At 61.9% G+C, this 57671-nt stretch carries 33 protein-coding genes (2 of these 33 running past the window's edge); 12 read left to right on the top strand and 21 right to left on the bottom strand.

Translation table 11 applies throughout. The features are described from left to right. From V9L13_RS02195 to V9L13_RS02185, 3 genes are all read right to left on the bottom strand, one after another. A protein-coding gene (locus V9L13_RS02195) for a TonB-dependent siderophore receptor (RefSeq protein WP_338801328.1) crosses the window boundary here: on the bottom strand, positions 1-1530 show its 5' portion. Its footprint begins 894 nt before the window's first position; 1530 of the gene's 2424 nt are visible here — the first part of the coding sequence; its start codon is at positions 1528-1530; the stop codon falls past the left edge of the window. 98 nt (positions 1531-1628) lie between these two features. Further along, positions 1629-2612 carry a FecR family protein gene (locus tag V9L13_RS02190; RefSeq protein ID WP_338801327.1) on the bottom strand — a complete coding sequence of 328 codons (984 nt, stop codon included), beginning with the start codon at positions 2610-2612 and terminating at the stop codon, positions 1629-1631. A 40-nt stretch (positions 2613-2652) separates the two neighbouring features. Further along, positions 2653-3153 carry a sigma-70 family RNA polymerase sigma factor gene (locus tag V9L13_RS02185; RefSeq protein WP_003223490.1) on the bottom strand — a complete coding sequence of 167 codons (501 nt, stop codon included), beginning with the start codon at positions 3151-3153 and terminating at the stop codon, positions 2653-2655. A gap of 214 nt (positions 3154-3367) precedes the next feature. On the opposite strand from V9L13_RS02185, the gene nhaA reads away from it, so the two are divergent. Next, positions 3368-4576 carry a Na+/H+ antiporter NhaA gene (gene nhaA / locus V9L13_RS02180; protein WP_338802821.1) on the top strand — a complete coding sequence of 403 codons (1209 nt, stop codon included), beginning with the start codon at positions 3368-3370 and terminating at the stop codon, positions 4574-4576. A gap of 138 nt (positions 4577-4714) precedes the next feature. Here nhaA and V9L13_RS02175 read toward each other — a convergent pair whose 3' ends face one another. Both V9L13_RS02175 and V9L13_RS02170 read right to left on the bottom strand, forming a co-directional pair. After that, on the bottom strand, positions 4715-9184 hold the full coding sequence (locus V9L13_RS02175) for a hemagglutinin repeat-containing protein (protein ID WP_338801326.1): 4470 nt from the start codon (positions 9182-9184) through the stop codon (positions 4715-4717). Positions 9185-9297: 113 nt separating this feature from the next. After that, complete coding sequence (locus tag V9L13_RS02170; RefSeq protein WP_338801325.1) at positions 9298-11025, bottom strand: ShlB/FhaC/HecB family hemolysin secretion/activation protein; 1728 nt, start codon at positions 11023-11025, stop codon at positions 9298-9300. Between the two features lie 354 nt (positions 11026-11379). Here V9L13_RS02170 and V9L13_RS02165 point away from each other — a divergent pair, with 354 nt between their 5' ends. Continuing rightward, positions 11380-12501 (top strand): HlyD family secretion protein, encoded by a 1122-nt coding sequence (locus tag V9L13_RS02165; protein ID WP_338801324.1) that lies wholly within the window; start codon positions 11380-11382, stop codon positions 12499-12501. After that, positions 12498-14090, top strand: a complete 1593-nt coding sequence (locus V9L13_RS02160) for a DHA2 family efflux MFS transporter permease subunit (protein WP_338801323.1) — start codon at positions 12498-12500, stop codon at positions 14088-14090. Before V9L13_RS02165 ends, V9L13_RS02160 begins: the two co-directional genes overlap by 4 nt. 138 nt (positions 14091-14228) lie before the next feature. On the opposite strand, the gene V9L13_RS02155 is transcribed toward V9L13_RS02160, so the two are convergent. From V9L13_RS02155 to V9L13_RS02145, 3 genes are all read right to left on the bottom strand, one after another. Beyond that, positions 14229-14669 carry a carboxymuconolactone decarboxylase family protein gene (locus V9L13_RS02155; RefSeq protein WP_003223476.1) on the bottom strand — a complete coding sequence of 147 codons (441 nt, stop codon included), beginning with the start codon at positions 14667-14669 and terminating at the stop codon, positions 14229-14231. Between the two features lie 97 nt (positions 14670-14766). Continuing rightward, entirely contained in the window at positions 14767-16209 is a 1443-nt protein-coding gene (locus V9L13_RS02150; protein ID WP_338801322.1) for a mechanosensitive ion channel domain-containing protein, read from the bottom strand. A gap of 206 nt (positions 16210-16415) precedes the next feature. Then, positions 16416-17282, bottom strand: a complete 867-nt coding sequence (locus V9L13_RS02145) for a pirin family protein (RefSeq protein WP_338801321.1) — start codon at positions 17280-17282, stop codon at positions 16416-16418. A gap of 289 nt (positions 17283-17571) precedes the next feature. Between V9L13_RS02145 and dkgB the strand changes: the two genes are divergently transcribed. After that, positions 17572-18375 carry a 2,5-didehydrogluconate reductase DkgB gene (dkgB, locus tag V9L13_RS02140; RefSeq protein WP_338801320.1) on the top strand — a complete coding sequence of 268 codons (804 nt, stop codon included), beginning with the start codon at positions 17572-17574 and terminating at the stop codon, positions 18373-18375. A 4-nt stretch (positions 18376-18379) separates the two neighbouring features. On the opposite strand, the gene V9L13_RS02135 is transcribed toward dkgB, so the two are convergent. The 9 genes from V9L13_RS02135 to V9L13_RS02095 all read right to left on the bottom strand — a co-directional run bounded on the left by V9L13_RS02135 (position 18380) and on the right by V9L13_RS02095 (position 30871). After that, positions 18380-21598, bottom strand: coding sequence for a transporter substrate-binding domain-containing protein (locus V9L13_RS02135; RefSeq protein ID WP_338801319.1), 3219 nt, complete (start codon positions 21596-21598; stop codon positions 18380-18382). 8 nt (positions 21599-21606) lie between these two features. Then, positions 21607-22233, bottom strand: a complete 627-nt coding sequence (locus tag V9L13_RS02130) for a response regulator transcription factor (protein ID WP_338801318.1) — start codon at positions 22231-22233, stop codon at positions 21607-21609. Between the two features lie 143 nt (positions 22234-22376). Beyond that, positions 22377-22811, bottom strand: coding sequence for a chemotaxis protein CheY (locus V9L13_RS02125; RefSeq protein ID WP_338801317.1), 435 nt, complete (start codon positions 22809-22811; stop codon positions 22377-22379). Positions 22812-22898: 87 nt separating this feature from the next. Further along, on the bottom strand, positions 22899-24107 hold the full coding sequence (locus tag V9L13_RS02120; protein ID WP_338801316.1) for an EAL domain-containing response regulator: 1209 nt from the start codon (positions 24105-24107) through the stop codon (positions 22899-22901). Positions 24108-24174: 67 nt separating this feature from the next. Beyond that, a complete protein-coding gene (locus V9L13_RS02115; protein ID WP_338801315.1) occupies positions 24175-24540 on the bottom strand; it encodes a hypothetical protein in 366 nt (121 codons plus the stop codon). A gap of 230 nt (positions 24541-24770) precedes the next feature. Further along, complete coding sequence (locus V9L13_RS02110) at positions 24771-25487, bottom strand: MgtC/SapB family protein (RefSeq protein ID WP_103484485.1); 717 nt, start codon at positions 25485-25487, stop codon at positions 24771-24773. 143 nt (positions 25488-25630) lie between these two features. Beyond that, on the bottom strand, positions 25631-28330 hold the full coding sequence (gene mgtA, locus V9L13_RS02105) for a magnesium-translocating P-type ATPase (RefSeq protein WP_103484486.1): 2700 nt from the start codon (positions 28328-28330) through the stop codon (positions 25631-25633). A gap of 592 nt (positions 28331-28922) precedes the next feature. Next, a complete protein-coding gene (locus V9L13_RS02100; RefSeq protein WP_003223453.1) occupies positions 28923-30257 on the bottom strand; it encodes a SidA/IucD/PvdA family monooxygenase in 1335 nt (444 codons plus the stop codon). Positions 30258-30388: 131 nt separating this feature from the next. Next, on the bottom strand, positions 30389-30871 hold the full coding sequence (locus V9L13_RS02095) for a sigma-70 family RNA polymerase sigma factor (protein WP_045122362.1): 483 nt from the start codon (positions 30869-30871) through the stop codon (positions 30389-30391). Positions 30872-31194: 323 nt separating this feature from the next. Here V9L13_RS02095 and V9L13_RS02090 point away from each other — a divergent pair, with 323 nt between their 5' ends. From V9L13_RS02090 to V9L13_RS02080, 3 genes are read left to right on the top strand one after another with little or no spacing between them, the layout of a single operon-like run. Then, on the top strand, positions 31195-32358 hold the full coding sequence (locus V9L13_RS02090) for an efflux RND transporter periplasmic adaptor subunit (protein WP_003223449.1): 1164 nt from the start codon (positions 31195-31197) through the stop codon (positions 32356-32358). Next, on the top strand, positions 32359-34332 hold the full coding sequence (locus V9L13_RS02085) for a MacB family efflux pump subunit (RefSeq protein WP_338801312.1): 1974 nt from the start codon (positions 32359-32361) through the stop codon (positions 34330-34332). A 7-nt stretch (positions 34333-34339) separates the two neighbouring features. Further along, positions 34340-35734 (top strand): efflux transporter outer membrane subunit, encoded by a 1395-nt coding sequence (locus V9L13_RS02080; RefSeq protein WP_338801311.1) that lies wholly within the window; start codon positions 34340-34342, stop codon positions 35732-35734. A 191-nt stretch (positions 35735-35925) separates the two neighbouring features. On the opposite strand, the gene V9L13_RS02075 is transcribed toward V9L13_RS02080, so the two are convergent. Beyond that, on the bottom strand, positions 35926-37551 hold the full coding sequence (locus tag V9L13_RS02075; protein WP_338801310.1) for a PvdJ/PvdD/PvdP-like protein: 1626 nt from the start codon (positions 37549-37551) through the stop codon (positions 35926-35928). 207 nt (positions 37552-37758) lie between these two features. Between V9L13_RS02075 and pvdM the strand changes: the two genes are divergently transcribed. The 5 genes from pvdM (at position 37759) to V9L13_RS02050 (ending at position 45689) form a co-directional block, all read left to right on the top strand. After that, a complete protein-coding gene (gene pvdM / locus V9L13_RS02070) occupies positions 37759-39129 on the top strand; it encodes a pyoverdine-tailoring dipeptidase-like protein PvdM (protein WP_003223442.1) in 1371 nt (456 codons plus the stop codon). Then, the gene (locus V9L13_RS02065) at positions 39126-40412 is read left to right on the top strand and encodes an aminotransferase class V-fold PLP-dependent enzyme (RefSeq protein ID WP_338801309.1); all 1287 of its coding nucleotides are present in this window, start codon (positions 39126-39128) and stop codon (positions 40410-40412) included. Before pvdM ends, V9L13_RS02065 begins: the two co-directional genes overlap by 4 nt. Before the next feature lie 36 nt (positions 40413-40448). Then, complete coding sequence (locus V9L13_RS02060) at positions 40449-41336, top strand: formylglycine-generating enzyme family protein (protein WP_338801308.1); 888 nt, start codon at positions 40449-40451, stop codon at positions 41334-41336. Positions 41337-41444: 108 nt separating this feature from the next. Then, positions 41445-43094, top strand: coding sequence for a cyclic peptide export ABC transporter (locus V9L13_RS02055; RefSeq protein ID WP_262142354.1), 1650 nt, complete (start codon positions 41445-41447; stop codon positions 43092-43094). A gap of 114 nt (positions 43095-43208) precedes the next feature. Further along, positions 43209-45689: a TonB-dependent receptor gene (locus V9L13_RS02050; RefSeq protein ID WP_226501897.1), complete on the top strand. Its 2481-nt coding sequence runs from the start codon at positions 43209-43211 to the stop codon at positions 45687-45689. Positions 45690-46563: 874 nt separating this feature from the next. On the opposite strand, the gene V9L13_RS02045 is transcribed toward V9L13_RS02050, so the two are convergent. The 3 genes from V9L13_RS02045 to V9L13_RS02035 form a co-directional block, all read right to left on the bottom strand. Further along, positions 46564-47865, bottom strand: coding sequence for an IS4 family transposase (locus V9L13_RS02045; protein WP_080593282.1), 1302 nt, complete (start codon positions 47863-47865; stop codon positions 46564-46566). Between the two features lie 174 nt (positions 47866-48039). Continuing rightward, the gene (locus V9L13_RS02040) at positions 48040-48996 is read right to left on the bottom strand and encodes an alpha/beta hydrolase (RefSeq protein WP_338801307.1); all 957 of its coding nucleotides are present in this window, start codon (positions 48994-48996) and stop codon (positions 48040-48042) included. Between the two features lie 72 nt (positions 48997-49068). Further along, positions 49069-57671: the 3' portion of a non-ribosomal peptide synthase/polyketide synthase gene (locus V9L13_RS02035; RefSeq protein ID WP_338801306.1), read on the bottom strand. It continues 3721 nt past the right edge of the window; only the last 8603 of its 12324 coding nucleotides appear in the window; the start codon falls outside the window, past its right edge — the gene reads right to left on this strand; its stop codon occupies positions 49069-49071.

Here is a 57671-nt window from a genome sequence, read left to right as displayed (position 1 = left end):
GAAGCGAATGCCCGGGGTGATGGTCCAGTTGCCGACGTCGATCTTGTTGTCGACATACACCGAGTTGGCCTCGGTGCCACCGGTGCGGTCCTGGAACACATGGCCGTCGGACGTCGGGGTGACCACCGGCTGATTGTTGACCAGCGCCAGACGGCTCGACTGTTCGTGCATCGCCTCTTTCAGGTAGCGATAACCGACGCTGACTTCTTGAGTGGTCGGGCCGACATCAAACACCCGCGACACCCGCGGCTCGACACCGAGGGTGTAGTAGGAACGCGGGTACGAGCTGAGGGTTTTCTGGTCGCGGGCGGCGATGGTGCTGCCGCGAAAGCTGTCAGTGTAGTAGGTGAGAATTTCTGCCTGGGTGCGCTCGTCGATCTGGCGAATCCACTTGAACGACACGTCCTTGCGCCGCCCGCTGAAATTGTCGTAATCGCGCACCGAGTCGTACGGCTTGTCGTCGTACTGCTTTTGCGTCAGACCGCCGGGCATGTCGGCACTGGCGTCGTAGTAATGGAAGTTGAGGCTGAAATCGTCCTGATCGGTCGGCGCCCAATGGGTCTTGAGCAGCACGTCGTCGATGTCGTTGTCGTTGTTGCGCTCGCGGTAACCGTTGCCGTTGACCCCGGAATACAACAGCGCCACGCCCATGCCGTTGTCGGCAGTGCCGCCGAGGAACGCCGTGTCGATGTGCTTCCAGCCGCCGTAACGGGTGGTCTCCAGCGTGGTGCCGATTTCCCCGGTGGCTTTTTCCGGAATGGCGCGGGTGACGAAGTTGATCACCCCGCCGACGTTTTGCGGGCCGTAACGCACGGAACCGGCGCCGCGTACCACGTCGATGCTGTCGAGGTTGCCCGAGGAGATCGGCGCCATCGACAGTTGTGGCTGTCCGTACGGTGCGAATGCGGCCGGCACACCGTCGATCAGCACCGTGGAGCGTGGCGACAGGCGCGAAGTCAGGCCACGCACGCCGACGTTCAGCGCGATGTCGCTGCCGCCGGTGCCGTTGGAGTCCTGCACCTGCACACCGGGCACGCGCTTGAGCACGTCACTGACGTTCATCGCGCCCTGCTCGACCATGGCTTCGCGGCGGATCACCGTGCGTGCGCCCGGGTGGTTCTGCACCACGGCGGCATCGGCGTCGCCGAGCCAATCGCCGACCACTTTGATGTCGGTCACGCCCAGTTCCAGCGGGCCATTGCTGGCGGCAGTTGCGGCCGGCGACAGGGTCACCGAGCCTTCGTTGATCTGATAATCCAGACCGCTGCCCTGCAACAATTGGCGCAACGCCTGCTCGGGAGAAATGTCGCCATCGACCGCCGGAGCCTGTTTGCCGGCGACCAGATCCGGACTGAAAAACACCTGCAGCGAGGTTTGCTGGCCCAGCTCGCTCAGGGCCTGGCCCAACGGCTGGGCGCGGATGTGAATGGCTTCAGCGGCGAAGGCCAGCGGCACGGCGGCGTTGACCGCCAACGCCAGGGCCAGCGGTAACCAGGGGGATTTTTTGTTGTTGGCTGAGGTGTTTTTCACGTCGAACGTAGTCCTGTGGATCGCAAGAGTGCGCGTCTGTTAATGCAAACCAGTTGCAGTTGAACAGGAAGACGATGAACTCAAAAAAAACCTGAATTTTATTTTGAAATTATTTCCTGACTGCCATCGGCCAGGGTGCGAACGGCCACCGGCAGGATGTTTGGCAGGGCCCTGAGCAAGGCGTCGGTGTTGTCGGATTTGAACACGCTGGTCAGGCGCAGACTGGCCACGGCCGGGTTGCTGACCGTCAGTGGCTTGTCGCGATAACGCGAAACTTCCGCCGCCACTTCGCTGAGGCTGGCGTTGTTGAATACCAGTTTGCCGCCGCGCCACGCCGTCAATTCGGCGGGATTGACCGCATACGCGGCAGCGACTTTGCCCTCGGCATCGACATGGGTGCCGAGGCCTGCGGTCAGGTTGATAAATTGATTGTCCGCTGCATTGCGCCCCTGCACCTTGACCGTGCCCTGCTCCACCGCGACCCGGGTTTGCGTCACATCGCGGCGCACATCGAAACGCGTGCCGGTGACCGTGACCTTGCCACTGCCGGCCTCGACCACGAACGGGCGCGCGGTGTCGTGCTGAACGCTGAACATCGCCTCGCCCTCACTCAACTCGATCAGCCGCCGATCCTTCTCATAATGCACTTGCAGACGGCTGCGACTGTTCAGGTCGATCACCGATCCGTCCGGCAGCGCCACATGCTTGCGCTCACCCAACGCCGTCGCGAACTCGGCGCTATAACCATCGGGGTGATTCAGACCGCTGAACAAACCGAGGCCGAGCGCCACCGCCAGTACACTGGCCGCCACGGCATAGCGCACCAGCGGACGACGTTCGCGACGGCTCGGCGGGGTTTCAACGAGGGCCTTGAGGCGCGGCGCCGGCAGCAGATCCGCCGCCGTCCACAAGCCTTGCAGCAACTGGAATTCGTCACGGTGTTGCGGATGCTGGTTCAGCCAGGCGTCGAAGCGCTGCTGTTCGTCGGCACTGATCAGCGGTTCCTGCAAACGCACAAACCAGCGTGCTGCCTCGTCACGCACCGTTGTTTGCCCGCACGCGCAATCACGGGTATCCATCATGGAATGTCCTGTCGGGCTGGGGATGAAAAGCGGCGGCCGCTCATGACTGCATGCCGTCGAGGCGATCGCGCAAGTGGCGCAGGGTGCGGATCATATACTTTTCGACCATATTTCTGGACAGCCCCAGGCGTTCGGCGATTTCCGCCTGGGTCAGCCCTTCGATCTTCTGCCAGACGAAAATCTTCCGGCAGTTGAGCGGCAGTTCCTGCAGCGCCCGTTCGATGGAGTCGGCCAACTGGATCGCCTGCATGTAATGCTCCGGGTCGCCGGTGGACGACACACTGTGATCGATCGCCTGCGACTCCATGGCTTCCCGCCGATCCTCACGCCGATAACCGTCGACCGCGATGTTGCGTGCGGTCTGGTGCAAATACGCCCGTGGCTGCTGCACCGCTGCCGAATCGGATTCGAGCACCCGCACAAAGGTGTCATGCGCCAAGTCCTCGGCCTGCGCGCGATTGCGCAGACGCCGGGTCCAGGTGCCGATCAACTCTTCGTAATGCTCGAAAAAGCCGGGTCTGCGGGGCAGCATGGGGTTCATGACAGCGTGCGGTGGAAAGGGGCGTGAATAGTAATGCTTCCTATTAAGCCCGGCAATTCATTCCTTGGAAACCCTCCATTCAAGGGCAATCGTCAGTAAAACCGCGCCTTCCCCCACCTATTGTGTAAAATGCCGCCCGGGTGCCACCGCAACAACGCGGCAGGGCAGGTTTAATTCAGCGCAGGTCGGGCCGCCGCGCGGAGTTGCCGTGCCTATGAGCCACGATCCGTCACGCCTGCATGCTGCCCCTGCCCGCCACGATTCGCCGTCTGCCCTGGCCTTTCTCTCCCGATTTTTCGCCGCCGAGTCTGCCGGTGGTCTGATCCTGATGGCCGCGGCCCTCGCCGCACTGTTGGTCGCCAACTCGCCGTGGGCGGCCACGTATTTCTCGACTCTGCACATCAAAGTCGCCGGCTTGTCGATCGAGCATTGGGTGAACGATGGCCTGATGGCGATCTTCTTCATGCTGGTGGGCCTGGAGATCAAGCGCGAAATGCTCGCCGGGCAGTTGTCGAGCTGGGGTCAGCGTGCGCTGCCGGGCTTCGCCGCGCTGGGCGGGATGCTGGTCCCGGCGCTGATCTACGTCGCGATCAACTGGGGCAATCCGCAGACCCTCAGCGGTTGGGCGATTCCCGCCGCCACCGACATTGCTTTCGCCTTGGGCGTGCTGTCGCTGCTGGGCAAACGGGTGCCTGTGTCGCTGAAAATCTTCCTCTCCGCGCTGGCCATTCTTGATGACCTGGGCGCGGTGGTGATCATTGCGATTTTCTACACCAGCGGCCTGTCGGTGAGCATGCTGCTGGCCTCGTTGGCGGTGATTGCACTGCTGGTGATCCTCAACCGCTGCGGTGTCAGAAAGCTTTGGCCGTACCTGATCGCCGGCGCCTTCCTGTGGTTCTTCATGCTGCAATCGGGGATCCACGCGACCCTTGCAGGGGTGATTCTGGCCCTGTGCATTCCGCTGGGTAATCCGGAAGACGAGCACAACTCGCCACTGCTGTACCTCGAAGAAAAAATGCACCCGTGGGTGGCGTTCGCCGTGGTGCCGATTTTCGGCTTCGCCAACGCGGGCGTGTCATTGGCCGGCATTTCTCCGAGCAACCTGCTTGAGCCGGTACCACTGGGCGTGGCGCTCGGGCTGCTGTTCGGCAAACAGATCGGCATCCTCGGCCTCGGCGCCCTGGCGATTCGCAGTGGTCTGGCGCAGCTGCCGCAAGGCGCGAGCTGGCTGCAGCTGTACGGCGTCGCCCTGCTCTGCGGGATCGGCTTCACCATGAGCCTGTTTATCGGCGCACTGGCGTTCCCGGGCGCAGCGCACCTGGTCGATTCGGTGAAGGTGGGTGTGTTGCTGGGTTCGATTTTGTCCGCGCTGTTGGCGGTGGTCGTGCTGATGAGCGCTGGCAAGGCGAAGGCTTCGAACTGACCGCCGGATCTGGTCGAGACAGAAACCAATGTGGGAGCGGGCTTGCTCGCGAAGGCGTCAATTCAGTCAGCTAATTTGTCGACTGAATTGACGCCTTCGCGAGCAAGCCCGCTCCCACAGTTTTTACAGCGGTGATGCTTAGCCTTTTTCGTCGATCCCGGCCTGCAGGGTCTGGCTGTCCAGATTGCCGCTCAGGGTCACCGGACCGACTTTCAGATTGCCGTTATCGAACGTCACCTTCGGTGCGTTCTCCTCGGTTTTCTGCGGCAGGTCCAGTCCGGCTTTCACCCCGTACTCACGACTGACCAGATCGCTGCCAACGACCTTCGAACCGCCCACATCCACTTTCCCCTCGCTCGCCGATATCCGCGCGCCGGTCAGCTGTGTCGCGCCGCCCACCGCGAGGTTTACGCCTTGGCTGCCACTGATGCCGGAGGCCTGCGCCACGCTGTCCTTGTGGGTGTATTCGCCCTGCGCTTTCAGCGTTGGTTTGTAGTCAGTGCCGGCGAGTTTTTCCTTGTCGTCCGGTGGATTTTTCTTCGCGGTCAGGCCCAGATCGACATCGACCTTGGCTTGCGTCTTCGAGTCCTCACGGCTTTCGACGGTCAGGTCACCGGCAATCTTGCCGCTGACATTTTTCGCGTCGATCCGCGCGCCCGACAGCCGTGCATCACCTGCGCTGTTGAGCACCACGCTGTCAGCCTTGATCTGGCTGTTCTGCTGTGTGGTGCCTTGTAGGTAGTCGACGCCAATCTTGGCCCCGGCATTGAAGCCGTGATCGCTGCTGGCCTTTTCATCGGCTGCGGTCGGGGTCTTGCTGCTGAGGTTGCCACCGGCATTCAGCGCAACGTTCCAGTTGTTGCGGCTCTCGGTGGACTGCGCCGACTCCTGAACCAAACCGCCCTTCTGCGCATCGATGCTGACGTTCGGCGCGCTGACTCGCGTGCCTTGCAGGTGCACCGCGTCACCGCCCAAGGCGATTTGGCTCTGGCTGTTGAGCTGGCCACCGGTCAGGGTTTGCGAGCTTTCGTTGATGCGGCCGATGTTGAAGTTGCCGCTCAGATTACCGCCCTGATCGCGGCTCTTCTCGCTGCTGGATTTGCTGCCGCCGCCCTTCAAGCCGCCGCCGAGATTGCTGCCAGTCGCGGTGTGGGTATCAACGGCCGCTTGCAGATCGAGTTTGCCGTCAGCGTGCAGCTCAATGCCGCCGGCGCTGTCGATCCTGGTGCCTTGCTGAACCTGATTGCCACCGCTGCTCAGTTGCACCGGGCCGTTGCCGCTGATGCTCGCCACGTGAGCCTGCGTGTCAGAGGTCTGCTTGCCGGTGTGGTCGAGCTGGAAGCCAGCGCCGAGGTCTACGTTGGTGCCGTCGGTGCCCGGCAAGGTGCCGACCGTCAGCGAGCCGTTGCCGCGCAGGCTGGAGTCGCTGCTGCTCTGGCGGTCATTGGCCTGATTCAGCGCCAGATCGCCGCCGGTCTTGATGCTTACACCGCCCTGCCCGCCGTCGAAACGGCTGCCGGCGAACTGCGCATCACCGCCCACCTTGATGTTCAGGCCTTGGCTGCCGGCAAAACCGCCGACCACTGCGGTGCTGCTGTCCTTGCTGCTGTAGCTGTTGCCACCCTCACCGCTGCCTGCGACGTTCACGTCCTCGCCGGTCTTGGTGTAGACCCGCACGTCGACCTTGGCATCCACTGAATTATCGGTGCTGCTGTGGGTGTTGCTCGCTGCATCGGCGACCAGTTTATCGGCGCTAATGTTGACCTTGCCGTTGCTCGCACTGTACTGGGTGCCCTGGTCGCGCAGGGTGCCGGCGGTTTTTACCTCGACACTGCCGCCGTCGAAACGGCTGACCACCGCGTTGCTGTTCTGCTCGGTCTTGTCGGTGCTGCCGTGACCGATCGCCACGTCGATACCGACGTTCGGCTGGCCGAGATTACTCAGGGCTTCCTTGTCCGGCACCTTGCCGTTGAGCACATCCTTGACCGCACCGGCAATCGGGCGGGCGATGTCCTTGTATTCAACGTTGGCGCCGATGTCCGCCGACCAGTTGCTCTGGTTGTGCGTGCTGCTTTCGGTGTTGCTCGCCGCGCGGTTGTCGATCTCGTTGGCCGCGACGTTCAGGCCGTTGCCAGCCTTGACCTGCGCGCCTTCGGTCAGCAGTTTGTCGGCGTTGATGTTCAGGCTGCCGCTGCTTTGCACGTGGGTGGTTTGCGCGGTGGTTTTGCTGCTGCTGTCTTGCGTGGTGCTGTGGGCAAAATCGACGCCACTGCCGGCGCGGTCGAGGCCGCCGGTGTAGTAGAAACCGCCGCCGGTGCTGGAGGTGTCGGTCGAAGTTTTGTGGCTGTCCTGTTCGGCCAGCAACGACACATTCTTGCCACTCAGCGTGGTATCGCCAGCAGTGGATTTGACTTCACCGCCCTTGATCGTCAGATCGCCGCCGGCCTTCACCTGCACGCTTCCGCCGCTGAGGCTCGAGCCTTGCTGGTTGACGTCGTTACGGGTGACGGTCTGCTGCTTGTCTTCGTAGTGCACCCCGGCGCGATATTGCTCCGGCGTTTGCTCTTTGGCGTAGGCATCGAAGCCTCGGGTCTCGGTGGTCGAACTGCTGTCGTGGCTGTTCTGCGTGGAATGCACGTTCACATCCCCCGCAGCATCCGCCGTCAGCGCGCCGCCGGCCTTGACCGTGGAACCGGCGACTTCGATGTCCTTGGCGCTCTTGAGCTTGAGGTTGCTGTCGGAGACCAGCTCGCTGCGCACCGTGGTGCTGTCCTTGGCGTTCTGCCGCGACTCGTCCTTGGTGATGCCGAAGAACTTGCTGTCCTTGTCGTGGTTGTTGCTGTGCGAGGTGTCCTGCACGCCGTCGATCACCAGCGAACCCTGATCGCTGATCACGCTGGCCTCGGTTCCGCCACGGACCTGGCTGCCGCTGATGCGTACATCGTCGGCCTTGACGATCAGTTTACCGGCGGCGTTGATTTTGCTGCCCTGATGCTGAGTCTGGCCCTTGTCGGCGTCACCGGTCTTGCCGAAGAAACCACCGCCGACCAGGTCGCCAGAATAACTGTTGTTATTGCTGCGGTTGGTGCGGGTGGCCGTGGTGACCTCCACCTGTTTTCCCGTCAGTTTCACATCGCCGGCGCTGTTCAGTTCGGCACCTTCGGCGCGCAGCAACGCGGCGGTTTGCAGAGCGATATTGCCGCCCTTCAACTGACTGCCGATGCTGCGCTGTTCTTCGCTGCTGTTGTTCCAGTCAGCCTTCCACAGATGCTTGCGATGGTTGCCCTGATCGGTCTGGGTGTGGCTTTCGGTGGCCGCGGTCAGGCGCAGATCGCCGCCGCTTTGCACATCGAGATTTTTCGCCGCTTCAACTTTGGCGGCTTTGAGTTCGGTGTCTTTGCCGGAGGTCAGCCTGGCGTCGCGGCTGGCGACGATCTGGCTGCCGTGCTGGCGAGTTTCACTGTCGGTCTGGGTCCGGTCGTAGGTTTCCCAAGTGATGCCGATGGTGCTGTTGCTCCAGTTCTCGCGTTTTTCCTGAAGCTTGCGGCTTTCGACGGTGCTCAGGGTCAGGTTGCGCTTGGCATTGACGCTGACGTCGCGACCACTGACATCGGTGGCGGCCAGCGTCAGGTCGTTGCCGCTGTGCAGGCCGACATCACCCTGACTGCTGCGAATGCCGGCACGGGTCACTTCGAGGCTGTTGGGGATGGCTTCACCGCTGACGCTGAGGTCGCCGGCGGAACGAATCTGCACGCCGTCACGCCCAGCCACTTGCACCGCCCCCACACGCACGCCCGCGCCTTCGGCGGTGCTGACGATATTGATGCGCCCGGCCTGCATCGCGCCGAACAGGCTGGCGTCGATGCGTTGATCCTGAGTGTTGCCCGCCGGGTCCACGGCTTTGACCTGACCGCTGGCGTAATCCACCTGATTGCGCCCGACCGTAAGGTTCAGTTGATCGCGGGCGTCGATGCGGCCCTGGCTGTCGATGCGCGGGGCGATCAGGTTGACCGAACCTTCGGCGTTACGCAGGCCGCCACTGTGGATCTGCAACTGTCCGCTGGCATCGCGGGTGCTCAGGGCTTGCAGCTTGCCATCGTTCAATTCCGGACGCCCGACCAGCAGACTGGCGTTCGGCGTATTGATGAAACTGCCGCCGTTCACCGAAATGCCGTTGGGGTTGGCCAGCACATAATCGGCTGCACGGCCGAAGATTTCTTGAGCGCCGTTGATGGCCGAAGGGTTGCGGCTGATCACCTCGTTGAGGATCACGCTCGCCGCCTGGCCCTGCAGTTGCGGGTTGGCCGCCAGTTGCCCGGCGAGCTGCGATTGCCCGGCCTGCAAGGCGTTGTTCAGCACCAGGCCCTGACGGTCGACGTTGTAGTCGAGGAACTGGTTGTGCGACAGGCCCGAGCCGTTGGGCGCGACGATATTGACGATGGGCACGCCGCCCTGCGTCTGCAATTGCGCGGTGCCGCCGGGGCCGGGAGCGACCACCACACCGCCGGCGATGGCGCTGGGCAGGTGCACGGCGAAGAACAGGCTGGCGATCGCCCAGCGCAATTTGCCCCGAGGAGAAAGATGGAATGCAAAGGTGTGTGCTGGCATAAAAACGTCTCCATGTAAGTACGGCATCACGGCGCGCGATTTGGTCTTGGCCGTGGCTGTCGCGCTCAGATCCGACGGCTGTTTGTTCACTGCTTGATGAGTCTCGGTAGTGCTCATATCTGCAACCCCACGCGCATCAGCCAGGTCTCCGGCTCGTGCTGCAAACCGTTGGGGGTGTTGAGGGCGCGTTGGTAATCGACGTCCACTTGCAGATTCTTCCAGCCCAGATTCAGCCCGACGCTGGCGCCGCTCAGGCGTTGGCCCTGGGCGCCGTGGTCAGCCTTGAGCCAGCCGTTGTCCAGGCCCACGCGCGGGGTGAACTGCACTGGCCAATCACTGCGCAGCGGCAGGCGCAGGGTGTTGCGCCAGATCGCGCCGCTGGCGCCGGAAGCGCTGCTGACCCGATAGCCGCGCACCGCCGAATCATCGGTGCCGAGCAACTGTTCGATAGCCGGTAAGGGGTCGGGGCTGTATTGCAGATTGAGCTGGCTTTGCCACTGCCACGCTTGCGCGCCGAACTGACCGTTGCGCCATTGACTGAGGCCGGCGCGGTACTTGCGAAACTGCGCTTTGGGCAGGTTGCTGACTGCATGATTGGCGTCGTCATCGGCGCCCAGCCAGCGCAAGCCTTGTGAGTAGCTGAAGTCGAGATTCCACACCGCACGGTCGAGCCAGAACAGGTTGAGTCCGGCTTCGGCCACGGTCAGGGTCGGGCTTTGAATGCCCAGGCGGACATCTTCCAGATAGCTGTCGACGTCCTTGTGCGCCAACTGCAGATTGGCGCTGAGCTGGCGGCTCTGGTCGCGCCATAACACGCGGTCGGCGCGCAGGCTCAGTTGATCGGTGATGCCGGTGCTGTACAAGGTCGCGCTGGGCAGTTTGAACGGCGCGCGGTATTCGGCGTGGCTGGCGAACGCGCTGTAGGTCCAGTAGCCGTAGGGAATCGCGTAATACAGGCTGGCGTTACGACTGTAGCGGTCGCCCTGATTCAACGTGTCGCTGGCGCTGAGGCTTAACAGATCGTTGAGTTGCAACGGGCTGTCGAAGCTCAGGCTGACGGTATCGCGGTCACGCCCGGTGCTGGCGCTGCCAAGGTTGTCCATGCCCAGGCCCAACGCCCAGCGCGACTGCCCGGAGGTGCGCGAGCGCAGGATGATGCGCGAGGCACCCGGTTGGCTACCGGGGGCGATGTCGGCGGTCAGGTCGATCGAACGCAAGCGGTTCAGTTGATCCAGGCCCTGCTCCAGATCGCGCAGGTTCAGCGGCTGGCCGAGCATATGCGGGAACGCGCCGCCCAGCGAAACGGGCAGGCTCTGATCGGCGAGCTCGATGGACTCGATGTAGCCCTCGTCGATCATGATGTCCAGCGACTGCCCCGCCGCCGGCGCGCTCAGCAAGTACGGGCGGCTGGCGATGTAGCCCTGCTCGACGTAGATCGCGGTGATGGTCGCCAGCAGATGGTTGATCTGGCCGACGCCCATGCACGGCGCCAGCAGCGGTTTGATCCGCGCGTTGAGTTTGTCGCTGTCGATCAGCGTAACGCCGCCAATGCGCGTACCGCTCAGCGGCCAGCAGCGTTCATCGGGGGTGACGGTTTGCGGGATGCCCGGCGTGGCCGGTGCCGGACCGAACGCACCGCGCTCCAGTTGGCGCTTGCGTTGTTCCATCTGCAGTTGTTGCAGATCGCGCTGTTGCTGTTGCTGCTGGCGCAGCACTTCCTGGCCCGGCGCAACAGGGTCAGCCGCTTGAATCGAGGAAGCACACACACTCAAAACAAAGGCCGACAACAACGGGCAAAGCGTGGAACGACGACGGAAAACAGCGCAAAGCGAATACGGCACGCAACATCCTTGCAATCATAAAATGGCGTAATGCCACCCCATCAATGCGAGTGATAGTCAGAGCCTTCCTACACAAATGCAAGACGCTTCCTACAGTGCTTACATTTCTTAAACAATTGATTTTGCTGCGCTCACCGCCAGCAAAGGCGCAAGGCATAAGGGTTTCCCCGAGAGCGGATATCGAGTTCTCCAGCGCCCGACCCACTTCCCCGTCGGAACTGTTTAGCGGAACCGCTCCAAAACCTGAGTCGCAAACAGGCAACTGACGACCGGCACAAAAACTCAATTGCCACAAAATATTACTTGCGTCATATTACGACCGTAATAACGATCCTCTTCCACAGGTATTACGCCATGACCAGCATGCCCAACCTTGAGCCCGAGCTGTCTATTCCGGTCACCCCTGCCAAGCCGCCACTGCGCAAACGTCTGCTGCTGACCGGTGCCGGGCTGATCGCGCTGGTGGTGGTCGGCGTGTACGCCGCTCACTGGTGGGGCACCGGGCGCTTTCTGGAGGAGACCGACGATGCCTACATCGGTGGCGACGTCACGGTGATCGGGCCGAAAGTCGCCGGGTACATCGAAGAAGTGCTGGTCAGTGACAACCAGCCAGTGAAGGCCGGTGACGTGCTGATCCGCCTCGACGCACGTGACTACCGCGCCAACCTCGCCAAAGCCGAGGGCGCGGTTGCCGCCGAGGAGGCGCTGCTGGCCAACCTCGACGCTACCGAACAATTGCAGCAAGCCGTGATCGGCCAGGCCCGTGCCGGCATCGATGCTGCCGGTGCCGAAACGGCTCGCTCGCGGGACGACAATGCGCGCTACAAACGCTTGGTAAGCACCAATGCCGTCTCGGTGGAAAGCGCCCAACGCGCCGACGCCACCTTCAAGACCGCCCAGGCCCTAAGTGCCCGCGCCCAGGCCGAACTGCTCGCCGCACAACGCCAACTGGCAGTGATCGACACCCAGAAACAACAGGCCCGCGCCGCCCTGCAACAAGCCCGGGCCGAGCGTGATCTGGCGCAACTGAACCTCGGCTACACCGAGCTGCGCGCGCCGGTCGACGGCGTGATCGGCAACCGTCGCGCGAGGGTCGGCGCATACGCCCAGGCCGGTTCGCAACAGTTGTCGGTAGTGCCGGCCAGCGGTCTGTGGGTCGATGCCAATTTCAAGGAGGACCAGTTGGCGCGGATGAAACCCGGGCAACGGGTGAGCATCCGCGCCGATGTGCTCTCCGGCCAGGAATTCCATGGCCGCCTCGACAGCCTCGCTCCCGCCACCGGCTCGCAATTCAGCGTGCTGCCGCCGGAGAACGCCACCGGCAACTTCACCAAAATCGTCCAGCGGGTGCCGGTGCGGATCCTCCTCGATCCGGCCGACGGTGTGCTCGGTCATCTGCGGCCGGGGCTGTCGGTGACCGCTGAAGTCGACACCCGTGCGCAAGCCGAAACCAGCGCCGTGGCCGTCGCGCCATGAGTACCGCCCTCTCCGCCCCGGCGCAACCGTTCAACGCCGCCGACATGGCCACCGCGACCAAAGTGTTCGCCTTCGCCACGATGTGCATCGGCATGTTCATTGCGCTGCTGGACATCCAGATCGTCTCGGCGTCGCTGCGTGATATCGGCGGCGGACTCTCGGCCGGCACCGACGAAACCGCGTGGGTGCAGACCAGTTACCTGATCGCTGAAATCATCGTGATTCCACTGTCCGGCTGGCTGTCGCGGGTGTTCTCCACGCGCTGGCTGTTCTGCGCCTCGGCGGTCGGCTTCACCCTGGCCAGCCTGCTCTGCGGCGTGGCCTGGAACATCCAGAGCATGATCGCCTTTCGTGCGCTGCAAGGTTTTCTCGGCGGTTCGATGATTCCGCTGGTGTTCACCACCGCGTTCTTTTTCTTCACCGGCAAACAACGGGTGATCGCCGCCGCGACCATCGGTGCGGTGGCTTCGCTGGCGCCGACCTTGGGGCCGGTGATCGGCGGCTGGATCACCGACATTTCCTCATGGCACTGGCTGTTCTATATCAACCTGGTGCCGGGAATTTTCGTCGCCGTGGCCGTGCCGATGCTGGTGAAGATCGACCAGCCGGAACTGGCGCTGCTCAAGGGCGCGGACTACCTGAGCATGGTGTTTCTCGCACTGTTTCTCGGCTGCCTGGAATACACCCTCGAAGAAGGCCCGCGCTGGAACTGGTTCAGTGACAGCACCATCCTGACCACCGCGTGGATCAGCGGTCTGGCGGGTCTGGCCTTTATCGGGCGCACCTTGCACGTGGCCAATCCGATCGTCGATCTGCGTGCACTCAAGGATCGCAATTTTGCCCTGGGCTGCTTCTTTTCCTTTGTCACCGGGATCGGCCTGTTCGCGACGATTTACCTGACCCCGCTGTTTCTCGGACGGGTACGCGGCTACAGCGCGCTGGACATTGGTCTGGCGGTTTTTTCCACCGGGGTGTTCCAGATCATGGCGATTCCGCTGTACGCCTTTCTCGCCAATCGCATGGATCTGCGCTGGATCATGATGATCGGCCTGGGGTTGTTTGCGTTGTCGATGTGGGAATTCAGTCCGGTCACCCACGACTGGGGCGCGGGCGAATTGATGCTGCCGCAAGCGCTGCGCGGAATCGCCCAGCAATTGGCGGTGCCACCGGCGGTGACGCTGACTTTGGGCGGGTTGGCCCCGGCACGCTTGAAGCACGCTTCGGGGCTGTTCAACCTGATGCGCAACCTGGGCGGCGCCATCGGCATTGCGGCGTGCGCGACCATTCTCAATGACCGCACCAACCTGCACTTCACCCGCCTGGCCGAGCATCTGAACAGCAGCAACGAGGCGCTGAATCAGTGGTTGTCGCAGGTCGGTGGCAACCTGGCGACGCTGGGTCAGAGCGGTGATGTCGGCGTCACCGCCGGCCTGCATCAGCTGTGGCTGCTGACCTACCGCGAGGCGCAGACCCAGACCTACGGCGACACCTTTTTGATGATCATGTTGTGCTTCATCATCGCCACGGCGATGGTGCCCTTGATGCGCAAGGTGCAACCACCGGCCGCGCCGAGTGCGGATGCGCATTGATCACGGTTTCCGAAACGCCCCTCCCCCTGTAGGAGCTGCCGCAGGCTGCGATCTTTTGACTTTGATTTTTTAAAAACCAGATCAAAAGATCGCAGCCTCGTTTCACTCGACAGCTCCTACAGGGGCATGTGTTGCGGCTTAGAGCTGTGGGGTTTTACGGAACCCCACCGCCAGACGGTTCCAGCTGTTGATGGTGCTGATCGCCACGCTCAGATCGACCATTTCCTTGGGTGTGAAATGCGCTGCGACGATGTCGTAGTCTTCGTCCGGGGCGTGGGTCAGGCTCAGTTGGGTCAGCGACTCGGTCCACAGCAGCGCCGCACGTTCGCGGTCGGTGAAGAATGGCGCTTCACGCCACGCGGTCACGGCGAACAGACGGCGCGGAGTCTCGCCGCCCTTGATCGCGTCGGCGGTGTGCATGTCGATGCAGAATGCGCAGCCGTTGATCTGCGAAGCGCGCAGCTTGACCAGTTCGACCAGGGTCTTTTCCAGCGGCAGTTTCGAGACGGCGGTTTCCAGGGCGATCATCGCTTTCAGAGCGTCTGGGGAGGCGGTGTAGAAATCGGTACGAGCTTTCATGATGGAGTTTCCGGGGCCAGTGAATGTGTGACTAAGGTAGTCCCGCCACTGCCCCGGACAAATAGCCAATCTCCCGGAAGACGAGTAGACCACCGCGTCACACGCGATTACGCAACCAGTGCAGGAACCCGGTTTTCGCCACCACGGTCGGCACGTCCTGTGTCAGGGTCTGGGCCTTGTGCAGGCGATAATCGAGCAAAGCCTTCATGGCTTCGTTGATGTCGTGGCGCGCATCCAGGCACGGCTTCAGGTAGGTCTTCTCGATGCGGTACAGCGCACAGAAGGTTTTCGCCGCGAAGGTCGCCGGCACCGAGGAATCGGAGAGGATGCCGGCCTCGCCGATCACCTCCCCCGGCCCCATGCGCCCGGATTCGAACGGCGTGCCATGGCGGGTCAAGGTCACGCTGACCACGCCGGATTCGATGATGAACAAATGATCACTGACCTCCCCGGCATCGAGAATCGTCTCCCCGGCGCGGAAAGTCTGCAGGGTCATGTTCTGGCTGAAGGTGTCTTTCTCTTCCTGGCGCAGGGTGGAGAAAATCGGCGAACTGTCGAGCAGCGCCCGTGGCCGTGAGAGGTTGCCGGCGACGATCGGTTCGACACTCGACAACAGATTGACCCCGGACGCCTGCAAGTGTCGGTAAGCCAGATCGAACAGCTGATTGCGCACCGAGCGCTTCTGATCCATCGACGAGACGAAACCGCTGATCTCATATTCCGCACCGGCGCTGCTGGAGCTTTTCAGTGCGACGCTCGGCGAAGGATTGTCGAGCAGCGGACGGCAACCCTGCATTGCCCGTTCCAGCGCGTCGATCACCGTGTTGGGGCGAGCGTGCGGGCTGACCTGGACGCTGACGGCCACCCCGAACATGTTGCTCGGTCGGCTGAAGTTGATGATCTTGGCCTTGGCCGCCAGCGAGTTGGGAATCACTGCCATGCTGCCCTGACTGGTTTGCAGACGCGTGGCGCGCCAGTCGATATCGACGACCCGGCCTTCGGTGCCGTCGATGGAGATCCAGTCATCGATCTGATAGGGCTTGGTGGTGTTGAGCACGATCCCGGAGAACACGTCGCTCAAGGTGCTCTGCAACGCCAGACCGACAATGATCGCCAAGGCCCCGGACGTCGCCAGCACACCTTTGACCGGCAGATCCAGCACATAGGCCAGCGCGGCGATAATCGCGATCAGGAAAATCACCGCACCGAGCAGATCCTGCAACAGTCGCCCGGTGTGGCCGACCCGCTGCATCATCACCGCGCCGATCAGCACGGTCAGGGTGCGCGCGCCGAACAGCCACCAACCGATCTGCAATCCGGTCGCCGCCAGATGCAGCGGCACGTTGTCGGCCCACGGCGCCGGCTCCATCGGATTCAGGCCTTCGTTGAACAACAGCACGCTGAACAGGCTGAAAATCAGCACTCGCACCAGCAGCTTCCATTCGCTGCCACGGGAGCTAATCAGGCGCCACAGCCCGAGATCGAGGAGGATCAGGATCAACGCGCAGAACAACGGATGTTCGCTCAAAAAAGACAACATCAAACCACTCCGACAGGGGCCAATCGCGAGAAGATCGCACAGATTGGGCAAGTGTAGGAGCAATTGATTTCAGAGGATGAACGCCCGCGTAAAAACACCCAAAAACCAATGTGGGAGCGGGCTTGCTCGCGAAGGCGGTGGATCAGTCAGACACGCATCGACTGACACTGCGCTTTCGCGAGCAAGCCCGCTCCCACAGGGGGTAGTTACCCGTGCATTCGGCCGAATTGCCCGGACTGGAAGTCGGCGAATGCCTGATGAATTTCCTGCTCGGTGTTCATCACGAACGGGCCGTGGCCGACAATCGGTTCATCAATCGGCTCGCCGCTGAGCAGCAACACCACCGCGTCTTCACTGGCCTCAAGGGTCAACTGACGACCGTCGCGCTCGAACAGCGCCAACTGCCCGACACCCGCCGTTTGCGCACCGTTGATCGTCACCGAACCTTTCAACAGCACCAGCGCGGTGTTGCGCCCTTCGTGCAGATCCAGTGTCAGCAACTTGTCGGCGTGCAACCGCAGGTCCCAGACGTCGATCGGCGTGAAGGTCTGCGACGGCCCTTTATGCCCTTCGAACTCACCGGCAATCAGCCGTAGGCTGCCGGCGCCGTCCTTCAGCGCGATATTCGGAATGTCGCGATCAAGAATGGTCTGGTAGCCGGGCGCGGCCATTTTGTCCTTGGCCGGCAGGTTGACCCAGAGTTGCACCATTTCCAGTTTGCCGCCGGTTCTGGCGAAATCATCCGAGTGAAACTCTTCGTGCAGGATCCCGGACGCCGCCGTCATCCACTGCACATCGCCGGGGCCGATGGTGCCGCCGCTGCCGGTCGAGTCGCGGTGCTGCACTTCGCCATCGTAGACGATGGTCACCGTTTCAAAACCACGGTGCGGGTGCTGGCCGACGCCACGGCGCTCGGTGGTCGGAGTGAATTCGGCAGGGCCGGCGTGATCAAGCAGCAGGAACGGGCTGATGTGTTTGCCCAGGTTGTCGTAGGAAAACAGGGTGCGAACCGGGAAGCCATCGCCGACCCAATGGCCGCGAGGGCTGGTGTAGATACCGATGATGTTTTTCATGGTTGCCTCCAAAAGGTGGGTGACGCAATGGATTGAGCTTAAATCCATGACGGCTGGAGGACTAGCCGGCAAAAACCGGCTTTAGTGTTCCATATTTAGAACAGTCCCACCTTTGGATCTCGTCCCTTGTGGGAGCGGGCTTGCTCGCGAAGGGGCCAGTCCAGACAACACAACTATCGGAAAAGATTCATGACTTCTGCTCAACAGTGCTTTGCCCCACCAGCGGTTTTTCTCAAGGACGCAGACGCGGATACTCCTGCCCATTCCCACTGCAACCCTGGAGTCATAAATGTCTGTTCCCGCTTTTGGTCTGGGTACGTTTCGCCTGCAAGGTCAGGTGGTCATCGATTCGGTGCGCACCGGCCTTGAACTTGGTTACCGTGCCATCGACACCGCGCAGATCTACGAGAACGAAGCCGAGGTCGGCCAGGCCATCGCCGCCAGCGGCATTGCTCGCGAAGAGCTGTTCATCACCAGCAAGATCTGGATCGCCAACTTCGCCAAGGACCGTCTGATCGACAGCCTCAAGGAAAGCCTGCAGAAGTTGCAGACCGACTACCTCGACCTGACGCTGATCCACTGGCCGTCGCCGGAAGATCAGGTGCCGGTCGCCGAATTCATGGGCGCGCTGCTCGAAGCCAAGCGTCTGGGCCTGACCCGGCAGATCGGGGTGTCCAACTTCACCATCGACTTGATGCAACAAGCCATCGCAGCGGTCGGCGCGGAAAACATCGCCACCAACCAGATCGAGCTGCACCCGTACCTGCAAAATCGCAAAGTGGTCGAGTTCGCCCGCAGCCAAGGCATCCAGATCACCTCCTACATGACCCTCGCCTATGGCGAAGTGCTAAAGGACCCGGTGATCCAGCAGATTGCTGAACGCCTGCAAGCGACCCCGGCGCAAGTCACTCTGGCCTGGGCGATGCAGTCGGGTTACGCGGTGATTCCATCGTCGACCAAGCGCGCCAACCTGCAAAGCAACCTCGGCGCCACCGCGCTGACGTTGAGCGAAGCAGACATGACGCTGATCGCCGGTCTGGAGCGCGGCCATCGCCTGACCAGCCCGAAAGGCATTGCCCCGCAGTGGGATTGATCGCTCAGCCCTGAAGATGCTGCGCAAGGCCGAGCATGGCCGTGCGCAGCGCATCCGCCGACCGGTGGACAGCCAGTGTTTCGGCGTCTCGACACGCCTGTTCGAGATCCGCGCACGCCGCCGCCACCCGCGCGGCACCGACCATTTGCGCACCGCCCTTGATGTGATGCGCCAGCGTCCGCAACCCGTCCAGATCCTGGGGCTGGCGCGCCGCATCCAGCCGTTGCAGATCGTCCTGCAGACTGCGCAATACTTGTTCGCGCAGGCGTTGCATCACCGAGTGATCGTCTCCAGCCATCTGCTCCAGCGCGCTCAGGTCGATCTCGGTCAACGTCAGAGCCGGGGTCGGCAAGTGATCACTTTCGCCGTGACTGGCCGCCTTCAACGCCTGCTGCAGATCGTGCAAGCGAATCGGCTTGAACAGACAATCGTCCATGCCGGCCTCAAGGCAACGAACCCTCTCCTCGACTTGCGCGTTGGCGGTAAAACCGAGGATCAGGCAACGCGCCCGGCCGCTCGCTGCTTCTTCGTCACGGATCGTCCGCGCGAGTTCGTAACCGTTGCGCTGCGGCATGTTGCAGTCGGTGATCAGCACATCGAATGCTTGTGCTCGCCAGCGTTGCAGCCCCTGTTCACCGTCTTCGATGTCGACCGTACGATGGCCGAGTTCGCTCAGTTGCCAGCACAACAGCAAGCGGTTGACCGGATGATCGTCCACCACCAGAACACTCAATGAACGCGCCGGCGTGTCCGCCACTTCAGGGCTTGCCGCTTCGGGGGCGAGCGCGGCCAACAACGGCAACTGCAGATTGATGTCGACCCGCGTTCCAAGCCCCGGCTCGCTGTCGAGGTGCAGCGTTCCACCCATCATTTCGCAGAGGTTGCGGCTGATCACCAGTCCCAGCCCCGAGCCGCTGCGCGCCGACTGACCATGGTTGCCGGCCTGGACAAACGGGCTGAACAGGCGTTGCAGGTCATCGGCGCTGATGCCGATGCCACTGTCTTCAATCACGACTTTCACGGCCAATTGATCGGGAGCGGTCCTGCTCACCACCAGTTGCACGCTCACCTGGCCGTGCTCGGTGAATTTGATCGCGTTGCTCAACAGGTTCGACAGCACTTGCTTGAAGCGTGTCGGGTCGACCATGACGTCAACGCCACTCTGTGCATCCAGTTCGACATGCCACAACAGGCGCTTCTGCCGCGCCAGTGCCTCGAACACCCGGCACACTGAGATCACCAGTTCGCGCAGATTGGCCCGTTCCGGTGCGAGGGACAGATGCCCGGACTCGATGCGTGCGATGTCGAGAATGTCGCCGATCAGCGCGAGCAGTTGCTGGCCAGCGCCGGATGCGACTTCGATCGCCAGCTTGTCGGTGACACCCTCCTCGGCCCGTTTGAGGGCCAGTTCAAGCATGCCGATCAAGGCATTCATCGGGGTGCGGATTTCATGGCTCATGGTCGCCAGAAACGTGGTCTTGGCCCGGTTGGCGTCGTCGGCGGCTTCCTTGGCCTGCTGCAACTGCCGCAGCCATTGCTGACGCTGGCGCAACTGCCAGCGCTGCAAACCGATCCAGGCCAAGGCCAACAACAGCAGGCTCGCGGCAGCGGCAAAAGCCAGGAGAATCTCCCGGCGATAGCGCTGCCAATAGCTCTCCTCGACCAACACATCATGGCTCCAGCGCTCGACCAGTTCGTCCATCTGTTGCGGCGCGATGCTCAGCAGCGCCTTGTTCAGAATCGTGTGCAGCGCCGTATCCTGCGGTGCGGTGGCCAAGGCGATGCGCGCCGGTTGATCGCCGATGGTATTGGTGATGCGCAGGCGCTCACGGTAATGGCGGGCGATCAGAAAACGCGCGACCAGCAACGAGCTGACGGTCGCGTCGGCCTGCCCCTTGGCGATCAGCTCCATGCCCTCGGCCGGGCTGCTGACCTCCACCAGACGTACCCCCGGCACCCGCTGCAGGATGTAACCGCGTAACGGATGACCGCGATAAATCGCCAGACGCTTGCCCGGCAGATCGGCAAGGCTACGCGGACTGCCCGCCGTTATTGCACTGACCAGTACAAACGGATTGTTCAGGTACGCACGGGTGAATTGCAGCTCGGCTTCCCGCTCGCTGCTCGGGGTCACCACCGGCAACACGTCGAGCTCACCGGCCTTGAGCTGTTCGATCTGGCGATCCAGCGAACGCCCCCGGACCACCTCGAAATGCAGCCCGGTGCGCTGACTGATCAGGGTAAGCAATTGCGCTGACAGACCGTTAAATCGCCCGCTGGCATCAAAAAAAGTCAGCGGTGCGAAATCCTCGATCACACCGACCCGCACCAGCGGATGTTGCTCCAGCCACTCCTGCTCGCCGGCACTGAGGCGCACCCGCGACTGCGCGGCCATTTGCGCACGCCCCGCGCTCCAGCGCTGCTCGATAAGCTGACGACGCTCCAGAGGAATCACCGCCAGCGCCTTGTCGATGATGCGTTTGAGGCGAACTTCGCTGCGCAGCATGGCGAAACCGAAGGGGCTGGCATCCAGGCCCGACGGACCGGCCAGTTGCAAGTCATTACGGTAATTGGTGTTGATCAGGTAATTGGCGCTGATCAGATCGCCGAGATAGCCGTCATCGACACCGAATGCCACCGCACCCAGCGCATCCATCGCCGAGGGGTAACGCTGCAAGTCCGCCCCGGGATAGAACGCCTGCACGCTGGCCAGCGGCAGATAGTCCTCGACCATGGCGATGCGTCGGCCCGCCAGATCCGCCGGCAGAGTTTCGTCAAGCCGGGTCACCAGCATCGGCTGATCTTCGGCGTAGGGGCGCGACAGCATGAAATCCGGGTCGGCCAGCTCGAAATTGTTCGAGGTCCCCAGCAGGTCCAGTTCACCGCGTTTGAGTGCGGCCATCACCTCGTCGCGATGGGTAAAGCGTCGAACGTCGATCCGCACATTGAGCAGTTGCGCCAGAAGCTCGGCGTAATCGGCGGTAAGGCCTTCCAGCTCCTGCCGATTGCGGGTGATTTCGAACGGTGGGTAATCGGCTCCGGAAATGCCCATGCGCAACACCGGGTGCTGGCGCAGCCATTGGCGGTCCTGCTCGTCGAGCGGAACCTGAATATTTTCCAGTGCTGCCTGGCTCAACAATTCCAGGGGTTGTGGCGGCTCGCTGGCGCAGCAGGTGGCCGTGATACTCAACCACAGAACCCACCACCAGCGTTGCCGACTCACTTTGCCACTCAGATCAAATGATTGCGCTTGGCGAGTTCGCGCAAGTGCACCGTGGTATTGATCGCGAGTTTTTTCATCAGGCGGGTCTTGTAGGTACTGACGGTCTTATGGCTCAGGTGCATGTCTTCGGCGATTGCCTTGTTCGATTTGCCCAGTGCCAATTGCTCGAGAATGCTCAGTTCGCGGTTGGAGAGCTGATCGATCAGCTGTTTTTCACTGCGGTCCAGCGGGGACGATGCATGGGTGGTATCGGGCAACGCTGCAAAGTATGAGTAGCCCGACATCAGTGCCTGGATTGCCTTGTGCAATTGCAGCAACTGGTTGGTTTTGGTCACGTAGCCCATGGCCCCGCCCCGCAGGCATCGGTTTTGATAGTGCAGCGGGTCCTGGGAGGTGAAGATCAACACCTTGCACTCGGGGTTGGCGGACTTCAGCCGCTCCAACACCTCCAGCCCGCCGAGCCCCGGCAATTTGAGATCGAGTATCACCAGTTTGGGTTGGTGCTTGCGCAGGAGCGCCATGACTTCAGCGGCGCTCGATGCTTCGTGAATAACCTTGAACCGTTCGGCTTCGAGGACGAGTTTCACGGCCGCCCGTACCACCGGATGATCATCGACGATCAGCGCTGACTTCATGACCGCTCCCAGTGCAAAAACATGACGATGGCGCCACTGGCATCGGCTGTTCCTGCCGCAATGGCTGCGCAAAGACTGTTACACGGGAATCAAACCGTATCTACCTGTCAGATCTGACAGTTGCGCCAAAGGGGAATCCGTGCTCAAGCCCGACGCTGCAGGGCTGATAGCGGGTTCCAGGTGTCAGCCGCACACACCGGGGCAACATCGACGCGCGCCATCAGGTGCTTGACCGCGGCCGCATTGGGCAAGGCGACATGGCTGATCTGCAGGTTTTCCTGAGCAAAGCCGGCGGGTGTCAGCGCGGGTGCCGAGGGCTCGTTATAGATCAGCGCGTGGCGCACATGCGGGTTATTGAGGAAAAACCCCGGCAGGTCCAGCGATCCGGCCGCCAGCTCGGCGTTGATGACCACTGCATCGAAGGGTTCACAGCCGTACTCCACCAGGGTCAGCAGCTCAAGCAGACTCTGTACCGGAGCGATGCGGAAGTATTCAAGGCCATTGAACAGGCGCTCGATTTTCATCCGGTGAAAATGCTGCGGATCGGCAATCAGGATGCGCAGGGTTTTATTGATCATGCTCGATCTCCTGGAGGTCACGGGTGGATGCGCCAAGGCTACGCAAGCCGCAGGAACAACTCTGTAGGATCTTTCCTAAAAATCCGCTCATTCATCCGCGTTTTTTCCGTGGTTGCGCCGTTGCAGCCAGTTGAGCAAATCGGCCCCGGCCATCGGTCGTGCGTACCAGTAGCCCTGCCCTTGCGTGCAGCCCAGTGCCAGCAATTCGCGACGTTGCACATCGGTTTCGATGCCCTCGATGACTACGCTCATGCCCAAGGCTTCGCCCAGTGCCAGGGTGCTGCTGATGGCGGCGCGGCAGCGGGGTTCGTGCGCAAGGTTGCGAATGAAATCGGCGTCGAGCTTGATCTCGTTGAATGGCAACTGACACAGGCGCTGCAATGAGGAGAACCCCGCGCCGAAGTCATCGATCGACAAGCGACAACCCATAATGCGCAACCGCACCAGACTCTCGAGGCTGGTGGCCGGCGCTTCGAGCAGACCGCTTTCGGTCAGCTCGAACGTCAGGCTCGAACCGCAGGTTTTATGTTCAGCCAAAAGGCTTTTCAAAGTGGACGTCAGTTGCGCATTGGCCAATTGCACGGTTTGCAGGTTGAACGCCATGTTCAAGACAAAGCCCTGAGCCCGGGCACTGTGCTGTACCCGCAAGGCCTGATCGATCTGCGCGAACAGCATCTCGTCGAGCAGTCCGCAACGTTCAAGTACCGGCACAAACAGCGCCGGCGAAATCAGCCCGCGTGTCGGATGCAGCCAGCGGCACAGCACCTCAACGCCACAGACTTCGCCGCTCTGCAGGTTGAACTTGGGTTGATACCAGGCATGCAATTGGCCCTCGGCCAGCGCATGGCGTACCGCCGCTTCACTGGCCAGCGTTGTGGTGCGAATCGGCTGCGACGGGCTGATCTGCCGATTGACGAATTTCTCCAGCAACTCGGCCAACACTTGGGCGTGCAGCGGTTTGCCGACATCACCGAGCAGGTCCAGCCCAAGCAACGCAACCATCTGATGCACTGCCCGCCGCAGATCCGCCGACAGCGAACTGCTGATGATCACCGACCTGACCTGCCCCGACGCGCCGACCCGCTGCAGAAACTCCAGGCCGTCCATGCCCTCCATCTGCAAGTCGCACAGGGCGATGTCCACCGAGCCGACTTCATCGAGCAACGCCAGCGCCTGCGTGCCATCGCTGGCCTCCAGCACCTCCCGACAACCCAGCCCTTGCAGCATGTTCACCGCTACGGAGCGCTGGAAAGCGTGGTCTTCAAGCACCAGGATACGGAGCGGCAGGTCGGGCATGAGAGTTGGCTCGCTGTGGGTGAAATGCGGATGTGTGTCGAGCTCGCGAGGGGGCGTCTGCGATCGCTTAACCATCGAGATGCTCCAATACGGTGCCAAGGGTCTGCCGGTCCGGCGTATGGACCATGAACAGCTGCCGACGCCGGGTGGCATAAATCGCCTCGGCCTGCGGCTGACCACGCCGGACATCGTGGATCACACCGTGGCGAATCTGTGGATTGCCCTGAAAGAACCGCACCGGATCAACACCCGCAGCGGTAATCAGTTCGCCATTGATGATCATCAGGTCGAATTGCTCGAACGGCTCATGGGAGTAATGCGTCAACGCCAACAGTTCACGAAACGAACGCACTGGCGTGAGGTGGCGGTAGCCCAGCTCGTTGAAGACTCTGGCGATTCTGGATTGCAGAGCCTGCTGCTCTTCGACAATCACGATTCGCCTGCACTTGTAGGACATAAGGTTTAACGGCGTAAGAAAATGTGCTGAACACGCTAACCAGAAGTCGTCAGAACCTATGTAGGAAAAGTCCTAAAAGCAGGAGGAAACCTCTCGAAAACCGACAGGACGCCGCCTGGACACTGGCCAAAGCGGCGATTTTCTTGCCAGAGGCGGCGATAGCGATCGCCGAGAGCCACGCCGAATGGCGGCTCGAGGTTGTTGCCTTATTCCGTGGTACTCGGACTCCAGAACGCCTGCACCACCAGCGCCGAGGTCGAAATCCGCGCCACCAGGGCATCGAGTTCGTCACCGTCCACCGAGGTGGTCGCCAGCGTCGCTTCGATCTCGATTTCGTCGGCGCCGAAGGCGTGTACATCGACATCGCTGGCCGGGTAGTTGCTGCGCTCCAGCTCGGCTTCTAGCAGGGCGAACACGGCTTTCTGTTGCGAGCGCCGGGCGATCACGTAAACGATGTTGGTGACTTCGGCCGAGACCACATCCAGTGGCTGGCGGTTGATATTGTTGACGATCGGCCGCAGCAAGGTGTTGGCGGCGAGGATGAACAGCGTGCCGAGCACCGCTTCGGCCAACAGATCGGCACCGGCGCAGGCACCGACGGCGGCGGAGGTCCACAGGGTCGCGGCGGTGTTGAGGCCACGGACGTTGCCCTCCTCGCGCATGATCACCCCGGCGCCGAGAAAGCCGATGCCGGAGACCACGTAGGCAACCACGCGCACCGCGCCATCAGCACCGCCGAGGCGGTTGGCCATGTCGACGAAAATCGCCGCGCCGACCGCCACCAATACGTTGGTGCGCAGACCGGCGGTGCGCTGCCGGTACTGGCGCTCGAAACCGATCAGGCCACCGAGGATGAACGCTGCGCTGAGGCTGACGAGAGTGTCGAGCAGCGAGGTGAGGTTGAGGTTGTTGATGGCTTGCATGATGAAGCTCCTTGAATAAACCACTGCCCCCTGTGGGAGCGGGCTTGCTCGCGAAGGCGGTGTGTCAGCCACTACAACTGTGACTGAACAACCGCCTTCGCGAGCAAGCCCGCTCCCACAGGGGAACAGTGTTGTCCGAACGTTTATTGCCAGCCGAACCGGCGGATGTAGAAGCCTTTCACCGCCTGGGTCAGCGCCATGTACGCCAACAGGATCATCGGCAGGAACACGAAGTACATCGACGGCAGCGCCTGCAGTTTGAAGTAGTCGGCCAGCGGCCCCATCGGCAGGAAGATCCCGACCGCCATGATGATCCCGGTCATCACCAGCAGCGGCATGGCTGCACGGCTTTGCAGGAATGGAATCTTCGGCGTGCGGATCATGTGCACGATCAGCGTCTGGGTCAGCAAGCCCACCACGAACCAGCCGGACTGGAACAGGGTCTGGTGATCCGGGGTGTTGGCATCGAACACATACCACATCAAGGCGAACGTCAGGATGTCAAAGATCGAACTGATCGGACCGAAGAACAGCATGAAGCGTCCAACATCAGCCGGCTGCCAGCGTTGCGGCTTTTTCAGCATCTCGTCATCGACGTTGTCGAACGGAATGGCGATCTGCGAAATGTCGTAGAGCAGGTTCTGTACCAGCAGGTGCATCGGCAGCATCGGCAGGAACGGAATGAACGCACTGGCGACCAGTACCGAGAACACGTTGCCGAAGTTGGAGCTGGCGGTCATCTTGATGTACTTGAGCATGTTGGCGAAGGTGCGGCGCCCTTCGAGCACGCCCTCCTCCAGCACCATCAGGCTCTTTTCCAGGAGGATGATGTCGGCGGCTTCCTTGGCGATGTCCACCGCGCTGTCCACCGAAATACCGATGTCGGCCGTGCGCAGCGCCGGCGCATCGTTGATGCCGTCGCCCATGAAGCCGACCACATGCCCGTTGCCCTTGAGAATGCGCACGATGCGCTCCTTGTGCGACGGGGTCAGCTTGGCGAAGACATTGGTCTTCTCCACGGCGATTGCCAGTTGGGCATCACTCATGCGCTCGATGTCATTGCCCATCAGCAGGCCCTGTTGGGCCAGACCGACTTCGCGGCAAATCTTCGCAGTCACCAGTTCGTTGTCACCGGTCAGCACTTTGACGGCGACACCGTGTTCGGCCAAAGCCTTGAGCGCCGGCGCGGTGCTTTCCTTCGGTGGATCGAGGAACGCCACATAACCGATCAGCGTCAATTCCTGCTCATCCGCCAGGCTGTAAGTGTCGCGACCTTCCGGCATCGAGCGAGCAGCCACGGCCACCACGCGCAAGCCTTCAGCGTTGAATGCTGCGGTGACCTGACGAATCCGGGTCAGCAATTCATCGCTCAAGGCTTCTTCGACTTCGCCGTGCTGCACACGGGTGCACACCGCCAGCACTTCCTCTACCGCGCCTTTGCAGATCAGCAGATGCGGTTCACCACGGCCTTCGACCACCACCGACATGCGCCGGCGATTGAAGTCGAACGGGATCTCATCGACCTTGCGAAACGCCGTGCCGACCTTCAGCTCACGGTTGATTTCCACGTGTTCGAGCACCGCCACGTCGAGCAGGTTTTTCAGCCCGGTCTGGTAGTAGCTGTTCAGATAAGCCATTTCCAGCACGTCATCCGAGTCTTCACCCCAGACGTCGACATTGCGCGCGAGGAAGATCTTGTCCTGGGTCAGGGTGCCGGTCTTGTCGGTGCACAGCACGTCCATGGCACCAAAGTTCTGGATCGCGTCGAGTCGCTTGACGATGACCTTCTTGCGCGACAGGAACACCGCACCTTTGGCCAGGGTCGAGGTGACGATCATCGGCAGCATTTCCGGAGTCAGGCCGACAGCGATCGACAGCGCGAACAACAGTGCTTCAGTCCAGTCGCCCTTGGTGAAACCGTTGATGAACAGGACCAGCGGCGCCATGACGAACATGAAGCGGATCAGCAGCCAGCTGACTTTGTTCACACCGAGCTGGAACGAGGTCACCGCACGGTCAGTCGCGCCGACCCGTTGCGCCAGCGCACCAAAATAGGTGCTGTTGCCGGTGGTGAGAATCACCGCCATCGCCGTGCCGGACACCACGTTGGTGCCCATGAACAGGATGTTCTCCAGCTCCAGCGGATTGCGCGTGTCGCGGTCGGCCTGGCGGGCAAATTTTTCCACCGGCATCGATTCACCGGTCATCGCCGCCTGGCTGACGAACAGGTCCTTGGCGCTGAGCACCCGGCAGTCGGCAGGAATCATGTCGCCGGCAGACAGTACGATCAGGTCGCCCGGCACCAGTTGCTTGATCGGCAGTTCGATCCGTGGCTCATCGCGGCGCATCACTGTGGCGGTGTTGCTGACCATCGCCTTGAGCGCATCGGCGGCCCGGTTGGATTTGCTTTCCTGCCAGAAGCGCAGCAGCGTCGACAGCACCACCATGGAGAAAATCACCGTGGCGGCTTTGAGGTCTTCGGTCAGCCACGAGATCACCGCCAACAGGGTCAGCAGCAGGTTGAACGGGTTTTTATAGCAGTGCCACAGGTGGGTCCACCATGGCAGTGGCTGCTCGTGTTCGACTTCGTTGAGGCCGTACTGCGCGCGCAGTGCGTCGACTTCAAAATCGGTCAAACCGTCGGTGTGGGTGCCCAGCGAAGACAGCAGTTCGCTGCTGTCGCGATGGGCCGCATCGACCAGGGTGTTGGCCAGGGTGGGCGGCACTTCACGGCTGACCGTGGTGTCGTTGATCGATTCCAGCAACGCCAGACGGCGGAAGTGCCGGGCGATGTGGCGTGTGCGCAGGAAGCCTGCGAAAAATTCCTTGAGCGTAAGTTTCATGGCTGTTGCCCCTATGGTCAGCCGGGAAACCGTCGAGCAGGTACGACCATGCCTCGTGCGCCGGAAAATCCGGCACGGCAAGGCTTGGCGCGCCGGTCAGAAAAGACAGGCGTGTCGATAGGTTTGCGATCACGACCACACGGTCGGAACCACACACGTTCAGTGTCGATGAGAAGGACGTCGGGACATGGTCTCAACTGACCATGATCGGGATGCCGCTGCTCGCTTTTACGGCGAGACAACGGCAGAGAAAGGCTGCGCGTTATCTTGCCGAGAATCTGCCGGTTACCGAGACCGGCCGACAACTGTCACTCGAACAAGTACCCACTGTGGGTCTCCGCTATTGATGAAAACGCGCGAAGCTTACGCCTCGATGATGGATGAGTAAACCCGTGTAAGAAGGTGTGTCGAGGAATATCGGGGGATATTCAGGAAGGGTTCAGGAATGGGTTTTTGCGGTGGTCTTGGAGGCCCCTTCGCGAGCAAGCCCGCTCCCACATTGGATCTCTGCTGACCACAAAATCTGTGTTCAATGAAGATCCCCTGTGGGAGCGGGCTTGCTCGCGAAAGCGGTGTATCAGGCAATACAGAATCAGCTGGCCGTCGCCAGCAACAAATCCGCCATCGAACGATGCCCACGGTGCTTGCCATGCTCGTACAGCGAGCCGGCAATCTCGTCGGCGCGCACCGGCAGCACCGACAATAAGGTGTCGCTCAGACCATGGCTGGCCTGGCAGAAGCCCTGCATGTACAGGCCGGCCTTGCAGCGCTCGTCGGTGATCAGTCTGTAGTTGCGATCGACCTCGAAATCACCGAGGTACTCCTCCAGCGGAGCCAGCAGTTTGCGGTGCATCTGCCGCTCGTAACCGGTGGCCAGGACCACGGCGTCATAGACACGCACGGTGACTTCGCCGGTGGCGTTGTTGCGCACCGCCAGTTCAATGCCGCGCTCGGTGGCCGTAGCGCTTTCAACGGTGGTCAGGGTGCGGAATGCATGACGGGCGATGCCCGAGACTTTCTGCCGATAGAAAATGCCGTAGATGCGTTCGATCAGGTCGATGTCCACCACTGAGTAGTTGGTGTTGTGGTACTCGTTGACCAAGCGCTCGCGCTCGGCACTGTTTTGCTGGAACACCAGATCGGTGAACTCCGGCGAAAACACTTCGTTGACGAACGGGCTGTCGTCCGCAGGCTTGAGGGCCGAACCGCGCAGGATCATGTCGACCTGCACCGACGGGAACGAATCGTTCAGATCGATGAAGGCCTCCGCCGCGCTCTGCCCGCCACCGATGATCGCGATGCTCATCGGTTGATTGTTCACACACGGCTGTCTGGCCATCTGCGACAGGTACTGCGAGTGGTGGAACACGCGGCTGTCGCCCTTGAGCGCCTTGAACGCTTGCGGAATACGCGGCGTGCCGCCGGCGCTGACCACCACCGAACGCGCGGTGCGCACGAACTGCTGGCCTTCGCTGTCGCGGGAGATCACGCGCAGCGCTTCAACCTGATGGTTGTGCAGCACCGGTTCGATGGTCAGCACTTCTTCTCCGTAGCGGCTCTGCTCGGTGAACTGCCCGGCGACCCAGCGCAGGTAGTCGTTGTACTCCATGCGGCACGGGTAGAAGGTACCGAGATTGATGAAGTCCACCAGACGCCCGTGGTGCTTGAGGTAGTTGACGAACGAGTACGGACTGGTCGGGTTGCGCAGGGTCACCAGATCCTTGAGGAAGGAAATCTGCAACTCGCTCTGGGTCGACAGGGTGTTGCCGTGCCAGCTGTAGTCGGCCTGCTTGTCGAGGAACAGCACATCCAGCTCGCCGTGGGTCGGGCCGCGCTCTTGCAGAGCGATGGCCAGGGCCAGGTTGGAAGGGCCGAAACCGACGCCGATCAGGTCGTGAACGATGGGCGATGCAATTGCCTGTGTCATTTCCAGTGTCCTCTGGATGAACCCCTCAACACGGGGATAAAGCCTGGGTGGCCTGACCGGCCTGAAACAGGTCAGCAGGTCGTCTGTTGAGTAGGAACGAGGACGATGAAAGGAAATTTAACCAGCGAGGATCAATGGGCATCCCATTGTTTGATTCGCAACCGGCAATGCTTCATGGCATTGACGATATGTTTTTCCACCAACGCCTTGGAGATCCCGAGGGTCGCGGCAATTTCGGGGTGGGACAGGCCTTCGATCTTGCGCAGCAAAAAGCTGTCGCGGCACAACGGCGGCAACTCCGCCAGCGCACGCTGGAGCATTTCCAGACGCTGGCCGTGATCGAGGGTGCCATGGGGTGACGGGGTGAAATAGCGCTCTTCGCTGTCGAGCACATCAAGCGACTCGACCTGACGCAGGGCATTGCGCCGATGATCATCGATGACCAGGTTCAGGGCGGTGCGATAGAGAAACGCCCGGGGTTGCTCGATGGGCGTGTCGCTGGAACGTTCCAGCACCCGCAAATAAGCGTCATGCACCACATCTTCGGCAACCTGACGGTTGCCCAGCCTGGCGTTCAGGAAACACACCAGCTCCCGATAGTAGTTTTCCAACATGACTCCCGACCGCATCGATGCAGTTCCTGTCCTTGAGCACACGGATTCCGCCGCCCGCGATCCGCAGTAGCAAGATGGTGGCAACTTGAGTTGCGTAATTTATAGTAATTCTCATATAGATTTAAAGAGCTGTTTCCACATCCGGGCCAAATAGTCCTCTGCGGCTACCTGTTACTTGATGTGTGCGCACTTAAATTCCCTTGCGCACTCATCGTTTACAGGACAGCTCCCCGTATCTGTCGCGCCTTGCGACAGCGTTCAACCCCCGCGCACTGCGCCGCCGCGGTTGAACGACGGGCCGAACCTACTGGCCGGAACCCTGCATGAAACGTCCCCGCTCCGCCCGACGCGCCCTGTTTGCCGCCCTTTGTCTGATTCCCGTGATCGCCGTTGCCGCGTGGCAGGTTTTGCCGCCCGGGCGGGACGCCCTCGCCACCGTTCAGGTGACCCGCAGCAATATCGAAAACAGCGTGACCGCATTGGGCACTTTGCAGCCGCGTCGTTATGTGGATGTCGGCGCGCAGGCTTCCGGGCAGATCCAGAAGATCCATGTCGAGGCTGGCGATACGGTCAAGGAAGGCCAGTTGCTGGTGGAGATCGACCCCTCCACGCAAAAAGCCAAACTCGATGCCGGGCGTTTCTCGATCGAAAACCTCAAGGCGCAACTGCAGGAGCAGCGCGCCCAGCACGATCTCGCACAGCAGAAATACCAGCGCCAGCAGAAGCTCGCCGCCGGTGGCGCGACCCGTGAAGAAGATGTGCAGACCGCACGCGCCGAAGTTCGCGCGACCCAGGCGCGCATCGACATGTTCCAGGCGCAGATCCGCCAGGCCCAGGCGAGCCTGCGCAGCGACGAGGCCGAGCTCGGCTACACACGCATTTATGCACCGATGAGCGGCACGGTGGTGGCCGTCGGCGCGCGGGAAGGCCAGACACTCAATGCGCAGCAACAGACACCGTTGATCCTGCGCATCGCGCGGCTATCGCCAATGACGGTCTGGGCCGAGGTTTCCGAAGCGGACATTGGTCACGTCAAACCCGGCATGACCGCCTACTTCACCACCCTCAGTGGTGGCAGCCGGCGCTGGAACAGCACTGTGCGGCAGATTCTGCCGGTGCCGCCGCGCCCTCTCGAACAGAATCAGGGCGGCAGCCCCACCAGTGGTCGCAGCGGCAGCGAACGGGTGGTGCTGTACACCGTGCTGCTCGATGTCGACAACGCTGACAACAGCCTGATGACCGACATGACTGCGCAGGTGTTCTTTGTCGCGCAACAGGCCAGGGACACCCTGACCGTACCAAGCGCCGCCCTGCAGCCAGGCACGCGGGCGCAGTGGCAACGGGCGCAGGTCGTTGCCGCCAACGGCGAAATCCAGTCCCGCGACGTGCGAACCGGCATCAGCGATCGCCTGCGCACGCAAGTGCTCGAAGGTCTGGTCGAGGGCGATCACGTCCTCAGCGCTCCGGCCACCGGCAGCGGAGGCTGAATGCAAACGCCCCTGATTGACCTGCGGCAGATCCGCAAATCCTACGGCGGCAATGACAGTCCGCTGGTGGAGGTGTTGCGCGGCATCGATCTGTCGATTCATGCCGGCGAGTTCGTGGCCATCGTCGGCGCGTCCGGTTCCGGCAAATCGACGCTGATGAACATCCTTGGCTGCCTCGATCGCCCTACCAGCGGCGAATATCGTTTTGCCGGTGAAGATGTCGCGCAACTGGACACCGACGAACTGGCGTGGCTGCGCCGCGAGGCGTTCGGTTTCGTGTTCCAGGGCTATCACCTGATTCCGTCCGGCTCCGCCCAGGAAAACGTCGAGATGCCGGCCATCTACGCCGGCACTCCGGCAGCGGAGCGCCACGCGCGGGCCAGCGCATTGCTGGAGCGACTCGGCCTGGCCAGTCGCACCGGCAACCGCCCGCATCAACTCTCCGGCGGTCAGCAGCAGCGCGTGTCGATTGCCCGGGCGCTGATGAACGGCGGCCACATCATTCTCGCCGACGAACCCACCGGCGCCCTCGACAGCCACAGCGGCGCCGAGGTCATGACCTTGCTCGACGAACTCGCCAGTCAGGGCCATGTGGTGATTCTCATCACCCACGACCGCGAAGTGGCGCAACGGGCCAAACGCATCATCGAAATCCGCGACGGCCTGATCATCAGCGACACCGCCGAGCATCCGTCAGCCGCACCCCGTACCGCCAACCCCGGCGCCCTGCAAGCGGTCGATCTGCGCCAGCGCCTGAGCGCCGGCAGTACCCAGACCGGCGCCTGGAAAGGCGAACTGGTGGATGCGGTGCAAGCCGCCTGGCGAGTCATGTGGATCAATCGGTTTCGCACCGCGCTGACGCTGCTCGGCATCGTCATCGGCGTGGCTTCGGTGGTGGTGATGCTGGCGGTTGGCGAGGGCAGCAAACGCCAGGTGATGGCGCAGATGGGCGCCTTCGGTTCCAACATCATTTATCTGAGCGGCGCCGCGCCCAACCCGCGCACGCCACCGGGGATCATCACGCTCGATGACGTCGCCGAGCTGGCCGCCCTGCCCCAGGTCGAACGCATCATGCCGGTCAACGGCTCGACCGCCGGCGTGCGCTTCGGCAACGCCGATCACAGCAGTTATGTCGGTGGCAACGACACCAACTTCCCGATCATCTTCAACTGGCCGGTGGTCCAGGGCAGTTACTTCACCCAGGCCGACGAAGACAGTGCCGCCGCTGTGGCGGTAATCGGTACCAAAGTGCGCGACAAGTTGCTCAAGGATGTCGCCGATCCGATCGGCCAGTACATCCTGATCGAAAACGTGCCGTTCCAGATCCTCGGCGTTCTCGCCGAAAAAGGCTCAAGCTCGGGCGACTCGGACAGCGACAATCGCATCGCGGTGCCCTACTCCGCGGCCAGCATGCGTCTGTTCGGCAGCCGCAATCCGGAATACGTGGTGATCGCCGCCAGGGATGCGCGCAAGGTCAAGGACGCCGAACAGGCCATCGAACAAGCGATGCTGCGCCGGCACAACGGCAAGAAGGACTTCGAACTCACCAACAACGCCGCGATGATCCAGGCCGAGGCGCGCACCCAAGGCACGCTGTCGCTGATGCTCGGCGCCATTGCTGCCATTTCGCTGCTGGTGGGCGGTATCGGCGTGATGAACATCATGCTCATGACCGTGCGCGAACGCACCCGGGAAATCGGCATTCGTATGGCCACCGGCGCCCGTCAGCGCGACATCCTGCGCCAGTTTCTCACCGAAGCGGTGATGCTTTCGGTGGTCGGTGGCATCGCCGGCATCAGCTTGGCAATGCTGGTCGGCGGCGTCCTGATGTTCAGTGGCGTGGCGATCGCGTTTCAATGGCTGGCTGTGCTGGGCGCCTTTGCCTGCGCACTGGTCACCGGTGTCATCTTCGGCTTCATGCCTGCCCGCAAGGCCGCCCGGCTCGATCCGGTCACGGCCCTTACCAGTGAATGATCGATCTATGAAAGCGCCACTGACCCTCCTCGCCGCCAGCCTGATGCTGGCGGCCTGCAGCAGCCCTGCGCCACGCCCCGACAGCGGCGTGCAGCCACCGCCCGCCTGGCAGTCGCCGGATCATCCCGGTGCGGTGCAGAGCAACCGCCAATGGTGGACGCAGTTCGGCAGCCCCGAACTCGATCGACTGGTCGAACAGGCACGCCTCGGCAGCCATGACCTCGGCGCCGCGGTGGCCCGGGTCAGGCAGGCGCAGGCCAGCGCGACGATTGCCGGCGCCCCGCTACTGCCGGAAATCAAGGCCGGACTGAATGCCAATCGGCAGAAACTGTTGCACGGCAAGGGCTACAGCCAACTGGACGTGAACCCCGACAAGCGTTCGCTGGATTACTACGACGCGGAGCTGAGCGCCAGTTACGAAATTGATTTCTGGGGTGGCAAACGCGCCGCCCGCGACAGCGCGGTGTTCGGCGTGCAAGCCAGCGAGTTCGATCGCGCCACCGTCGAACTGACCCTGCAAAGCGGCGTTGCCACCAGCTACACCCAGGCCCTGGCGTTGCGTGAGCAGGCGCGCATCGCCGAACTCAATCTGGCCAACGCGCAAAACGTATTGCACCTGGTGCAAACCCGCTTCGACGCCGGCAGCGCCACCGCACTGGAACTGGCGCAGCAGAAAAGTCTGGTGGCCGAACAACAGCGCAAGTTGCCGCTGGTGCAGCAACAGACACGCGAAGCACTGATCAGCCTTGCCGCCCTGCTCGGCCAACCGGTGCAGACGCTGTCCTCACCTCAACAGTCATTCGAACAATTGCAGTGGCCGAACATCGCCAGTGGCGTGCCCAGCGATCTGCTGAGCCGGCGCCCGGACATCGCCAGCGCCGAAGCCAGACTCGCGGCCGCGCAAGCCGATGTCACCGTGGCCCGGGCGGCCATGCTACCCAAAGTCACCCTCACCGCCAGCCTCGGCACCGGCGCCGATCTGGCGGCGGATCTGCTGCGCACGACGTTCTATAACCTGTCATCCGGGTTGACCGCGCCGATCTTCAACAATGGTCGTCTGAGCGCTGAACGCGACAAGGCCAAGGCCCGTCAGGATGAACTGCTGGAGACGTATCGCGGGGCAATCATCAATGGCTTCGCCGACGTCGAAAAAGCCCTCAGCAGCATTCGCGGCCTCGACGAACAACGGCAATGGCAAAGCGAAGAGCTGAGCCAGGCGCAAACCGCATTCGACATCGCCCAAAGTCGCTATCAGGCCGGTGCCGAAGACTTGCTCACCGTGCTGCAAACCCAGCGCACGCTGTATGCGGCGCAGGACATGAACGTGCAACTGCGCCTGTCGCGCTTGCAGGCCAGCATTGCCTTGTACAAGGCGTTGGGCGGTGGTTGGCAAGTCATCTGACCGTCCCTTATCGACTGTCCCGACGCCTTCGCGAGCAGGCTCGCTCCCACAGGGGTGATGGGGCGCGTCACAGATCGAGGCTCAACGCAGATATCTGTGGGAGCGAGCCTGCTCGCGAAGGCGCCAGGTCAGGCGAAACCAGTCCCTCAGGGCAAAAAAAATCGCAGCTCCGGGCTGCGATTTTTTTGTGCTTAGAGTTGCCGCCCCTTCACCTTCAAATGTCGGGCGTACCACGGTCGCTGCGGCACCTTGCGGAACAGGTCGGCCATGTGGTCTTCATCGCCAAAGGTGATGCGCAGCGCGAGCTTCATGGTTTCCGGGTCCATCTCCACCGAGCGGCCGATCTGCAGGCCCGGCACGGTACTGCAGCCATGGGTGTCCGGCCCCAACCACGGATCGTCGACTTCAACCCAGCGCCCCGGGGCAAACCACGGCACGCCATTGACCTCCAGGCGACTGACTTCGCCCGGGTGAAAACGCTCATGGGCGCGAAACCAGTCTTCGAGGCGATCATCGATCCAGCCGTGAAAACGCCAGAACACCGGGTTCACATGGGAGGAAAACGGGTCGCCGAGAAAGTCGTTTTCCGGGGCGTACCAACGCGCGGCAAAATCCGCCTGATCGCGCGCCATCGGCACCGGAATATCATTGGACGGGTCGCGTGCCACCGACGCCCAGCGCATATGCAACCAATCGTGCAGGCCCAGCTCTACTTCTGAGCCGAACTGGCCAAGGGTGAGTTTCGATAAGTATCGCGGGTCGCGGTACTGCGATTCCCAGACCTGGAAATTGCTGTGGTAAGTCTCGGCCGCCTTGATGTCGCTGACCCACTGGGTGTACTCATCATCGCCGTCGGTCACCCAGGTCGGCGGCAAGGCGTTGCCGTCGTGGTTGTCGAAGTAGCGGGCGAAGCCCTGACGGTCGCGTTCCAGTTCCGGTTGCGGCATGGGGAACGCCGGCCACGACGGCAAGTCCTGCATCGAGCGGGCCTTGCCCAGCATGTGCCGGTGCATGAAGAAAAAGTCGATGCCCGAACCATTGCGATCCTTGCGTGGCCCGCGGGCATCCCGTTCCTTGTCGCGCGGCCCGGGTTGCCAGCCGATTCCGCGCAGGGCCTCGCGTTTTTTCTCCGAGAGTTTGTGCCACTTGTCACGGGTCGCATGCCAGAGCTGGTGGAACAAGCGATGTTCCGGAGCGACCAGCCACGCCAACAGTGTCGGGTTCAATCCAGTGCGTTCGCGAGCCTCGGGAAAGCGTCGTTTGATAGCGATGAAATGGTTGTCGAGTTCCGGCAAGCCCAACGGTCGATCCAGGCGCAACACCTGCCCGGTAAGCGTGCCACTGCCGGCATTGCCGAACGCCGCCCAGACTTCGTCCAGTTTGACTTTGAATTCATAGACTGGCGCCGCTTGCGGCGCATCGGTGCGCAGCAGCCGCCAGTACATCTCGGCGCCATTGCCCGGCGCCAGATCGCCAATCACCTGATAACGCGCCGGCGCGTCAGAACGCAGATTGGCCCCGGTATCGAGGAATCCGCGCAAGCCGCGGCCACGACGGGCAATGTCGAGAAACAATTCCAGACCTTCGTGCGGCAGGCCGTCCAGCCCTGCGGCGGCTCCGCTGAAACGGATATCCCACACGCCGCGCAGGTTGTCCGCCAACTGCTGACCGGCCGTGTCGGCCAGATCCACTGTGGCCTCTCCCGGTGTGATCGGAAACTCCTCACGGGTCAGCTCACGATGTGCATAAAAAGCGGCAGGCAGCGCGGCGCCCGTAAGTGCCATGCCCGCCATGAACCAGCGTCGAGAGATCGTCATTGCCCTACCTGTGTCAGCCATGAAGCAGGCTTTATCCAAGCTAGAACGTTTGCTCGCCGGGGAAATTTATGGCCCTGGCAAAAGATCGCAACACGCCATCAACGCTTTTCACCCGCACCCCTAAATTACCCGTCCGGTCACTCGTTCCTCCCAGATAGCAAAGGCCCCTGCGCCTGCACTTCGACGGCGAACCTGAATGAGATGGCAATGACAAAACCGCGTTCGAAAAAGGCTCTATTTATCGGCCTGCCGCTGGCCTTGGCGATCAGCGCCGGCGCAGGGTTTCTGGCCTGGGATTACTGGTTTCGGGACAACCCCGGCTATCCGGTCAAAGTGATGAAACAGGCAACCGAGCTGCAGGATCGCATCCTCTCGTTCGACAGCCACATCACCGTGCCCCTGAGTTTCGGCGCGCACGGCAACGAAGCCGACAAGGACGGCTCGGGCCAGTTCGACCTGATCAAGGCCAATCGCGGTCGCTTGTCCGGCGCGGCACTGACCGTGTTCGGCTGGCCGGAAATGTGGAACGGCCCGAATGCGCCGCATCGCCCGACCGAGGGCTTTGTCGAGGAAGCGCGCAACCAGCAGGAAGTGCGCTACAAAATCATTTCCGGGATGGTCCGCGACTTTCCCAATCAGGTTGGCATCGCCTACACCCCGGATGATTTCCGCCGCCTGCATGGCGAAGGCAAGTTTGCGATTTTCATCAGCATGCTCAACGCCTACCCGCTGGGCAACGACCTGAGCAAACTGGACCTGTGGGCCGGGCGCGGCATGCGCATGTTCGGCTTCAGCTACATCGGCAACAACAGCTGGGCCGACTCGTCGCGCCCGCTACCGTTTTTCAATGATTCCCCCGATGCCCTCGACGGTCTTTCGGACATCGGCAAGCAAGCGGTGCACCGCTTGAACGATCTGGGCGTGATCATCGACGTCTCGCAGATGTCGACCAAGGGCCTGGAACAGGTCGCACAACTGAGCCGCACACCGCTGGTGGCTTCGCACTCGGCGCCACGGGCGGCGGTGGATATTCCGCGCAACCTCAGCGACAAGGAATTGCAGCTGATCAAGAACAGCGGCGGCGTGGTGCAGGTGGTCGGGTTCTCGCAATACCTCAAACCGCTGACCCAAGGCACCCAGGACAAACTCAACGCACTGCGCGCGCGCTTCGACCTGCCGCCGTTGCCGAACCTGGCCATGGCGCTGATGCCGGGCGATCCGATCATCACTGCCTGGTCCGAACAGAAACTCGGCCAGTACGCCAGCGGCCTCTACGCGATCCTTGAAGAAGAACCGAAAGCGACCCTCAAGGACCTCGGTGACGCCATCGATTACACCGTGCGCAAAATCGGTATCGACCATGTCGGTATCGCTTCGGACTTCAACGACGGCGGCGGTATCAAGGGTTGGGAAAACGTCGGGGAGATCCGCAACGTCACCGCCGAACTGATCCAGCGCGGCTACTCCGAAGCAGATATCGCCAAACTATGGGGCGGCAACTTCATGCGCGTCTGGGATCAGGTGCAGAAAGCGGCCAAACCTGCGTTGATCTCCCGCCAGGACAGCGCCCAGCCATGACCGACCGCCGCACGTTTCTGAAACAGGCAGGCGTGGTCGCCGCCGCCCTGCCGTTTGGCACAACGCTCGCTGCGCCAGCAATGGCCGCACCCGCCGCCGTGCCTTCCGGGAGCAAATGGACGCAGTTGCGCCAGTTGTTCGATCAGGATCCGCAGGCGATTCACTTCGCCAACTTTCTGGTCACCTCCCACCCCAAACCCGTGCGCGAGGCCATCGCACGCCATCGTGCAGCGCTGGATCTGAACCCGGGCCTGGCCATGGACTGGGATTTGGGCGTCACCGAAAAGCGCGAAGACAATGTGCGGGTCTGGGCCGGCAAATACCTGCAGGCCAAACCGAGCCAGATCGCCCTCACCGGCAGCACCACCGAAGGCCTGGCGATGATTTACGGCGGCGTGCATGTGCGCCCGGATCAGGAAATCCTCACCACCGAGCACGAGCACTATTCGACCCGCAACATCCTCGATTTCCGCACCCGCCGCGATGGCACCCGGGTGCGAAAACTCAAGCTGTTCGAAACCCCGCAAAGCATTTCGCTGGATCAGGTGCTCGACACCATCAACCGCAACATCCGCCCTGAAACCCGCGTGTTGGGGATGACCTGGGTGCATTCGGGCAGTGGCGTGAAATTGCCGATCGGCGACATTTCGCGACTGGTCGATGAGCACAACCGTCAGCGCGAAGATCAGGACCGATTGATTTACGTGGTCGACGGTGTGCACGGCTTCGGCGTCGATGATCTGAGTTTCCCGCAGATGAACTGCGACTTTTTCATTGCCGGCACCCACAAATGGATGTTCGGCCCGCGCGGCACCGGCATCGTCTGCAGCCGCAGTGAAGAAGTGAAATACGTCAGCCCGAGCGTGCCGACGTTCTCCGAAGCCACGACGTTCGCCACCACCATGACCCCGGGCGGCTACCACGCTTTCGAACACCGCTGGGCACTGGACGAGGCCTTCAAGCTGCATCTGCAATTGGGCAAGGCCGACGTTCAGGCACGCATTCATCAGCTCAACAGCTATCTGAAAGAGCGCTTGCGGGAGCACGCGAACATCGAACTGGTGACCCCGCTCGATCCGCAGTTTTCCGCCGGTTTCACGTTCTTCCGGGTCAAGGGCCAGGACAGCGACGAGGTCGCCGCCTACCTGATGAACCAGCGGGTGATCTGCGACGCCGTCAGCCGTGATGTAGGCCCGGTGATCCGCACCGCCCCCGGGCTGCTCAACAGCGAAGCCGAAGTCGACCGGTTCATGGACATCCTCGGCAAAAAACTGCGTGCCTGAACGCTCGCCCCCGGTTTCCTTTCACAGAGACGACTCATGAAAAAGCCTCACGCCTCATTCACCTTCCAGGCCCTCCCCGCACTGGTCCTGACCGCGCTCTGCGCCGGCCTGTTGCCCGGTGCCGCCCAGGCTGCGACCCCGCCCGCTCCGGGCAAAGTGTTCAAGGACTGCAAGGACTGCCCGGAAATGGTGGTGCTGCCCACTGGCAGCTTCACCATGGGCACCCCGGAAGACGAAGTCGGCCGCGAGCCGGATGAAGGTCCGCGCCACGTGGTGACCTTCAGCAAACCGTTCGCCATCAGCCGTTTCCAGGTACTGGTCGGCGAATGGGACGCGTATGTGCGCGATACCGGCAACAAGCCCTACGACTTCGATGATCGCCCGGGCCGCCGCTGCACCGCCGGCAAACCGGAGTTCAAGCAGACCGCGCGCGACCCGGCCGTGTGCATGAACGTGGCCGAAGCTCAGGGCTATATCGATTGGCTGTCGAAAAAGACCGGCCACAGCTATCGCCTGCAAAGCGAATCGATCCGCGAATACGCCGCCCGTGGCGGCAGCACCGGGCCCTTCCCGTTCCCGTTCGATGAAGGCAACAACTACCAGATTTCCAAACACGCCAACACCTATGGCGCCGCCGACGGCTACAACTTCACCTCGCCGGCCGGGACCTTTCCGGCCAACGCTTTCGGCGTGTACGACGCCCACGGCAACGTCTATGAGTGGACCGCCGATTGCTATCACAAGGACTATTCCGGGGTACCCGACGACGGTCGCCCGTGGGTGCAGGAACACTGTGAACGCCAGGTCATGCGCGGCAACGACTGGGGCGAAGCGCCGGTGTTCTCTCGTTCCGGCAACCGCAACAGCAGCTGGCCGACCAGCAAGGGTGACTGGCTCGGTTTCCGCGTAGTGCGTGACCTCTGATCCTGCCCGCCACGACCGCAGCCCGTCTGCGGTCGTTTAAAGAAACTCCGTGACCATTCGTTTTCCTTAAGTACCGGCACTCCCTCCGCACCGAAGCAGGAATCCTCCATGACCAAGCCTACGCGTGGGGCGATCAACGAATTGTTCGCCCTGCTCAAGCCCTTCCGCCTGATCGTCTCTGTGTCCATCGTGCTCGGCATGATCGGTGGCCTGAGCGTCACCGTGCTGCTGGCGACCATCAACAATGCCTTGCACTCCGATGACGGCCTGACCCGCACGGTGGTCATGATCTTCGCCGGCCTCTGCGCCGTGGCGTTGCTGACGACGATTCTGTCGGACATCGGCACCAACTATGTCGGCCAGCACATCATTGCCAGGTTGCGCAAGGAACTGGGGGAGAAAGTGCTGTCGGCGCCGATCGACCAGATCGAACGCTATCGCAGTCACCGCTTGATCCCGGTGCTGACCCACGACGTCGACACCATCAGCGACTTCGCCTTCGCCTTTGCGCCGCTGGCGATCTCCATGACCGTCACCCTGGGCTGCCTCGGTTACCTGGCGATGCTGTCCTGGCCGATGTTCCTGATGATGCTGGTGGCCATCGCCATCGGCACCACGATTCAGGCGATTGCCCGGGCCAAGGGCATGCGCGGGTTCTACGCCGCGCGCGACTCCGAAGACGAACTGCAAAAGCACTACAACGCGATTGCCGAAGGGGCCAAGGAACTGCGTATCCACCGCCCGCGGCGCCAGCGCATGTTTGTCGCCGGCATTCAGAAAACCGCGGAAAAGATCTGCGACACCCAGATCAAATCCATCAACACCTTCGTGATCGCCAAGTCGTTCGGCTCGATGCTGTTCTTCGTGGTGATCGGCATGGCTCTGGCGCTGCAATCCTTCTGGCCGAGCGGCGACAAAGCGGTCATGAGTGGATTTGTACTGGTGCTGCTGTACATGAAAGGCCCGCTGGAGCATCTGGTCAGCACCTTGCCGATCATCAGCCGCGCACAGATTGCGTTCCGCCGGATTGCCGAGCTGAGCGAACAGTTTTCCTCGCCGGAACCGCACCTGCTACTGGAAGACACGGGCAGCAAAGCGGCAGCCGTCAACAGCCTGGAGCTGCGCAACGTGCGCTACGCATTCCCGGCGGTGGAAGGCAGCGAACCGTTCCGTCTGGGACCGGTCAACCTGCGCATCGAACAAGGCGACATCGTGTTCATCGTCGGTGAAAACGGTTGTGGCAAAACCACGTTGATCAAATTGCTGCTCGGCCTGTACGCACCGACCGAAGGCGAAATCCGCGTCAACGATCAAGCAATCACCGCACTCAACCGCGATGACTACCGACAGAACTTCACCACGATCTTTGCCGATTACTACCTGTTCGACGACCTGATCCAGGGCGATCGTCAGGTGCCGCAGGACGCCACCCGCTACCTCGAGCGTCTGGAAATTGCGCACAAGGTCAGCGTGCGCGACGGCGCCTTCAGCACCACCGATCTGTCCACCGGCCAGCGCAAACGCCTGGCGCTGGTCAACGCCTGGCTCGAAGAGCGCCCGGTGCTGGTGTTCGATGAATGGGCGGCGGATCAGGATCCGACGTTCCGACGGATTTTCTACACCGAGTTGCTGCCCGACCTCAAACGCCTGGGCAAGACCATCATCGTGATTTCCCATGATGACCGTTACTTCGACGTTGCCGACCAACTGGTGCGCATGGAGGCCGGAAAGGTCAAAAGCGAACTGCAGACCGCTTGAAACACGGGGCCGCGGCCAGACCGGAAAAATAGTTTTCCGGTTTGCCGCGGCTTCCTCGTCTTAATGAGATGAATAAGAACCATTAACAACTATACCTGCCAAGGTCTTAACCTCATGTCCGCATCCCGTTTCATGCTTCGCCCCCTGACTCGAGCCCTGTTGATGCAGGGCGTCACACGTTCGCGACTGGCCGGCACCGGTCTCGGTCTGGCACTGACCGTTGCTGCCACCCCGTATGTCCAGGCGCAGGAATGGACACTGAACATTCCGGCCCAGCCACTGGCACAGGCTCTGCAGACCCTCAGCCAACAGACCAGCCTGCAAATCATCTACAGCCCGGAAAGCCTGCAAGGTCTGCGCTCCAGCGCGCTCAGCGGGCGCTATCAGGGTGATGATTCGCTTAACGCGATCCTCAAAGGCACCGGCATTCGCTATCAGCGTGACGGCAACACCGTGACCGTGCTCGGCCCGGCCACCGGCGATACCATGGAACTGGCGCCGACCAACGTCAACGCGCAACGCATGAGCGCCACCACCGAAGGCAGCAACTCCTACACCACCGGTGGCGTGACCATTGGCAAGGGCACGCATTCACTGAAAGAAACACCGCAGTCGATCACCGTCATGACGCGCAAGATGCTCGATGACCAGAACCTCAACACCATCGAACAAGTGATGGAGAAGACCCCGGGCATCACCGTTTACGACTCGCCAATGGGCGGCAAGTATTTCTACTCCCGCGGTTTCCGCATGAGCGGCCAGTATCAGTACGACGGCGTACCGCTGGACATCGGCAGCAGCTACGTGCAGGCCGACAGCTTCAACAGCGACATGGCCATCTATGACCGCGTGGAAGTACTGCGTGGCGCCGCCGGCATGATGAAAGGCGCCGGCGGCACCGCCGGTGGCGTCAACTTCGTGCGCAAGCGTGGCGGCGATACCGCCCACACTGAACTCTCGCTGTCGGCAGGCACCTGGGACAACTATCGCGGTCAGGTCGATACCGGTGGCCCGCTGAACGACTCGGGCACCATCCGTGGTCGCGCCGTGGTCACTGAGCAGACCCGTCAATATTTCTATGACGTCGCCAGCCGCAAGGATCAGATCTACTACGGCGCCCTGGACTTCGACCTCAGCCCCGACACCACCCTGGGTGTGGGCGTCGCCTGGGAAGACGTCGACGCCACGCCTTGCTGGGGCGGCCTGCCGCGTTACGCCGACGGCTCCGACCTGCACCTCAAGCGCTCGACCTGCCTGAACACATCCTGGAACAACCAGCGCAGCAAACGCGCCACCTACTTCACTGACCTCAAGCACCAGTTCAATGACGACTGGTCGCTCAAGGTCGCGGGCGTCTACTCGCGCAACACCCAGGACATGGAATACGCATTCCCGAGCGGTGCCGTGCCGGTCGGCGCCACTTCGTCCAGCACCTTGATGCTGGGCAGCACCTACGATTACGACCAGGTCGACTACGGCTTCGATACCTACGTTGACGGAAAATTCGACGCGTTCGGCCAGCAACATGAACTGACCGTCGGCGTAAACGCCAGCCGTTCGAACAAGGACGATTTCTACGCAGTGGCCGCATTGCCACAACGTCAGAACGTGCTGGATCCGAACCACCACATCCCGCAACCGGATGAAAGCTATTACCTGGCCAATGCATCCCGTGGTGGCCCGGTGGACATGCACATCAAGCAATACGGCGCTTACTCCATCGGCCGCTTTAAACTGGCCGATCCGCTGACCCTCGTACTGGGCAGCCGGGTGAGCTGGTACAAGTCCGACACCGACTCGGTGCAGTACTTCCGCGGCGAAGGCACACCGGTCAACACCAAGTCCACCGAGACCGGGCAAGTCACGCCGTTCGCCGGTCTGCTGTTCGACCTCAACGACAACCTGACCGCCTACGCCAGCTACACCGACATCTTCACCCCACAAGGCGCTTACAAGACCATCGATGGCAGCACCCTCAAGCCATTGATCGGCCAGAGCTACGAGTTGGGGATCAAGGGTGAGTGGTTCGACGGTCGTCTGAACAGCTCCTTCAGCCTGTTCCGCACCATTCAGAAAGATGCACAACAGGATGATCCGCGCTGCGAAGACGGCTCTTGCTCGATCAACTCCGGCAAGGTCCGCGCTCAGGGCTTCGAAGCGGAAGTCAGCGGTGAAGTGATTGACCGTCTGCAACTGCTGGCCGGCTACACCTACACCCAGACCAAAGTGCTGGAAGATGCCGACACCACGCTGGACGGCACCGCCTACAACTCTTATGTGCCACGTCACCTGTTGCGCGTCTGGGGTGACTACAGCCTGACCGGCCCGCTGGATCGCGTCACTGTCGGCGCCGGCGTCAACGCGCAGAGCGGCAACTATCGCGTCTCGCCGATTGGCGGTGGCAACATCAACGGTGCCGGTTATGCGGTGTGGAACGGTCGCATCGGCTACAAGATCGACGACACCTGGTCGGTCGCGCTCAACGGTAACAACCTGTTCGACAAGCGTTATTACTCGACCATTGGTACCGAAGGTTTCGGTAACTTTTATGGTGATCCGCGTAATTTCGTGATGTCGGTGAAGGCTGTCTTCTGATTGCTTCGGTTGTGAGAAAGCCCCGCTTTGGCGGGGCTTTTTTTTGGTCTGGTTGGTGTGGGTTGGGGTTGGGATTGGGTGAATATCCGTTTCTTCGGGGGTTGCGGCTGGCGGTTTCGCTCTTACAGCGAGTCACCTTTTCCAAACGCCGAAAAGGTAACCCAAAAGGCTTTGCCCCGGCGTACGGCACTTCGCCTAGGCTCAGTGTTCCCTCGCTACGGTGTCCATCCGGGGGCATCGCCTCCGGTTTGCTTCGCTGCACCTCCTCTCGATGGATGCGGCTTCGCCGCATGGCGCTACGCGCCTAACCCCCGGATGAACACCTACGCTCGGCCTGCCGAAGGGGCTGACGATCAAAAGCCACATCAAAAGCCAAAGCGGATCAAAAGATCACAGCCTTCGGCAGTTCCTACATGGGATTGGGTGTTTTCAGTTAGAGATTGGTTGACTGGCAAGCCGCCTTCGCGAGCAAGCCCGCTCCCACAGTTGGGCCGGGTGCATCAGTTAGAGATTGGTCGGCTCGTAGGCCGCCATCGCCAGCAGGTACAGTTCAGATTGCGTGCTGCCCCCTGCGGCGAAGCCGCCCCACTCAACACAATGAGCGTTAGCTCGAGTACCGCTTTTGATTTTGATCTGAGGGCCCGTCGGCAGGCTGAGTGGAGGGGTTTATCCGGGGGTGGGAGCGCAGCGACCGTTTGGCGAAGCCAAACACAGCGAGAGGAGGTGCAGCGAAGCAAACCGTAGGCGCTGCCCCCCGGATGAATCCCGCAGCGAAGGAACCCGAGCCCAGGCGAGGGCCGAACGTCAGGGCACAGACCTTTTGGTTACTTTTGGGGCGTTTGCCAAAAGTGACCCGCCGTAAGGGCCATCCCTTTCAAGGTCTTTTCGTTTTGGCGGCCTTGATTACCCTGTCCGTTGAAACATGAGCATGCACCGCTGTGCCTTGGACCCACGTTTTGGGCTTGGGCACCTTGGGGCCTCGGGGGCTTTTCGCAACTTGTTTTGGCTGGATGTTTCTGGCTAGTTCCAACAAGCGCTGAGCCAGTTTTTCCGCAGGGATAACGGGAAGGTACTCCGAGGGCAGCGCAATCTGCATTCCCTCATAACCACTCCTGACCTGGACCGCCAAGTGGTAGGTCGAGGCTTCCCAGCCTTCAGGCTGGGTGTCGCGATGGGCTTGTTCGACACTTCGTTTGAGTACGGCCAGGACGTTGTATGCCAATACCGCAGTAGCGAACCCGAGCAAGGCAGCCTTTGGGCTGCCAAGGGTTTCGATTTCACTTTCCAGGATCGCTTCCAGTCGCTGGAACATGCCCTCAATACTCCAGCGGCGGCGATAGAGTTCTGCGATCTGCTGTGCACTGATGCTCTCAGGTAGATTGCTCCAGAACATCAAGCTGCTGTCACCCGAGTCTGTTGGCGAATGAAGCGTCAGTTCCACGCGCCGCCATTGGTAACCGCCTCTGACGTGGATGATCTGCTCGCGCACAGTGCCTGTTTCCACAGCTACGGGCTCTTGCCACTCACCCTCTTGAATCAGGCGTGGGTGCTTGGCTTGCTGACGAATGACAAAGGATGTCTGGACCTGCTCACAAGCTTCCATAACCGGGAGCGTGCAGTAGAGTCGATCAGCCAGCCACACCTGGCCCGGCTCGGCATCAGCCAATAGAGGCAGCACACAAATACGCTCGCTTGCGTAGGCATCCTCACATGCCTGAAGGTCGATGACCTGATCGAGATCGGGGTCGTAGACAACCACCGAAAAGCCAGGACGAGCGGCACCCCGCTCGTGGCGTAGAGCGCCCAGACGTTTCTCAGTGGATGCCAAGTGGTTGCCGTCCACCACCCGAACCTGCCAGCCCGGCAGCATCGTGGTGCAACCCAGCTCTTTGATGGTTGGGGTCAGGCGTTGTGCACAGCCTGTGACCAGCGCGCGCAACAGAGCAGGTTCGGTACGACTGATCTTGTCGTAGAGGGCTGCCAAGCTGACAGGAAGATCTTCCAGTTGCCGAGCGGCGGCGTGCAGGGATGGCTTCAAACCCAATGAAACAAGGGACATCAGCTTGATGATGGTCGAGAACAGTAGTTCACGAGAATACTGCCGTTGCCGATGTTCTTCGAAGACCTGATCGACCCACTCAGGAGCAATAGCCTGCTCCAGCGCCAACTTGGCCATGACGCTGGCAGGTGCTTTTTTTTCGAATCGAGCTAGAACATCGGTCCACATCTTCGGGGGATCCCTGACTGAAATTTCAGGGGATTTTACCTAAGACCTTGAAAGGGATGGCCGTAAGGGCGGAACCCTAGGAGGCCGTAACCGCAGCAACGGATATTCACCCCAACCAAAGCATCACCCCAACAACCGCCCCAACGCCCTGCTCAAATCTTCATGCACCTGCAACACATCAGGCATGACCGCAGCCATACGCAGCAAATCATGGGTCAACCCCGGACAATGTTCGAGCTCAACCCTCACCCCGTGAGCACGCAATTTATCGACATAAGCCTGCCCTTCATCGAGCAACGGATCAAACCCGGCCAACAGCACAATAGCCGGTGCGACCCCACGCAGATCCTCCGTCAGCAACGGTGAAAAACGCCAGTCCAGACAGTCGTGCGGGCTGCGCGCGTAGTGCTGATAGAACCAGTCCAGCGTTTCGTTTTCCAGCAAGTAACCTTCGCCGAACAGCAGACGCGAATCGTGGGGGCGTGAAGCATCGGTGACCGGATAACACAGCAACTGCGCCTTGGGCGCGATGGCTACGGTTTGCGGTTGTACGACTGCCTGTATCGCCAACACGGTGGCCAGTGTGGCGCCAGCGCTGTCGCCGCCGAACGCTACGCGCGTGATGTCGAGGCCGAGGCTTGCGGCGTTTTCCGCCAGCCACGACAAGGCGTCTTCGCCATCTTCCAGGGCTGCAGGAAAACGATGCTCGGGCGCCAGTCGATAACCGACCGACAAAACCGCGCAAGGCGTGCGCTGGCAAAACTCGCGGCACACACCGTCGTGGGAATCGAGGCTGCCGACAACGAATCCGCCACCGTGGAAATACACCAGCACCGGCAGCGGCGTGACGGCGCCGTTCGGCCGATACAGGCGCAACGCCAAAGGCGTGCCGTTCCGGGCTGCCATGTCGATCTGCGTCACCGACAGATCCGAAGGCGCAGCCCAGCGCAGTTGCGCGGTGGTCTGCTCGAAGGTGGCACGGGCCTCGCTCGGGGTCATCTGGTGCATGGCCGGCAGGCCGGCGTCCTGGCTGTCTTGGGCCAGGTCGAGAAAGGCTTCCAGGTCAGGGTGTAACGACATCGCTAAGATCCTTGTATAAGCAAAAAAGGGGCGCGCCTCGGCAACGCCCCAAAATGACCGAGTGCCCGGCGATCAGCCGGCGCGTGCCATGCAATGCTTGATCAACGCCTCCAGCTCACGCTGGTAATCGTTCATCAACGCATCCATGGTGCCGGCGCGATAGCGCTGGCTGCTGTAGATGCAGCGCAAGGCCAACTGACCGTCATAGACCTGGCCGACAATTTCCAGCCAGTTACCCAGGTTCGCCTTCAGGCTGTAGTTGTCGCCGGTCTCCTCCAGTGCCGGCACCAGCAATGCCTGCTCGTCGAAGCTCTGGTCGAACTGCCCCAGGTAATTGAACGTGACGCGCGCCTGCGGCAGATCCGCCAGTTGCCGAGACACCTCGGCCCCCGCCAGATGGCGCAACACGCCGTAGCCGATGCCCTTCTGCGGAACCGCTGCCAATTGCGCCTGCACATCGACGATCGAGCGGCCGATGTCCTCGCTGTCCGGACGCAGACGTACCGGGAACATACTGGTGAACCAGCCCAGACTGCGGCTCAGGTCAAGGGTCTCGAACAGGTCTTCGCGACCATGCCCTTCGAGCAGGATCAGCGCCGACGGCTGCTGACTCCAGCGGCACAAAGTGCGGCTGAGCGCCGACAGCAGCAGATCGTTGATCTGCGTGCCGTACACCGCTGGCGCCTGTTTGAGCAGTTGCTCGGTGTGCTCGCGTGACAGTTTGAGGCGCGCCTGCGCTTGCTGGCGCACGAGGTTTTTGCCGCGCGGGTTGTCGCACGGCAGATCGACACCCGGCTGATCCAGTTGCTCCAGCCACCAGCCCAGTTCCTGCTCGGCAATCACTGGCGCCTGGGCCTGCAGTGCCTCGGCAAACGAACGGTAGCTGCTGGTGCGAATCGGCAGCTGTGGTTGCAGCCCTTGCACGCAGGCTTCGTAGGCGACCTTCAAGTCGTCCAGCAGAATCCGCCACGACACCGTGTCGACCACCAGGTGATGGATCACCACCAGCAGTCGCGCCTGCCCCTCGGGCATGGCGACATGCATCACTCGCCAGACCGGCCCGGCGTCGAGTTTCAGGCTGCGCTGGGCGAGGTTGGCCAGCGTTTCGACCTGCTCGCTGTTCGCGGCTTCACGACGCCAGAGCAACGCTTCACCCTGTTCATCGAGCTCACAGTAGCGTTGCACCCAGCGCCCGCCTTCGCGGGAGAAACGCAGACGCAACGAGTCGTGATGTTTTTCGATCCAGCCCAGCGCCTGCTCCAGCGCATCCAGATCCAGCGGCTGGCGCGCGCTCAGCAGCAGCGACTGGTTGTAGTGATGCGCCTCGGCCATGTCCTCGGCAAAGAACCACTCCTGAATCGGCAGCAGGTTGAACGTGCCCTCCGCTGCCACCTGCGTGAGGTCCGTCGCCGGTGGCTGGCCGCCCTCCTTCGCCACTTCCTGCTCGACGATGCCGGCGATGGTCTGATAGCGCATCAGATCGCGCAGTTTGAGCTCCATGTTCAGCGTCGGGTGGTTACGCACCCGGGAAATCACCTGCAGGCTCAGAATCGAGTCGCCGCCCAGTTCGAAGAAGTTGTCGCAGATGCCCACCTGCTCGACCTGCAGCACCTGAGCCCAGATTTGCGCGAGCACGGTTTCCTGCTCGTTGCGCGGAGCGACGTATTCTTCGGTTTTGAACTCAGGCTCCGGCAACGCCTTGCGATCGAGTTTGCCGTTGGGTGTGACCGGGAAAGCGTCCAGGCAAACGATCTGCGCCGGCACCATGTATTCCGGCAACGACGCCCGCAGCCCGGCCTTGAGTTCATCGCCCATGTCCTGCCCGGCTTCGGTCACCACGTAACCGATCAGCTGTTTGCCCGACGCATTGTCCCGGGCGATCACCAGTGCATCGGTGACCGCCGGCAACTGTCGCAGACTCGCCTCGACTTCACCCAGTTCGATGCGGAAGCCGCGCACCTTGACCTGATGGTCGATGCGCCCGACGTAATCGACCACGCCGTCCGCACGCAGGCGCACCAGGTCGCCGCTGCGATACAGACGCTCACCCGCCGCGAACGGGTTCGGCACGAAGCGCTCGCAGGTCAGGTCGGGACGCCCGTGATAGCCGCGGGCGACGCCATAGCCACCGATGTACAACTCGCCGGCAAAACCGGGCGGCAACGGGTTCAGGTCTTCATCCAGCACGTACAGCGAACGCGCACCTACGGCGCGGCCGATCGGCGCATACGCCGCTTCGCAATGCTGACTCACCGGGACTTTCCAGAGCATCGGCGTGACCACGGTTTCGGTCGGGCCATAGCCGTTGGTGAAGTACTCGGGGCGTAGCGCCGCCTTGACCTGCTCGAACGTCTGATCCGGTACCGCGTCACCGCCAAAGCAATAGATGCGCACCGGTGGCGGCGCGATACCACTGGCGGCGGCGTATTCGGCCAACTGCTTGAGGTAAGCCGGCGGGAAGCAGGCAATGGTGATGCCGTATTCGTGCAACGCCTCGTAGGTCTGCTCCGGTGTCCACAGGCAACCGTCGCGAATCACCAGGCGACCGCCGCTGTACAAGGTGCTGAGCCAACGCTCATGGGCACCGTCGAAAGCGAACGACATGAAGTGCAGCTCGCAACTGCTGGCATCCATTTCATACAGCTCGGCAATCGCCTGGCAGTGCATGCTCAGCGGGCCTTGGGTCACCGCAACGCCTTTTGGACGCCCGGTGGAACCGGAGGTGTAGACCAGATACGCCAGGCCCTGCTCCTGAACGCGGTTGTCGGGGGCGTGAGCGGCATAGCGGCGTTCATCGAGATGATCGATTTCCAGACGCAGCAACCCCTGTGGCGCCGGCAACGTCGCACGCAGGCTGCTCTGGGTCAGCAACAGCGCCATGCCCGAATCTTCGATCATGTACGCCAGACGCTCTGGCGGGTACTCGATGTCCAGCGGCACGTACGCCGCCCCGCTCTTGAGCACCGCGAGGAAGCTGACCACCATCTCCAGCGAGCGCGGCAAGGCGACGCCGATCACCACTTCCGGACCCGCACCGTGCTCGATCAGGCAGTGAGCCAGACGATTGGCGCGCTGCTCGAGTTCGGCGTAGCTCAGGCTCATCCCCGCGCATTGCAAGGCAATGGCCTGCGGCTGTTGTTGCGCGTGGCGGCTGATCAACTCCGGCAACAACGCTGCCTGATGGTTGTGCGCCGGTTCGGCGCTCCAGGCCTGCGCCGCTTGCCATTGCTCGCGGCTCAGGCGCTGCAGGTTGCCAAGGCGCTCGTACGGCGCAGCCATCATCGCCGCTAGGGTGTTTTCCATGGTCTGGCGAATACCCGGAACCGCTTCGGCACTGAAGTGGCTGCGCAGATACAGGTATTCGATCGACAACTCGTCACCGAGCATCACCGCGAGGTCCATCGGCACGTTGGTCACGCCGTGGCCGATGGATTTGCCGAAGGTCAGGTCGGTGTCGTTTTCTTCTTGCAGGCGATCGTCGATCGGGAAGTTCTCGAACACCACAATGCTGTCGAACAGGGCCTGGCCACCGAGGTTGGACCAGCGCTGTACATCGGCCAGTGGCGCCTGGGAGTAATCGCGGATGTCGAGGTTATAGGCCTGCACTTCACCGAGCCAGTCGGCCACGCGCTGATGCGCTTGCGGCGTCTGAATGATCGGCAAGGTGTTGATGAACAGGCCGAGCATGTTGCCGACATTCGCCAGACTTTCCGGACGCCCCGACACCGTAGCGCCGAAGGTGACCGTCTGCTGCCCGGTGTAGCGTTGCAACAGCAGCAGCCACGCGCCCTGAATCAAGGTGTTGGGGGTGATGCGCAAGTCGCGACAGAACTGCAGCAATTGTTCGGTTTGCGCCTTGTCCCAGTTCGAGTAGATCGCATCGTGACCGGAAACATCGGCGCTGTGGCGCGGATGCATCGCCTGGCTCAGCGCCGTCGGCTCGTTGACCACGGCCAGACGCGCCTTCCAGAACAGCTCCTGAGCGTCCTGATCCTGCGCCTGCAACCAGGCGATGAAGTCGCGGTAACGACCGTTCTCGCCGATGATTTCGCCCTTGGCGTAATACTGCAAAACCTCGCCGAACAGGCGCGAACTGCTCCAGCCGTCCATCAGGATATGGTGGCTGGTCCAGATCATCTGGTATTGATCGTCGCTCAGGCGCAGCAAGGTTATCCGCTGCAAACGCGCCTCGGCCAGATCAAAACCGAGCGCGCGGTCATCGCTGGCGAACTGTGCAATCAGCTCTTCGCTGGTTTCCCGTTCACGCCAGTCGAGCACCTGCATCTGCAACGGGGCGTGGCGATGCACCACCTGTAACGGTTTCACCAGGCCATCCTGCCAATGGAAACTGGTCCGCAGAATCGCCTGCCGGACGATCACGAATTCCCACGCCTGACGGAAGCGCTCCACGTCCAGGCCCTTGATCGGCAGGCTGACCTGCTGGACGTAAAGGCTGCTGCCGTTGTCCGACAGCGTGTGGAAAAGCATGCCCTCCTGCATGGGCGACAGCGGGTAAACGTCCTCGATCATCTGCGCAGGTACCGGCAACGCGTCGAGCTGCGCCTGATCCAGTTGGGCCAATGGATAATCCACTGCAGTGTCGTCCGTCGAGTCGTCATCCACCGAGACCACAGCCGCAAGTTTCTGCACGGTCTGCTGCTGGAACAGGTCTTTCGGGGTGAAGCGAATGCCCTGCTGACGCGCGCGGCTGACCAGTTGAATCGAGATGATCGAATCGCCGCCAAGGGCGAAGAAGTTATCGGTGACGCCGACGCGTTCGAGCTTGAGAATGTCCTGCCAGACGTCGACCAGTTGTTGCTCCAGTGGCGTCGACGCTGCGACGTATTCACGTTGCGCCTGGCTGGCGTCCGGCGTGGGCAGGGCCTTGCGATCGAGTTTGCCGTTCGGCGTCAGCGGCAGCTGCTCGAGGAACAGCCACTGCGCAGGCACCATGTAATCCGGCAGATGCGCCTTGAGTGCGAACTGCAACGCTTCACTCAGATCGTCCTGCTCCTTGAGGCTCAGGCCGCTGTCGCTCGGCACCACATACGCCACCAGTTGCTGACCGCTATGGCCATCCACCGCCAGCACCACACCTTCGCGCACGCTGTCCTGGGCCAGCAGACGCGCTTCGATTTCACCCAGTTCGATGCGGAAACCACGCACCTTGACCTGATGGTCGATGCGTCCGACATATTCAATCCGGCCGTCATCCGTGAAGCGGGTCAGGTCGCCGGTGCGGTACATGCGCTCGCCGCGGGTCGACAGCGGATTGGGCACGAAACGTTCGGCGGTCAGCCCCGGGCGGAACAGATAGCCGCGGGTGATGCCGTCGCCGGCCAGATACAGCTCGGCCGCCACGCCAATCGGCGCCGCCTGCAATTGACCGTCGAGCATGTACGCCGAAGTGTTGACCAGCGGCCGGCCGATGTTCGCCTGACCACCGGCCTCGCGGCGGGTCCAGGTCGAATAGGTGGTGTCCTCCGACGGGCCGTACAGGTCATAGACGTGGGCCACCGAGGTTTCGCCATAGAGCGTGTCGACCAGGCCCTGCTTCAGCGGCTCGCCGGCGAGGTTGATGATGCGCACGCCGGGCGGAATGTGCCCGGCGCGTTGCAGCGCGGCAATCGCCGACGGCACGGTGTTGATCAGGCGCACCTGATCACGCTCCGGCAAGTCCGGCAGTTCCAGCGCATTGCGCGCCATGACGAGCGAACCGCCGCGCGCGAGGGTGACAAAAATCTCCCACACCGACAGGTCGAAGCACACCGACGTCGAGGCCAGCACGCCTTGCAGGTCGTCTTCGCTGTAGACCTCGGCGGACCAGTGAATCAGCGCCTGCACGTTGCGATGGGCGATGGCCACGCCCTTCGGTTTGCCGGTGGAACCGGAGGTGTAGATCACATAAGCCAGATTGGCGCTATCGCCCCGCACCGGCAGATTGTCCGGCGACTGCCCGGCAAACGCCTGCCCACCGGCCTCGACCAACACCACTTGCGCATCGGTCTGCGGCAATTGCGCCAGCAGCGACTGTTGCGTCAGCAGGACTTTCGCCTGGCTGTCGTCGAGCATGTACGCGACGCGATCCGCCGGATAATCCGGGTCCAGCGGCACATAAGTGCCGCCGGCCTTGAGCACCGCCATCAGGCCGATCACCAGTTCCGCCGAACGCGGCATCGCCACGCCCACGCGGATTTCCGGGCCGACCCCGAGCGCCAGCAGATGACGGGCCAACTGATTGGCACGTCGGTTGAGTTCGGCATAGCTCAGCGCCACACCGGCATGACTCAGTGCCTGCGCTTGCGGATGCATCGCCACCCGCGCCTCGAAGCTCTGCGAAATGAGGCGTTGCTCTGCATAGGCAGCGTGATTGTCGTTCCATTGCGCCAGGGTCTGACGTTCGGCCAGCGGCAACAGACCGATCTCGCCCAGGCAACGCTGCGGCGCCTCGAGGAACTGACGCAGCACCTCTTGCAGATGCGCCGCCAGGCCCAGCACGCTGCGCTCGGCGAAGTGTTCGGTGAGGTAGTTGAAGTCCAGATTCAACACGTCGCTGGCCCCGGCAATCAGGGTCAGGCCGTAGTTGGTTTGCTCGCGGTGTTCCAGACCGCCGAAACGCAACCCACCGGGGTTGGCCTCCAGCGCTTCGGAGACCGGGTAGTTTTCAAATACCAGCAAGGTGTCGAACAGCGCTTCGCCGCTCAGTTCGGCCAGACGCTGGATGTCCTGCAACGGGGTCTGCTCGTAGTCACGCAGCAGCAGGTTCTTGTCCTGCACGCTGCGCACCCAGTCGCCGACGCTGACTGTCGCCTGCGGGCTGGCGATCACCGGCAAGGTGTTGATGAACAGCCCCAATTGCTGCTCGATGCCCGGCAGATCCACCGGACGCCCCGACACGGTCGCGCCAAAGGCCACCGTGGCCTGCCCGGTGTAACGCTGCAACACCAGCAGCCACGCGGCTTGCACCAGACTGTTGAGGGTCACTTGCTGCTGACGCGAGAACGCGTTCAGACGCCGGGTGAAAGCCGCATCGAAATGCAGACGATGCATCTGCTTGCCCGGACCCGGCACCGTAGCACCGTGGCAGGCCGAAGCCAGGCGGGTCGGCGCCTCCAGCGCAGCCAGTTGCCCGCGCCAGAAATCCTGGGCGGCGGCTTTGTCCTGACCTTGCAGCCACACCAGGAAATCGCGGTAGCGGCCCTGCGCACTCGGCACCGGGTGACCGGCGTAATCCTGCAACACCTCGCCGAACATCCGCGAGTTGCTCCAGCCGTCCATCAGAATGTGGTGGCAGGTGAAAATCAATCGATGGCGTTCGTCCGCGGTGCGCAACAGGCACAGGCGCAACAGCGGCGGATTCTGCAGATCAAAACCGCGCTCGCGGTCGGCCTGCGCTCGAGCCTCAAGCACCGCCGGCAGATCCGCCACACCGCGCACATCGACTTCCGGCATCTCCAGGGTCAACTGCCGATTGATCACTTGCAGCGGTGCATCGAGACCGTCGCGGCCCCAGATGAACCCGGCGCGCAGCACTTCATGGCGATCCACCACCCGCTGCCAGGCTTGCTGGAAACGCGCCACATCGAGGCCGTCGATGTCCAGCAGCATCTGATAGACGTAGGCGCTGGCATCGGCGTCGTACAGGCTGTGGAACAGAATGCCCTGCTGCATCGGCGCCAGCGGATAGATGTCTTCGATACGCTGAGCGGCGATCGGCAGGCTGTCCAGATGCGCCTGGGACAACCCGGCCAGCGGCACGTCGGACGGCGTCAAACCACCGCTCGAATGGCTCAGGCAATGGTCGATCAACTCGCCCAGCGCCACTTCATAAGCGCGAGCCAGTGCATTGATCGTCGCCTCTGCGAACACGTCGCCGCTGTAGGTCCAGGTCAGGCTCAGCTGGCCCTGATAGACCCGGCCATCGATGGTCAGCCAGTTGGCCATCGGCGCGTTTTCATCCTGACCGGCACCCTTGTCTTCGGTGGCCGGCACCCACAGGGCGTCGGCGTCGAAGTTGTTGTCGAACTGGCCGAGGTAATTGAACGTGACTTTCGGTTGCGCCAGCCCGTTCAGTGCCGCCTGGGCCTCGGCGCTGCCCAGATGACGCAGCAAGCCATAACCGATGCCCTTGTCGGGGATCGCGCGCAGCTGCTCCTTGATGCCCTTGATCGACGCTTCGAGACTGGCGCCGGGGGTCAGGCGCACCGGGAACATGCTGGTGAACCAGCCCACCGTGCGGCTCAGGTCGACATCGTCGAACAGGTCTTCACGACCGTGACCCTCAAGCTGCACCAGCGCGCTGTCCGTGTTCGTCCACTGGCACAACACACGGGCCAGTGCCGTCAGCAGCAGATCATTGACCTGGGTGCGATAGACCGCGGGGGCCTGTTGCAACAACTGACGGGTACGTTCGGCATCCAGTCGGGTGTCGACGTTGCGCTCGAAACGATTGCTCAATCGGCCTTGCGGGTTGTCCAGCGGCAGCTCGACCGAGACGTCGCGCAACTGCCCGCGCCAGTAGCCGAGTTGACTGTCCAGCGCCGCACTGCGGGCATGGGCTTGCAGACGCTGCCCCCAATCCTTGAACGCGCTGGTCTTGGCCGGCAGCACCACAGCCTGCCCGCCGCTCAGTTGTTGATAGGCGGTTTGCAGATCTTCCAGCAGGATCCGCCACG

Source organism: Pseudomonas sp. RSB 5.4 (assembly GCF_037126175.1).
GTDB classification, from domain to species: Bacteria; Pseudomonadota; Gammaproteobacteria; order Pseudomonadales; family Pseudomonadaceae; genus Aquipseudomonas; species Aquipseudomonas fluorescens_H.
The sequence above is the reverse complement of the archived record's forward strand: the minus strand, read 5'-3'. Positions and strand labels throughout refer to the sequence as shown.

What these genes read in the sequence shown, in the direction of transcription:
- V9L13_RS02190 (WP_338801327.1), bottom strand. Translation starts at nt 2,612, where the DNA reads ATGATGGATACCCGTGATTGCGCGTGCGGGCAAACAACGGTGCGTGAC.
- V9L13_RS02185 (WP_003223490.1), bottom strand. Translation starts at nt 3,153, where the DNA reads ATGAACCCCATGCTGCCCCGCAGACCCGGCTTTTTCGAGCATTACGAA.
- nhaA (WP_338802821.1), top strand. Translation starts at nt 3,368, where the DNA reads ATGAGCCACGATCCGTCACGCCTGCATGCTGCCCCTGCCCGCCACGAT.
- V9L13_RS02175 (WP_338801326.1), bottom strand. Translation starts at nt 9,184, where the DNA reads ATGCCAGCACACACCTTTGCATTCCATCTTTCTCCTCGGGGCAAATTG.
- V9L13_RS02165 (WP_338801324.1), top strand. Translation starts at nt 11,380, where the DNA reads ATGACCAGCATGCCCAACCTTGAGCCCGAGCTGTCTATTCCGGTCACC.
- V9L13_RS02160 (WP_338801323.1), top strand. Translation starts at nt 12,498, where the DNA reads ATGAGTACCGCCCTCTCCGCCCCGGCGCAACCGTTCAACGCCGCCGAC.
- V9L13_RS02155 (WP_003223476.1), bottom strand. Translation starts at nt 14,669, where the DNA reads ATGAAAGCTCGTACCGATTTCTACACCGCCTCCCCAGACGCTCTGAAA.
- V9L13_RS02150 (WP_338801322.1), bottom strand. Translation starts at nt 16,209, where the DNA reads ATGTTGTCTTTTTTGAGCGAACATCCGTTGTTCTGCGCGTTGATCCTG.
- V9L13_RS02145 (WP_338801321.1), bottom strand. Translation starts at nt 17,282, where the DNA reads ATGAAAAACATCATCGGTATCTACACCAGCCCTCGCGGCCATTGGGTC.
- dkgB (WP_338801320.1), top strand. Translation starts at nt 17,572, where the DNA reads ATGTCTGTTCCCGCTTTTGGTCTGGGTACGTTTCGCCTGCAAGGTCAG.
- V9L13_RS02130 (WP_338801318.1), bottom strand. Translation starts at nt 22,233, where the DNA reads ATGAAGTCAGCGCTGATCGTCGATGATCATCCGGTGGTACGGGCGGCC.
- V9L13_RS02125 (WP_338801317.1), bottom strand. Translation starts at nt 22,811, where the DNA reads ATGATCAATAAAACCCTGCGCATCCTGATTGCCGATCCGCAGCATTTT.
- V9L13_RS02120 (WP_338801316.1), bottom strand. Translation starts at nt 24,107, where the DNA reads ATGCCCGACCTGCCGCTCCGTATCCTGGTGCTTGAAGACCACGCTTTC.
- V9L13_RS02110 (WP_103484485.1), bottom strand. Translation starts at nt 25,487, where the DNA reads ATGCAAGCCATCAACAACCTCAACCTCACCTCGCTGCTCGACACTCTC.
- mgtA (WP_103484486.1), bottom strand. Translation starts at nt 28,330, where the DNA reads ATGAAACTTACGCTCAAGGAATTTTTCGCAGGCTTCCTGCGCACACGC.
- V9L13_RS02100 (WP_003223453.1), bottom strand. Translation starts at nt 30,257, where the DNA reads ATGACACAGGCAATTGCATCGCCCATCGTTCACGACCTGATCGGCGTC.
- V9L13_RS02095 (WP_045122362.1), bottom strand. Translation starts at nt 30,871, where the DNA reads ATGTTGGAAAACTACTATCGGGAGCTGGTGTGTTTCCTGAACGCCAGG.
- V9L13_RS02090 (WP_003223449.1), top strand. Translation starts at nt 31,195, where the DNA reads ATGAAACGTCCCCGCTCCGCCCGACGCGCCCTGTTTGCCGCCCTTTGT.
- V9L13_RS02085 (WP_338801312.1), top strand. Translation starts at nt 32,359, where the DNA reads ATGCAAACGCCCCTGATTGACCTGCGGCAGATCCGCAAATCCTACGGC.
- V9L13_RS02080 (WP_338801311.1), top strand. Translation starts at nt 34,340, where the DNA reads ATGAAAGCGCCACTGACCCTCCTCGCCGCCAGCCTGATGCTGGCGGCC.
- V9L13_RS02075 (WP_338801310.1), bottom strand. Translation starts at nt 37,551, where the DNA reads ATGACGATCTCTCGACGCTGGTTCATGGCGGGCATGGCACTTACGGGC.
- pvdM (WP_003223442.1), top strand. Translation starts at nt 37,759, where the DNA reads ATGACAAAACCGCGTTCGAAAAAGGCTCTATTTATCGGCCTGCCGCTG.
- V9L13_RS02065 (WP_338801309.1), top strand. Translation starts at nt 39,126, where the DNA reads ATGACCGACCGCCGCACGTTTCTGAAACAGGCAGGCGTGGTCGCCGCC.
- V9L13_RS02060 (WP_338801308.1), top strand. Translation starts at nt 40,449, where the DNA reads ATGAAAAAGCCTCACGCCTCATTCACCTTCCAGGCCCTCCCCGCACTG.
- V9L13_RS02055 (WP_262142354.1), top strand. Translation starts at nt 41,445, where the DNA reads ATGACCAAGCCTACGCGTGGGGCGATCAACGAATTGTTCGCCCTGCTC.
- V9L13_RS02050 (WP_226501897.1), top strand. Translation starts at nt 43,209, where the DNA reads ATGTCCGCATCCCGTTTCATGCTTCGCCCCCTGACTCGAGCCCTGTTG.
- V9L13_RS02045 (WP_080593282.1), bottom strand. Translation starts at nt 47,865, where the DNA reads ATGGCCAAGTTGGCGCTGGAGCAGGCTATTGCTCCTGAGTGGGTCGAT.
- V9L13_RS02040 (WP_338801307.1), bottom strand. Translation starts at nt 48,996, where the DNA reads ATGTCGTTACACCCTGACCTGGAAGCCTTTCTCGACCTGGCCCAAGAC.